The organism is Massilia sp. 9096, from assembly GCF_000745265.1.
Taxonomy (GTDB): domain Bacteria; phylum Pseudomonadota; class Gammaproteobacteria; order Burkholderiales; family Burkholderiaceae_D; genus Telluria.
Map to the genome: position 1 here is coordinate 113,518 of NZ_JQNN01000001.1, position 56,644 is coordinate 170,161.

General features: G+C 67.6%; 48 protein-coding genes (1 of these 48 cut by a window edge). 29 read left to right on the forward strand and 19 right to left on the reverse strand.

From position 1 onward, the window contains the following. Positions 1-1,055 carry the 3' portion of a GGDEF domain-containing protein gene (locus tag FA90_RS00515; RefSeq protein ID WP_051971286.1) on the forward strand. It extends 523 nt beyond the left edge of the window, so the window shows 1,055 of its 1,578 coding nt (coding positions 524-1,578); the start codon falls outside the window, past its left edge; its stop codon occupies positions 1,053-1,055. A gap of 23 nt (positions 1,056-1,078) precedes the next feature. Here the strand turns inward: FA90_RS00515 and FA90_RS00520 are convergent, their stop codons facing one another. Together FA90_RS00520 and FA90_RS00525 are read right to left on the reverse strand one after the other, a co-directional pair. Continuing rightward, the gene (locus FA90_RS00520) at positions 1,079-3,184 is read right to left on the reverse strand and encodes an EAL domain-containing protein (protein WP_051971287.1); all 2,106 of its coding nucleotides are present in this window, start codon (positions 3,182-3,184) and stop codon (positions 1,079-1,081) included. Between the two features lie 73 nt (positions 3,185-3,257). Further along, positions 3,258-4,043, reverse strand: a complete 786-nt coding sequence (locus tag FA90_RS00525; RefSeq protein ID WP_036164719.1) for a hypothetical protein — start codon at positions 4,041-4,043, stop codon at positions 3,258-3,260. Between the two features lie 96 nt (positions 4,044-4,139). Between FA90_RS00525 and FA90_RS00530 the strand changes: the two genes are divergently transcribed. From FA90_RS00530 to FA90_RS00595, 14 genes are all read left to right on the forward strand, one after another. After that, positions 4,140-5,234, forward strand: coding sequence for an aldose epimerase family protein (locus FA90_RS00530; protein ID WP_051971288.1), 1,095 nt, complete (start codon positions 4,140-4,142; stop codon positions 5,232-5,234). A 110-nt stretch (positions 5,235-5,344) separates the two neighbouring features. After that, positions 5,345-7,099, forward strand: a complete 1,755-nt coding sequence (locus FA90_RS00535) for an IlvD/Edd family dehydratase (protein WP_373994578.1) — start codon at positions 5,345-5,347, stop codon at positions 7,097-7,099. A 35-nt stretch (positions 7,100-7,134) separates the two neighbouring features. Then, a complete protein-coding gene (gene araD1, locus FA90_RS00540) occupies positions 7,135-8,127 on the forward strand; it encodes an AraD1 family protein (protein ID WP_036164722.1) in 993 nt (330 codons plus the stop codon). Next, positions 8,124-8,903 (forward strand): SDR family NAD(P)-dependent oxidoreductase, encoded by a 780-nt coding sequence (locus FA90_RS00545; protein ID WP_036164726.1) that lies wholly within the window; start codon positions 8,124-8,126, stop codon positions 8,901-8,903. Before araD1 ends, FA90_RS00545 begins: the two co-directional genes overlap by 4 nt. 63 nt (positions 8,904-8,966) lie before the next feature. Then, entirely contained in the window at positions 8,967-10,532 is a 1,566-nt protein-coding gene (locus tag FA90_RS00550; RefSeq protein ID WP_036164728.1) for an alpha-N-arabinofuranosidase, read from the forward strand. Positions 10,533-10,581: 49 nt separating this feature from the next. Then, positions 10,582-13,008 carry a glycoside hydrolase family 127 protein gene (locus FA90_RS00555; protein WP_307170217.1) on the forward strand — a complete coding sequence of 809 codons (2,427 nt, stop codon included), beginning with the start codon at positions 10,582-10,584 and terminating at the stop codon, positions 13,006-13,008. Positions 13,009-13,114: 106 nt separating this feature from the next. Next, entirely contained in the window at positions 13,115-14,092 is a 978-nt protein-coding gene (locus tag FA90_RS00560) for an ABC transporter substrate-binding protein (protein WP_036164732.1), read from the forward strand. A 6-nt stretch (positions 14,093-14,098) separates the two neighbouring features. Beyond that, positions 14,099-15,610 carry a sugar ABC transporter ATP-binding protein gene (locus tag FA90_RS00565; RefSeq protein ID WP_036164734.1) on the forward strand — a complete coding sequence of 504 codons (1,512 nt, stop codon included), beginning with the start codon at positions 14,099-14,101 and terminating at the stop codon, positions 15,608-15,610. Continuing rightward, entirely contained in the window at positions 15,607-16,653 is a 1,047-nt protein-coding gene (locus FA90_RS00570; protein WP_036164737.1) for an ABC transporter permease, read from the forward strand. Before FA90_RS00565 ends, FA90_RS00570 begins: the two co-directional genes overlap by 4 nt. After that, positions 16,650-17,618, forward strand: a complete 969-nt coding sequence (yjfF, locus tag FA90_RS00575) for a galactofuranose ABC transporter, permease protein YjfF (protein ID WP_036164739.1) — start codon at positions 16,650-16,652, stop codon at positions 17,616-17,618. The genes FA90_RS00570 and yjfF overlap by 4 nt, the downstream gene beginning before the upstream one ends. A gap of 32 nt (positions 17,619-17,650) precedes the next feature. Continuing rightward, a complete protein-coding gene (locus FA90_RS00580; RefSeq protein ID WP_036164742.1) occupies positions 17,651-18,595 on the forward strand; it encodes a LysR family transcriptional regulator in 945 nt (314 codons plus the stop codon). Between the two features lie 229 nt (positions 18,596-18,824). Then, positions 18,825-20,573, forward strand: a complete 1,749-nt coding sequence (locus FA90_RS00585; RefSeq protein ID WP_036164745.1) for a methyl-accepting chemotaxis protein — start codon at positions 18,825-18,827, stop codon at positions 20,571-20,573. Between the two features lie 170 nt (positions 20,574-20,743). Next, a complete protein-coding gene (locus FA90_RS00590) occupies positions 20,744-21,457 on the forward strand; it encodes a fumarylacetoacetate hydrolase family protein (protein WP_036164748.1) in 714 nt (237 codons plus the stop codon). Further along, entirely contained in the window at positions 21,454-22,374 is a 921-nt protein-coding gene (locus FA90_RS00595) for a 2-hydroxyacid dehydrogenase (RefSeq protein WP_036164751.1), read from the forward strand. The genes FA90_RS00590 and FA90_RS00595 overlap by 4 nt, the downstream gene beginning before the upstream one ends. A gap of 1 nt (position 22,375) precedes the next feature. Here the strand turns inward: FA90_RS00595 and FA90_RS00600 are convergent, their stop codons facing one another. Genes FA90_RS00600 through FA90_RS00615 form a run of 4 tightly spaced genes read right to left on the reverse strand, consistent with a single transcriptional unit; the run spans position 22,376 to position 27,040 of the window. Continuing rightward, positions 22,376-23,530: an HlyD family efflux transporter periplasmic adaptor subunit gene (locus FA90_RS00600; RefSeq protein ID WP_036164754.1), complete on the reverse strand. Its 1,155-nt coding sequence runs from the start codon at positions 23,528-23,530 to the stop codon at positions 22,376-22,378. A gap of 13 nt (positions 23,531-23,543) precedes the next feature. Further along, positions 23,544-24,995, reverse strand: a complete 1,452-nt coding sequence (locus FA90_RS00605; protein ID WP_197065216.1) for an efflux transporter outer membrane subunit — start codon at positions 24,993-24,995, stop codon at positions 23,544-23,546. 48 nt (positions 24,996-25,043) lie between these two features. After that, the gene (locus FA90_RS00610; RefSeq protein ID WP_051972062.1) at positions 25,044-26,546 is read right to left on the reverse strand and encodes a DHA2 family efflux MFS transporter permease subunit; all 1,503 of its coding nucleotides are present in this window, start codon (positions 26,544-26,546) and stop codon (positions 25,044-25,046) included. A 47-nt stretch (positions 26,547-26,593) separates the two neighbouring features. Beyond that, the gene (locus tag FA90_RS00615; RefSeq protein WP_036164758.1) at positions 26,594-27,040 is read right to left on the reverse strand and encodes a MarR family winged helix-turn-helix transcriptional regulator; all 447 of its coding nucleotides are present in this window, start codon (positions 27,038-27,040) and stop codon (positions 26,594-26,596) included. A 113-nt stretch (positions 27,041-27,153) separates the two neighbouring features. Between FA90_RS00615 and FA90_RS00620 the strand changes: the two genes are divergently transcribed. Continuing rightward, on the forward strand, positions 27,154-28,038 hold the full coding sequence (locus tag FA90_RS00620) for a hypothetical protein (protein ID WP_036164761.1): 885 nt from the start codon (positions 27,154-27,156) through the stop codon (positions 28,036-28,038). 95 nt (positions 28,039-28,133) lie between these two features. Then, on the forward strand, positions 28,134-28,565 hold the full coding sequence (locus FA90_RS00625) for a GNAT family N-acetyltransferase (protein WP_036164762.1): 432 nt from the start codon (positions 28,134-28,136) through the stop codon (positions 28,563-28,565). Positions 28,566-29,028: 463 nt separating this feature from the next. On the opposite strand, the gene FA90_RS00630 is transcribed toward FA90_RS00625, so the two are convergent. Continuing rightward, positions 29,029-29,520 carry an antibiotic biosynthesis monooxygenase family protein gene (locus FA90_RS00630; protein WP_197065217.1) on the reverse strand — a complete coding sequence of 164 codons (492 nt, stop codon included), beginning with the start codon at positions 29,518-29,520 and terminating at the stop codon, positions 29,029-29,031. A gap of 139 nt (positions 29,521-29,659) precedes the next feature. Here FA90_RS00630 and FA90_RS00635 point away from each other — a divergent pair, with 139 nt between their 5' ends. Next, positions 29,660-30,586: an AraC family transcriptional regulator gene (locus tag FA90_RS00635; protein WP_036173494.1), complete on the forward strand. Its 927-nt coding sequence runs from the start codon at positions 29,660-29,662 to the stop codon at positions 30,584-30,586. A gap of 57 nt (positions 30,587-30,643) precedes the next feature. Here the strand turns inward: FA90_RS00635 and FA90_RS00640 are convergent, their stop codons facing one another. Both FA90_RS00640 and FA90_RS00645 read right to left on the reverse strand, forming a co-directional pair. After that, positions 30,644-31,696, reverse strand: a complete 1,053-nt coding sequence (locus tag FA90_RS00640) for an SDR family oxidoreductase (protein ID WP_197065218.1) — start codon at positions 31,694-31,696, stop codon at positions 30,644-30,646. 86 nt (positions 31,697-31,782) lie between these two features. Further along, positions 31,783-32,817 (reverse strand): asparaginase, encoded by a 1,035-nt coding sequence (locus FA90_RS00645; protein WP_036164769.1) that lies wholly within the window; start codon positions 32,815-32,817, stop codon positions 31,783-31,785. 275 nt (positions 32,818-33,092) lie between these two features. Between FA90_RS00645 and FA90_RS00650 the strand changes: the two genes are divergently transcribed. Then, positions 33,093-33,467, forward strand: a complete 375-nt coding sequence (locus FA90_RS00650; protein ID WP_036164771.1) for a hypothetical protein — start codon at positions 33,093-33,095, stop codon at positions 33,465-33,467. A gap of 150 nt (positions 33,468-33,617) precedes the next feature. Here FA90_RS00650 and FA90_RS00655 read toward each other — a convergent pair whose 3' ends face one another. Next, positions 33,618-34,469 (reverse strand): pirin family protein, encoded by an 852-nt coding sequence (locus FA90_RS00655; RefSeq protein ID WP_036164774.1) that lies wholly within the window; start codon positions 34,467-34,469, stop codon positions 33,618-33,620. A 162-nt stretch (positions 34,470-34,631) separates the two neighbouring features. On the opposite strand from FA90_RS00655, the gene FA90_RS00660 reads away from it, so the two are divergent. The 7 genes from FA90_RS00660 (at position 34,632) to FA90_RS00690 (ending at position 44,739) form a co-directional block, all read left to right on the forward strand. Further along, positions 34,632-36,245: a dipeptidase gene (locus FA90_RS00660; protein ID WP_036164776.1), complete on the forward strand. Its 1,614-nt coding sequence runs from the start codon at positions 34,632-34,634 to the stop codon at positions 36,243-36,245. Between the two features lie 391 nt (positions 36,246-36,636). After that, entirely contained in the window at positions 36,637-37,731 is a 1,095-nt protein-coding gene (galT, locus tag FA90_RS00665; RefSeq protein WP_036164778.1) for a galactose-1-phosphate uridylyltransferase, read from the forward strand. Then, the gene (locus FA90_RS00670; RefSeq protein ID WP_051971290.1) at positions 37,728-38,849 is read left to right on the forward strand and encodes a Xaa-Pro peptidase family protein; all 1,122 of its coding nucleotides are present in this window, start codon (positions 37,728-37,730) and stop codon (positions 38,847-38,849) included. The genes galT and FA90_RS00670 overlap by 4 nt, the downstream gene beginning before the upstream one ends. Continuing rightward, positions 38,846-39,946, forward strand: a complete 1,101-nt coding sequence (gene galK / locus FA90_RS00675) for a galactokinase (protein ID WP_036164785.1) — start codon at positions 38,846-38,848, stop codon at positions 39,944-39,946. The genes FA90_RS00670 and galK overlap by 4 nt, the downstream gene beginning before the upstream one ends. Beyond that, on the forward strand, positions 39,933-41,744 hold the full coding sequence (locus FA90_RS00680; protein ID WP_036164788.1) for a glycoside hydrolase family 2 protein: 1,812 nt from the start codon (positions 39,933-39,935) through the stop codon (positions 41,742-41,744). The genes galK and FA90_RS00680 overlap by 14 nt, the downstream gene beginning before the upstream one ends. 219 nt (positions 41,745-41,963) lie before the next feature. Then, entirely contained in the window at positions 41,964-43,619 is a 1,656-nt protein-coding gene (locus FA90_RS00685) for a glycosyltransferase (RefSeq protein ID WP_081933550.1), read from the forward strand. Between the two features lie 88 nt (positions 43,620-43,707). Continuing rightward, positions 43,708-44,739: a TraB/GumN family protein gene (locus FA90_RS00690; protein WP_081933551.1), complete on the forward strand. Its 1,032-nt coding sequence runs from the start codon at positions 43,708-43,710 to the stop codon at positions 44,737-44,739. Positions 44,740-44,745: 6 nt separating this feature from the next. Here the strand turns inward: FA90_RS00690 and FA90_RS00695 are convergent, their stop codons facing one another. From FA90_RS00695 to FA90_RS00725, 7 genes are all read right to left on the reverse strand, one after another. Further along, a complete protein-coding gene (locus FA90_RS00695) occupies positions 44,746-45,369 on the reverse strand; it encodes a hypothetical protein (RefSeq protein ID WP_036164791.1) in 624 nt (207 codons plus the stop codon). Positions 45,370-45,532: 163 nt separating this feature from the next. Then, a complete protein-coding gene (locus tag FA90_RS00700; protein WP_036164795.1) occupies positions 45,533-45,931 on the reverse strand; it encodes a VanZ family protein in 399 nt (132 codons plus the stop codon). Positions 45,932-46,088: 157 nt separating this feature from the next. Beyond that, positions 46,089-46,409: a hypothetical protein gene (locus FA90_RS00705; RefSeq protein ID WP_036164797.1), complete on the reverse strand. Its 321-nt coding sequence runs from the start codon at positions 46,407-46,409 to the stop codon at positions 46,089-46,091. A 598-nt stretch (positions 46,410-47,007) separates the two neighbouring features. Beyond that, positions 47,008-47,772 (reverse strand): SDR family NAD(P)-dependent oxidoreductase, encoded by a 765-nt coding sequence (locus tag FA90_RS00710; RefSeq protein WP_036164800.1) that lies wholly within the window; start codon positions 47,770-47,772, stop codon positions 47,008-47,010. An 85-nt stretch (positions 47,773-47,857) separates the two neighbouring features. Next, positions 47,858-48,391, reverse strand: a complete 534-nt coding sequence (locus tag FA90_RS00715; protein WP_036164802.1) for a TPM domain-containing protein — start codon at positions 48,389-48,391, stop codon at positions 47,858-47,860. Further along, positions 48,391-49,269 (reverse strand): TPM domain-containing protein, encoded by an 879-nt coding sequence (locus tag FA90_RS00720; RefSeq protein ID WP_036164805.1) that lies wholly within the window; start codon positions 49,267-49,269, stop codon positions 48,391-48,393. Before FA90_RS00720 ends, FA90_RS00715 begins: the two co-directional genes overlap by 1 nt. Positions 49,270-49,278: 9 nt before the next feature. Then, positions 49,279-49,902, reverse strand: a complete 624-nt coding sequence (locus tag FA90_RS00725; RefSeq protein ID WP_051971292.1) for a LemA family protein — start codon at positions 49,900-49,902, stop codon at positions 49,279-49,281. A 131-nt stretch (positions 49,903-50,033) separates the two neighbouring features. Here FA90_RS00725 and pyrF point away from each other — a divergent pair, with 131 nt between their 5' ends. The 3 genes from pyrF (at position 50,034) to FA90_RS00740 (ending at position 54,109) form a co-directional block, all read left to right on the forward strand. Then, a complete protein-coding gene (gene pyrF / locus FA90_RS00730; protein ID WP_036164818.1) occupies positions 50,034-50,867 on the forward strand; it encodes an orotidine-5'-phosphate decarboxylase in 834 nt (277 codons plus the stop codon). Positions 50,868-51,018: 151 nt separating this feature from the next. Next, complete coding sequence (locus FA90_RS00735; RefSeq protein ID WP_081933552.1) at positions 51,019-52,461, forward strand: ATPase domain-containing protein; 1,443 nt, start codon at positions 51,019-51,021, stop codon at positions 52,459-52,461. Further along, positions 52,451-54,109 (forward strand): response regulator, encoded by a 1,659-nt coding sequence (locus FA90_RS00740; protein WP_156116527.1) that lies wholly within the window; start codon positions 52,451-52,453, stop codon positions 54,107-54,109. Before FA90_RS00735 ends, FA90_RS00740 begins: the two co-directional genes overlap by 11 nt. A 7-nt stretch (positions 54,110-54,116) precedes the next feature. Here FA90_RS00740 and sbcB read toward each other — a convergent pair whose 3' ends face one another. Both sbcB and FA90_RS00750 read right to left on the reverse strand, forming a co-directional pair. Continuing rightward, positions 54,117-55,565 (reverse strand): exodeoxyribonuclease I, encoded by a 1,449-nt coding sequence (gene sbcB / locus FA90_RS00745; protein ID WP_036164821.1) that lies wholly within the window; start codon positions 55,563-55,565, stop codon positions 54,117-54,119. Positions 55,566-55,642: 77 nt separating this feature from the next. Then, positions 55,643-56,599, reverse strand: coding sequence for a GGDEF domain-containing protein (locus FA90_RS00750; RefSeq protein ID WP_036164824.1), 957 nt, complete (start codon positions 56,597-56,599; stop codon positions 55,643-55,645). Positions 56,600-56,644 lie beyond the last annotated feature (45 nt).

Sequence of the window (56,644 nt, forward strand, 5' to 3'; positions counted from 1 at the left end):
AGTGGGTCATCCCGCTCACGCGCCGCATCGACAACCCGGACGGCAGCTTCGGCGGCGTCGCGCTGGTCATCCAGGACCTCGACTTCTTCGGCAAGTTCTACGACAGTTTCGACGTCGGCCAGTCCGGCACCATCCTGCTGGCCGGCGACGACGGGACGCTGTACTACCGCCGCCCATTCAACCCGGGCCTGATCGGCACCGACGTGTCCAACGGCCCGGTGCTGACCATGGCACGCGAATCAGGCCGGTTCGGCACGCGCATGATGCGCGCCAACCTGGACGGCGTGACGCGCCTGTACAGCTACCGTCACCTGGAAGGCTTCCCGCTGGTGGTGGCGAGCGCGATGGCGCGCGACGAGATCCTGGCCGACTGGCGCCGCCAGGCCGTGATCACCAGCACCCTCGGTATGCTCGCGGTGCTGCTGCTGGCCTGGGCCGGCTTTCGCATGGTGCGCCAGATCCGCGTGCGCGACCAGCTCGAACGCCAGCTGCGCGCCGCCGGCGAATCGCTGCAGCGCCACAACACCAGCCTGCAAAGCCTGGCCGACAGCGACGGCCTGACCGGCCTGGCCAACCGCCGCCTGTTCGAGGCCAGCCTCACGCGCGAGTACGAGCGCGCGCGCCGCAGCGGCACGGCGTTCTCGGTGATCCTGGCCGACGTCGACCACTTCAAGAAATTCAACGACCGCTACGGCCACGTCGCCGGCGACGATTGCCTGCGCCGCGTCGCGGCCGCGGTCGGATCGGGGCCACGCCGGCCGCCCGACCTGGCCGCGCGCTACGGCGGCGAGGAGTTCGCGATCATCCTGCCCGACACCGACCTGGCCGGCGCCATCGCGGTGGCCGAGAAGATCCGCCAGGGCGTGGCCGGGCTCGACATCGAGCACGCCGACAGCACCTTCGGCCACGTCAGCGCCAGCCTGGGCGTGTTTAGCGGACGGCCGATCGGCGCCGCCCATAACGACCCGATGGCCTGGATCGAAGCCGCCGACCAGCAGCTGTACGAAGCCAAGGCGGCCGGCCGCAACCGCATCGCGGCGCACGTCGGCGATTAAGCTGGCGAATGCGCGGCTCCGGCTCAGTCGCCGGGCTGGAAGCAGGCCATGCTGGTCGGCTGGGTCATCAGCAGCTCGCGGAACGCCGCGGCCGGCATCGGCTTGCCGATCAGGTAGCCCTGCAGCATGTCGCAGCCGGTCGAGGCGATCGCCACGCGCTGGCCCTCGGTCTCGATGCCTTCGCAGATCACCGCCAGCTTGAGCGACTTGGCGAAGGCGATCACGCCGTTGACGATGTCCAGGCAGCGCTGGTCCTGCTCGATCTCGGTGACGAAGGAGCGGTCGATCTTGATCGCCGTGACCGGGAACTGGCGCAGGTAGGACAGGTTCGAGTAGCCGGTGCCGAAGTCGTCGAGCGCGATCTCGAAGCCGTCTTCCTTCAGGCGGCGCAGTACAGCGCCGGCCTTTTCCGCATCCTGCAGCAGCATGCTCTCGGTGACCTCGAGCTTGATGCAGGCGGTGTCGATGCCGTAGCGCTTGATCAGGCCGGCCAGCATGCAGGGCAGGCCGTCGTCGCCGAGCTGGCGCGCCGAGACGTTCACGGCCATCGACAGCTTGTGGCCCGACAGCTCCCACTCGCGCGTCTGGCGCGAGGCTTCCTCGCAGACCCAGGCGCCGACCGCGGAAATCGCCGGCGAATCTTCCAGCATGGACAGGAAGGCGCCCGGACTGAGCACGCCCAGGCGCGGGTGGATCCAGCGCAGCAGCGCCTCGGCCCCGACCACGGCGCCGTCGGCGGCGCTGACCTGCGGCTGGTAGTAGAGCTCGAACTGGCCGCGGTCGAGCGCCGAGAACACTTCCTGGCGCAGCAGCAGGCGCTGCTTGACCAGGTCGCGCGCCTGCGGGGCGAACAGCACGCTGGTGTGGCGGCCGTTGGCCTTGGCCTCGTACATCGCAGTGTCGGCGTCGTTGAGCAGCTCGTCGGGCGACTCGACTTCGCCGTCGCCGATCGCGATGCCGATGCTGGCGCCGATCGTGACCAGGTGGCCGTCGACCTGGATCGGCTCGGCCAGGCGCTGCAGCACGCCCGGCGCCAGGGCGAGGGCGGCCTCGGCGTCGCCGTCCTCGAGCACGAACACGAACTCGTCGCCGCTGATGCGCGCCACCATGGTGCCGGGGCTGGTGAACGCCGCCAGGCGGCGGCCGATCTCCTGCAGCGCCAGGTCGCCGGCCTGGTGGCCGTGGGCGTCGTTGACTTCCTTGAAGTGGTCGAGGTCGACGAACAGCACCGCGACCTTGTTGCCATGCGCGCGCGCGCGGGTGAGCGCAGCCTGGAGCGCGCGCAGGCAGCTCAGGCGGTTGTGCAGGCCGGTCAGGCTGTCGTGCGTGGCCAGGTGGACCAGGCGCGCCTCGGACTCCTTGCGTGCGCTGACGTCGACGAAGAACACGGTCAGGCCGTCGGGCGAGGGATAGGCGCGTCCTTCGATCCAGAGGCCGAGCGGTTCATAATAGCTTTCGCAGCTGGCGAATTCATGGTTGGCCATCGCGCGATGGTAGGTCTGGTGGAACGGACCGTCGACGGCATCGGGGAACAGCTTCCATACGTTCCGGTCGATCACCTCGCCGGGCTGGCGTCCGAGCCAGGATGCGCCTTTCGAGTTGATGTAGGTGACGCGCCAGTCGTGGTCGACCGAGAAGCAGCCGTCCGAGACGCTCTCGAGGACGTCGCTCAGGCGCGCGTGCGCCTGCTGCGACGCCTGCTGGGCGTCGACCATGGCGCTAATGTCCTCGATGAAGGCGGCGTAGTTGCAGATCGTGCCGTCGCCGTCCGGCATCGGGAAGATGTGCATGCGCGACCAGAACGGCGTGCCGTCCTTGCGGTAGTTGCGCAGCGTGCCGATGAACGGGCGCTGCTCGGCCAGGCAGCGCCGCATCTCGTCCAGGATCGGCTGGTCGCGGTCGCCCCCCTGGAGGAAGCGGCAGTTGCGGCCCAGGACGTCGTCGAGCGAAAAACCGGTCAGCGCTACGAACGCCGGGTTGGCGTAGATGGCGGGATTGTCCGGCGCGCTGGCGTCGGTGATGATGATGGCCGAGCAGCTCGCATTGATCAGCCGCTTGAAGAAGACGGTCGGCTTTTCCTCGAGGTTGACGAGGGTGAGTATGTCGGATTCGGACGATTCGCTGGGCATGACCGGGGCTCCCTGTGAGCGGATGGCTTCAGTGTAGACAACTTGACCACATCGCGGAGCACGGCAGGCGGCGTCAACCCCCGCCCAGCGCCGCCATGCGCGCCAGCAGCAGCGCGCGGTCGACGTCGATCTGGTCGCCGTTGGTGCGGCTCGAGAGCGCCGCCTTGTCCTTGCGGCCGAGGAAGTACGCGACGCGCTCGGCGTTGGCGCCGGACGGATGCGGCAGGCCGTGCAGGATGCGGCGCCCGTCGATGACGCCGCGCCCGGCCAGCCAGTGCAGCGCCAGCGCGACCTTGGGACCCATCGGCACGAATACCGCGTCTTTCAACAGCGCCGCCTCCGGCGCGAAGTAGTCGAGCATCTGCTGCTGCAGCACCGGCGTGGTCAGCATGTTGGGCGAGGCGCCGTTGTAGTTCTTGCCGTCGACGAAAATCGGCTGGCGCAGCACCCCGGTCACGTGCATCAGGTGCGCGTGTTCGTGGAACAGGCTGGCGCAGCTGTCGATGCCGAGCCAGCGCTGCAGGCCGACGTGGTCGAGCAGGGCGACGAGGTTGGGCCGGATCGCGCCGCTGAAGGCGCCGGTGTACTTGGCGGCGCGCAGTACGTCCGCATCCGGGGCGCCGGCGCGCAGCAGGCGCTGGGCCTCGCGCACCGCGTTCTTCCACTGCACGAAGCCGGGCGAGATGCCGGCCAGGACGACGCGCGCGGCCGGGTTCAGGTAGTCGAACGGGATGTAGTGGGCGCTGATGGCGCCGGCGCGCGCCAGCAGCCACGCGGGCGGGATCTGGACGGGGGCGGCGATGGCGTCGAGGTCGGCGGCGAGCACCAGCTCGCGGAAATCGGCGAAGGAAGCGGGCATCCGTTCATTCTGCCATGCCTGGATCTTTCAGCGGGTTTGCCACGGTAGCGAACGAGGTCGGCGCGCGCGCCATGCTAGGATCGAGCCAACCACGTCATGACAAAAAAAGGAAACGACCACGTGCACACCGAGATCACGCAGGCCCCGTTCGGCACCTTGCCCGACGGCCGGCAAGTCACCCAATACACCCTCGCCAACGCCGCCGGCATGCAAGTCAAGGTACTCGACTTCGGCGGCATCATCAACGAGATCCACGTACCCGACCGCGAGGGCCGCATGGCCGACGTCGCGCTCGGCTTCGACCGCCTGGAGCCCTACCTGGCCGACAGTCCGTATTTCGGCGCCCTGATCGGCCGCTACGGCAACCGCATCGCCAAGGGGCGCTTCACGCTGGACGGCAAGCAGTACGTCCTGGCCACCAACAACGGCGCCAATCACCTCCACGGCGGCAACCAGGGCTTCGACAAGGTGCTGTGGACGGCCTCCCGTGGCGATGACGGCCTGACCCTGCGCTACCGCAGCCCGGACGGCGAGGAAGGCTACCCCGGCAACCTGGACGCCACCGTGGTCTACAGCCTGAATGACGACAACGAGATCGTGGTGCGCTTCGAAGCCGTGTCCGACCAGCCGACCCCGGTCAACCTGACCCAGCACAGCTACTTCAACCTGCGCGGCGCGGGCGCGAGCGACGTGCTCGGGCACGAGATGCGGATCGACGCCGACGCCTACGTCCCGATCGACGCCGGCTCGATCCCGCTCGGGCCGCTGGCGCCGGTCGCGGGCACGCCGTTCGACTTCCGCCAGCCGCGCCCGATCGGTTCGCAGATCGGCGTCGACGACGACCAGCTGCGCAACGGCGGCGGCTACGACCACTGCTACGTGCTGAATCGTCCGCTTGACGACGGCCAGGGCGACGCGCGCGCGCTGGTGCGTGCGCTGCGCGTGCGCGAGCCGCAGTCGGGCCGCGTGCTGGAACTGCTGACCCAGGAGCCGGGCGTGCAGTTCTACAGCGGGAACTTCCTCGACGGCTCGCTGCAGGGCAAGGGCCACACCTATGCCTACCGCGGCGGCTTCGCGATCGAGCCGCAGCATTTCCCGGATTCGCCGAACCGGCCCGAGTACCCGGGCACGATCCTGCGCCCCGGCCAGGTGTACCGCACCGAGTCGCGCTTCCGCTTTTCGGTCGACTGACCAGTCGATTGCGCGCCGCATCATCGATACCGGAATCGATATCGATGATGCATTAAATGTGATTGGAAAGTCATCCCTGCGCCCCGTAGACTCCCTCCATTGCTGAGGCTATGGAGGGACGCGTGTCCGACACCGAGAACAAACCGAAACTGCGCTCCGCCGCATGGTTCGGCACCCAGGACAAGAACGGCTTCATGTACCGGAGCTGGATGAAGAACCAGGGTATCCCCGATCACGAATTCCAGGGCAAGCCGGTCATCGGCATCTGCAACACCTGGTCCGAGCTGACCCCCTGCAACGCCCATTTCCGCAAACTGGCCGAGCACGTCAGGCGCGGCATCATCGAGGCCGGCGGCTTCCCGGTCGAGTTCCCGGTGTTCTCGAACGGCGAGTCGAACCTGCGCCCGACCGCGATGCTGACCCGGAACCTGGCCAGCATGGACGTCGAAGAATCCATCCGCGGCAACCCGATCGACGGCGTGGTGCTGCTGGTCGGCTGCGACAAGACCACGCCGGCGCTGCTGATGGGCGCGGCCAGCGTCGACGTGCCGGCCATCGTCGTCACCGGCGGGCCGATGCTCAACGGTAAACTGAACGGCAAGGACATCGGCTCGGGCACCGCGGTGTGGAAGCTGCACGAGCAGTTCAAGGGCGGCCAGATCACGATGCACGAGTTCCTGGCGGCGGAATCCGGCCACTCGCGCTCGGCCGGCACCTGCAACACGATGGGCACGGCCTCCACCATGGCGTGCATGGCCGAAGCGCTGGGCGTCTCGCTGCCGCACAACGCGGCGATCCCCGCGGTCGACGCGCGCCGCTACGTGCTGGCGCACATGTCGGGCATCCGCATCGTCGAGATGGTCAATGAGGACCTGCGCCTGTCGAAACTGCTCAAGCGCGAGAACTTCGAGAACGCGATCCGCGTGAACGCGGCGATCGGCGGCTCGACCAATGCCGTGATCCACCTGAAGGCGATCGCCGGCCGCGTCGGCGTGCCGCTCGAACTCGAGGACTGGACCCGCATCGGCAAGGGCACCCCGACCATCGTCGACCTGCTGCCTTCGGGGCGCTGGCTGATGGAAGAGTTTTATTATGCCGGCGGCCTGCCGGCCGTGATCCGCCGCCTGGGCGAGGGCGGCCTGCTGCCGCACCCGGATGCGCTCACCGCCAACGGCCAGACCCTGTGGCAGAACTGCGAAGCGGCGCCGATCTACGACGACGAGGTGGTGCGCAAGCTCGACACGCCGCTGGTCGAGGACGGCGGCATCTGCATCTTGCGCGGCAACCTGGCGCCGCGCGGCGCCGTGCTGAAACCGTCGGCCGCCTCCAAGCACCTGATGAAGCACCGCGGCCGCGCCGTCGTGTTCGAAGACTTCGACCACTACAAGGCGCGCATCGACGACCCCGACCTGGACGTCGACGAGAACTCGGTGCTGGTGATGAAGAACTGCGGCCCCAAGGGCTATCCCGGCATGGCGGAAGTGGGCAACATGGGTCTTCCCCCGAAGCTGCTGGCCAAGGGCGTGACCGACATGGTGCGCATCTCGGACGCGCGCATGAGCGGCACGGCGTACGGCACCGTGGTGCTGCACGTGGCGCCGGAAGCGATGGACGGCGGGCCGCTCGGCATCGTGCGTGACGGCGACATGATCGAGCTCGATTGCGCAGAAGGGCGCCTGCACCTGGACCTGTCCGACGACGAGATCCGCGCACGCCTGGCCGACCGTGCCGAGAGCTTCAAGGCGCCGGTGGCCAGCGGCTACCAGGGCCTGTACCTGGAGCGCGTGCTGCAGGCCGACGAAGGCTGCGACTTCGACTTCCTGGTCGGCTGCCGCGGATCGGCGGTGCCGAAGCACTCGCACTGAGCGCGGCGTACAGTAGAACGAAGGAGACACTCATCATGCTGCTGATCCAATACCTGAACGATGATGGCGAACGCCGCGTCGGCATCCTCGACGGCGATGCCGTTGCGCCGCTGGCCGGCTACGCATCGACGCTCGAGCTGGCGCGCGTCGCCGTCAGACAAGGCAAGGGCATCGCTGCGCTGGCCGAGGCGGCGGCCGGCGCCGACAAGGCGTCGTACGAGGCGCTTGCAAGCGCCGGCCGCGTGCTGCCTCCGCTCGACCATCCCGATCCGGCCCATTGCCATGTGACCGGCACCGGCCTGACCCACCTGGGCAGCGCCGACGCGCGCGACGCCATGCACCGCAAGATCGCCGGCGACGTCGAGACGCTGTCGGACAGCATGAAGATGTTCCGCCTCGGCGTCGAAGGCGGCAAGCCGGCAGGCGAGAGGCCGGGCGTGCAGCCCGAATGGTTCTACAAGGGCGACGGCGACAGCGTGCGCGCCAGCGGCCAGGCGCTCGAGATGCCGGCATTCGCGCTGGACGGCGGCGAGGAGCCGGAGATCGCCGGCCTGTACCTGATCGGCGAGGACGGCCAGCCCTGGCGCCTCGGTTTCGCGCTGGGCAACGAGTTCTCCGACCACGTCACCGAGCGCCAGAACTACCTGTACCTGGCCCACTCCAAGCTGCGCCAGTGCGGCGTCGGCCCGGCGTTGCTGGTGGGCGAACTGCCCGAGCACGTCGAGGGCGTCTCGCGCGTCGTCAGGCAGGATGGCACGGTGCGCTGGCAAAAACCGTTCGTCTCGGGCGAGCGCAACATGTCGCACTCGATCGCCAACCTCGAATACCACCACTTCAAGTACGGCCTGTTCCAGCGTCCCGGCGACGTCCACATCCACTTCTTCGGCACCGCCACGCTGAGCTTCGCCGACGAGATCCGCGTCGAACCGGGCGAGATCTTCGAGATCGAGGCGCCGGTATTCGGACCGCCGCTGCGCAATCCGCTGGCCAGCGTGCCGTCGAATTTCACCACGGTGAAGACGCTATGAAGGCCAGCTACGCCAGCCTGCACGGCAAGCGCGTGTTCGTGACCGGCGGGGGCAGCGGGATCGGCGAAGCCATCGTCGAAGCCTTCGTGGCGCAGGGCGCGATCGTGGCCTTCGTCGACATCCTGGAGGAGGCCAGCGAAGCGCTGGTCGTGCGCCTGCGCGAGACCTACGCGCAGGCGGACCGGCGCCTGCGCGCGCCCGAGTTCCGCCACTGCGACATCACCGACATCCCGGCGCTGCAGCAGACCATGGCGGAGCTGGCCACGCTGCTCGGCGACTTCGACGTCATCGTCAACAACGCCGCCAACGATGCGCGCCACCGCATCGGCGAAGTCACGGTCGACTATTGGGACGAGCGCATCGCGATCAACCAGCGCCCGATGTTCTTCACCGTGCAGGCCGCACTGGAGGGCATGCGCCGCCGCGGCGGCGGCTCGGTGATCAACTTCAGCTCGATGTCCTTCCACGCCAAGAACCCGAACTACCCGGTGTACGCGACCACCAAGGCATCCGTGATCGGCCTGACGCGCTGCCTGGCGCGCGACCTCGGCCCCTTCAACATCCGCGTCAACACCGTTACGCCGGGCTGGGTGATGACCCAGCGCCAGGTCGACCTCTGGCTCGACGAGGCCGGCGAAGCCGAGATCCGTCGTTCGCAGTGCCTGCCCGGCAAGCTGATGCCCGAGCACGTGGCGGCGATGGTGCTGTTCCTGGCCGCCGACGACAGCAAGATGTGCACCGGCCAGGACTTCGTGGTCGACGCCGGGTGGACTTGATGCGGCACCGGACCAGACCTCAGCCGTGATATCGTGCTGGCTATACAAAAACAAGGAGACCCCATGACAGCATCCGCACCACGCACCCGTACCCGTCTCGCCGCACTGGCCGTCCTGGCCGCGTTCCCGGCCCTGGCGGCCTACGCCCAGGTCGGCCTGACGGTCGACGCCAGCCACCCCGGCGCGACCATCGACAAGGACGTCTACGGCCAGTTCGCCGAGCACCTCGGCAGCGGCATCTACGGCGGCCTGTGGGTCGGCCCGGAATCGAAGATCCCGAACGTGCGCGGCTGGCGCAAGGACGTGGTCGGCGCATTGAAGGACCTTCACGTGCCGCTGGTGCGCTGGCCGGGCGGCTGCTTCGCCGACGAGTACCACTGGCGCGACGGCATCGGCGCGCGCGACAAGCGCCCGGTCAAGGTCAACACCAACTGGGGCGGGGTCCCGGAAAACAATGCGGTCGGCACCCACGAATACTTCGACCTGATCGAGCAGCTCGGCGCCGACGCCTACGTCAACGGCAACCTCGGCACCGGCAGCCCGCAGGAGATGAGCGAGTGGCTCGAGTACATGACGTCGGAGGGCAAGTCGACCCTGGCCCAGCTGCGCGCCAAGAACGGCCACCCGGCGCCGTTCAAGGTGGCGTACTTCGCGATCGGTAACGAGTCTTGGGGCTGCGGGGGCAACATGCGCCCGCAGTACTACACCGACCTGTACCGCCACTACGAAACCTTCCTGAAGGCGCCGCAGCAATGGCGTCCGAAGATGATCGCCAGCGGCGGCACCGGCGAGGACATCACCTGGACCGACACCCTGAGCCGCGACCTCAAGGGCAAGACCGACGCGATCAGCTTCCACTACTACACGCTGCCGACCGGTAAATGGGACGTGAAGGGCGCCGCCACCGGCTTCGACGAGGCGCAGTGGGCCTCGACCCTGGCCGGCACCATGCGCATGGAGGACTTCATCACCTCGCACGTCGCGGTGCTCGAGCGCACCGACCCCGAGAAGAAGATCGGCTTTTTCGTCGACGAATGGGGCACCTGGTACGACGTCGAGAAGGGCACCAACCCGGGCTTCCTGTACCAGCAGAACACGCTGCGCGACGCCGTGGTCGCCGCGCTCAACTTCAACATCTTCCACGCCCACGCCGACCGCGTCCGCATGACCAACATCGCGCAGATGGTCAATGTGCTGCAGGCGATGATCCTGACCGACCAGGACAAGATGGTGCTGACGCCGACCTACTGGGCCTACAAGATGTACGTGCCGTTCCAGGGCGCCGCCTCGCTGCCGGTCCAGCTCTCGAACAACACCCTGTACGGTACCGCCGGCAAGACCATCCCCGGCATCAGCGCCTCGGCCGCGCGCGCCAAGGACGGCAAGGTCTACGTCGCGCTGGTGAACACCAATCCGCGCGAGGCGACCGACGTGGTGCTGAACGTCGCCGGCTCGAACGTGTCCTCGGTGCGCGGGCAGGTCTTGAGCGCTGACGCGATGGATGCGCACAACAGCTTCCAGCAGCCGCAGGCGGTCAAGCCGGTCGATTTCAGCGCCAGTGCTTCAGCCGGGAAGCTGACGGTGAAGGTGCCGGCGAAGGGCGTGATGGTGCTGGCGGTCCAAGGTTGATCGATGGGGCGCCGGCCGCGCGGCCGGCGCTGCGTTTCTTGAGGTGACGATGATGCCGATCCGGATTGCTGCGCTGCCGCTGCTGCTGTTATCGGCGGCGCTGCTGGGCGCGAGCGCCCATGCCGCCGAACTGTTCCCGCTGCGCGACGTGCGCCTCGGTCCCAGCCCCTTCCTCGAGGCCCAGGCCACCGACCTGCATTACCTGATGGCCCTCGAGCCCGACCGCCTGGCCGCGCCGTTCCTGCGCGAAGCAGGCCTGGCGCCGAAGCAGCCCAGCTATGGCAACTGGGAATCGTCCGGCCTGGATGGCCACATGGGCGGCCATTACCTGTCGGCGCTGGCGTTGATGTTCGCCTCGACCGGCGACCCGGAAGTCAAGCGCCGCCTGGACGACTTCGTGGCGGAACTCAAGCGCGCGCAGCAAGCCAACGCCGAGGGCGACACGCAGGGTGAACTGCGCGGCTACCTCGGCGGCATCCCGGGCGGACGCGCGGCCTGGCGCGACATCGCCGCCGGCAAGCTCCACGCCGACAATTTTTCCGTCAACGGCAAGTGGGTGCCCTGGTATAACCTGCACAAGCTGTTCGCCGGCCTGCGCGACGCCTGGCGCTACGCCGGCAACGAGGATGCGCGCACCATGCTGGTGGCGCTGTCCGACTGGGCGCTGCGCCTCACCGGCCACCTGGGCGATGAACAGATGCAGGCCATGCTCAAGAGCGAGCATGGCGGCATGAACGAAGTGCTGGCCGACGTCTACCAGATGACAGGCGAGCGCAAATACCTGGACCTGGCGCTGCGCTTTTCGGACCGGCGCATCCTGCAGCCGCTCGAACAGGGCCAGGACCGGCTTACCGGCCTGCACGCCAATACCCAGATCCCGAAGGTGATCGGCTTCGAGCGCATCGCCGCGCTGAGCAGCGACCCGGCCACGCGACGCGACATGGCGCACGCCGCCGAATTCTTCTGGCAGACCGTGGTCGACAACCGCACGGTTGCCATCGGCGGCAACAGCGTCAAGGAGCACTTCCACGACGAACACGACTTCAGTCCGATGTTGGAAGAGGTCGAGGGACCGGAGACCTGCAACACCTACAACATGCTCAAGCTGACCGGGATGCTGTTCGCAGCCTCGGACAAGGCGCTCTACGCCGACTATTACGAGCGCGCGCTGTACAACCACATCCTCGCCTCGCAGCGCCCGGACAGCGGCGGCTTCGTCTACTTCACGCCGATGCGGCCGAACGGGTACCGGGTCTACTCGCAGGTCGACCAGGCGATGTGGTGCTGCGTCGGCTCGGGCATCGAGAGCCATGCGAAGTACGGCGAATTCATCTACGCCCACGAAGGCAGCGGCAAGGAGGCGGCGCTGTTCGTCAACTTGTTCATCCCGTCGACCCTCGATTGGAAAGCGCGGGGCGTGCGCATCACCCAGGCCAACACATTCCCCGACGAGGCCAGCACGCACATCACCGTGGATGAGGTGGGCGCGAGTGCGCACTTCGTGCTGAAGATCCGCTATCCGGCCTGGGTCGCCGCCGGCAAGCTGGGGCTGCGCGTGAACGGCAAGCCGGTCCGCATCGACGCGCGTCCGGGTCGCTACGTCAGCATCGAGCGCACCTGGCGCAAAGGCGACCGCGTCGACGTCGACCTGCCGATGACGACCCGCCTCGAGCAGATGCCGGACAAATCGAAGTACTACGCCGTGCTGCATGGGCCGATCGTGCTGGCCGCGAAGACCAACCCGTTCCCGACCGAGCACCTGAATTTCCTGGCCGACGACACACGCATGGGCCATGTGCCGTCCGGCCAGGTCTGCCCGCTGGACGCGGCGCCGACCTTCGTGGCCGACGGCACGGACTTCATCAAGCGCTTCAAGCCGGTCCCCGGCAAGCCGCTGACCTTTACCGCACCGGCGGGCCTGGTGCGGGGCGGCACTGGAGCGGCCGCCGAGTTCATCCCCTTCTTCCGCCTGCACGACTCGCGCTATGTCGTCTACTGGCCGCAATCCACGCCCGGCGACTACGCGCGCGAACGCGTACAGGTGGCCGCGCGCGAGGCCGAACGGCTGGCGCTCGACGCGCGCACCGTCGACCAGGTGGCGCCGGGCGAGCAGCAGCCCGAAGTCGACCACCAGTTCAAAGGCGAGGGCGCGGAAATGGGCGTGGACAAGGGCCGCCATTGGCGGCGCGCGAAAGAGTGGTTCAGCTACCAGCTGAGCGATCCGAAGCGGGAGGCCAAGCTGCTGAGCCTGACGTTTGCCGGTGCGGACGCGGGCAAGCGCGTCGACCTGGTGGTCAACGGCGAGCGGGTGGCGGACATCACGCTCGCCGCGGACGCGGCGCAGCCGTTCACCACGCAGGATGTCGACTTGCCGCCTGAGCTCGTGCAGCGCGCCGGCGGCCGCCTGGAAGTGAAACTGGTCGCGCACGAGGGAGCGACGATGGCGCCCCTGTATGGCATGCGGCTGATGCGTTAAATCCTGGCAAGGATATACAAAGCGATATCGGACACCCTAAAAAAATGATTGGTTGAGCATCCCTCACTGTCGTAGTATTGTGTCCAGAACAATATCGGAGACAAGCATGACGCTCACCCGCAGGTCTTTCCTGGGCGTGGCAGCCGGCGCGGGGGCACTCGCAGCCGTCGGCGTGCCCATCCCGGCCCTGGCCGCCAACAAACCCCTGACGATCGGCTTTTCCCAGGTCGGCGCCGAGAGCGAGTGGCGTACCGCCAACACCGCGTCGATCAAGGCCGCCGCCAGGCAGGCCGGCGTCAACCTGAAGTTCGCCGACGCCCAGCAGCGCCAGGAAAACCAGGTCAAGGCGATCCGCTCCTTCATCGCCCAGCGCGTCGACGTGATCGCGTTTTCGCCGGTGGTCGAAACCGGCTGGGACACCGTGCTGCGCGAAGCGAAAGCCGCGAAGATCCCGGTGATCCTCACCGACCGTTCGGTCAAGGTCAGCGATCCGTCGCTGTACGTCAGCTTCATCGGTTCGGACTTCGTCGAGGAAGGGCGGCGCGCCGGGCGCTGGCTGCTCGAGTACGACAAGCAGATGGGCGGCAAGCCGCTCAACATCGTCGAGCTGCAGGGCACGGTCGGCTCGGCGCCGGCCACCGACCGCAAGACCGGCTTTGCCGAGATCATCGCGACCAATCCCAAGCTGAAGATCATCCGCTCGCAAACCGGCGACTTCACGCGCGCCAAGGGCAAGGAAGTGATGGAAGCCTTCCTGAAGTCCGAGGGCAAGAACATCAACGTGCTGTACGCGCACAACGACGACATGGCGATCGGCGCGATCCAGGCGATCGAGGAAGCCGGCCTGAAACCCGGCAAGGACATCGCCATCGTGTCGATCGACGGCGTGCGCGGCGCCTTCCAGGCCATGGTGCAGGGCAAGCTCAACGTCACGATCGAGTGCAACCCGCTGCTCGGTCCCACGCTGATGCAGATCGCGCAGGCGGTCGTCGCCGGCAAGCCGGTCGCCAAGCGCGTGACGATCGAGGAGGGCGTGTTCCCGGCCGACGTCGCGGCCAAGGTCCTCCCGACCCGCAAGTACTGATCCGCCATGACCGGGCCAGTGCTCGAAATGCGCGGCATCCACAAGCGCTTCCCCGGCGTGCGCGCGCTGGCGGACGCCGGCCTGCGCCTGTTCCCCGGCGAAATCCACACGCTGATGGGGCAGAACGGCGCCGGCAAGTCCACGCTGATCAAGGTGCTGACCGGCGTGTACCAGCCCGACGCGGGCAGCATCGTGCTCGAAGGCCAGGCGATCCGGCCGCGCTCGACCCAGGAGGCGCAGAACCTCGGCATCAGCACGGTCTACCAGGAAGTCAACCTGTGCCCGAATCTGTCGGTGGCGGAGAACATCTTCATCGGGCGCTACCCGCGCCGCTTCGGCATGGTCGACTGGCGCGCGATGCGGGCCCAAGCCGCCGAGCTGCTGGCGCGCCTGCAGGTGAACGTGGACGTGCGCCAGCCGCTGGCCAACTATCCGCTGGCGATCCAGCAGATGGTCGCGATCGCGCGCGCCTTGAGTGTCCAGTGCCGCGTGCTGATCCTGGATGAGCCGACCTCCAGCCTGGACGAAGCCGAGGTGCAGACCCTGTTCGCGGCGCTGCGCCGCCTGCGCGAGCAAGGCATGGCGATCCTGTTCGTGACCCACTTCCTGGACCAGACCTATGCGATTTCCGACCGCATCACGGTAATGCGCAACGGCGAGCGCGAAGGCGAGTATCCGTGCGCCGAGCTGTCGCGCCTGGCCCTGGTGAACAAGATGATCGGCGCGCCGGCCGACAGCGCGCCGCTCGATGCGCCCGATACGGGCCACGAGGAAGAAGCAAGCGCCGGCGAGGTCCTCGTGCGCACGCATGCGCTCGCGCGCAAGGGCGCGCTCGCGCCGGTGGACGTGGAACTGCGCCGCGGCGAGCTGCTCGGGCTGGCCGGCCTGCTCGGCTCCGGCCGCACGGAAATGGCGCGCCTGCTGTTCGGCGCCGACAAGGCCGACGGCGGCGCCATCGATGTCAACGGCAAGGCGGTCACGTTCTCGACCCCGCGCGACGCGATTGCACAAGGCATCGGCTTCTGTTCGGAAGACCGCAAGCACGAGGGCGCGATCCTGGCGCTGTCGGTGCGCGAGAACCTGATCCTGGCGCTGCAGGCGCGCGCCGGGCTGTGGCGCGCGATCCCTTTCAAGCGCCAGCAGCAACTGGCCGAGGACTTCGTCAGGCGGCTCGGCATCAAGACCGCCAGCATCGAGACGCCGATCGGTTCGCTCTCCGGCGGCAACCAGCAAAAGGTGCTGCTGGCGCGCTGGCTGGCGACCGAACCCCAGCTGATGATCCTCGACGAACCCACGCGCGGCATCGACGTGCGCGCCAAGCAGGAAATCATGGATCATGTACGCCAGCTGTGCCGCCAGGGCATGGCCATCCTCTTCATTTCGTCCGAACTGCCGGAAGTGCTGCGCGTGGCCGACCGCGTGCTGGTGATGCGCGACCGCCAGGCCTGCGCCAGCTACCGGCGCGGCGAACTCGACGACGGCTCGGTGCTGCGCGCGATCGCCGGGGAGGGCGCATGAACGCGCCCGTCCAGAGCGTCGCCCCGGACGCGGTCCAGGACCAGGCCACGCGCTTCGCGCTGCTGCGCCACCCGCTCGCGCGTCCGCTGGCCGCGCTGCTGGTGCTGCTGGCGCTCGACGCCGTGCTGGTGCCCGGGTTCTTCCACGTCGCGCTGCGCGACGGCCACTTGTACGGCAGCGTGATCGACATCGCCAACCGCGCCGCGCCGCTGATGCTGGCCGCGCTCGGCATGACGCTGGTGATCGCCACGCGCGGCATCGACATCTCGGTGGGCGCGGTGGTGGCGCTGTCGGGGACCGTGGCGGCGATGCTGGTGAACGGCACACCCGGCGCCCCAGCCACGCCGCTCGGCACGGCCCTGGCGGCGGCGCTCGGCGTGGCCCTGCTGTGCGGCCTGTGGAACGGCGTGCTGGTGGCCGGCGTGAAGCTGCAGCCGATCGTCGCCACGCTGATCCTGATGACGGCCGGGCGCGGCCTGGCCCAGCTGCTCACCGACGGCCAGATCGTCACGGTGTATGAGGAGTCCTTCTTCACCCTCGGCAGCGGATACCTGGGCGGGCTGCCGGTCTCGCTGTACGTGGTGGCCGCGGTGTTCGCGCTGCTGCTGTTCCTGGCGCGCCGCACCGCGCTCGGCCTGTTCATCCAGGCGGTCGGCCTGAACCCGGTGGCGGCGCGCCTGGCCGGCCTGCGCACGGCGACCCTGATCGTGTCGGTCTACGCGGCCTGCAGCCTGTGCGCCGGCATGGCCGGGCTGCTCATCACCTCGAACATCAAGAGCGCCGACGCCAACAACGCCGGCCTGCTGCTCGAGCTCGACGCGATCCTGGCAGTGACGCTGGGCGGCACCTCGCTGGCCGGCGGCCGCTTCAGCCTGGCCGGTAGCCTGGTCGGCGCGTTGATCATCCAGACGCTGACCTACACCATCTATTCGCTGGGCGTGCCGCCCGAGGTGAACATGGTGGTCAAGGCGATCGTCGTGTTCGCGGTGTGCATCTCGCAGTCGGGCGAGCTGCGCGCGCTGCGGCAAAGGAGGCCGGCATGAGCGCCGCCGTCAAACAGTCCTTGGCCATGGCCCCGTGGTTCACCTCCGCCATCACCGTGCTGCTGCTGGCGGCCATGCTGGGCGTCGGCGGCGCCGTGTATCCGGGGTTGCTGTCCGAGCAGGTGCTGTTCAACCTGCTGATCGATAACGCGCACCTGGTGGTGCTGGCGATCGGCATGGGCTTCGTGATCCTGTCGGGCGGAATCGACCTGTCGGTGGGCGCGGTGCTGGCCCTGTCGACGATGGCCTGCGCCTGGCTGCTGCAGAGCGCGCACTGGCACCCGGCGCTGGTGATCGTCTGCGTGCTGGCGGGCGGCGCGGCCTTCGGCGCGCTGATGGGGACCATCATCCACCTGTTCCGGCTGCAGCCTTTCATCGTCACGCTGGCCGGCATGTTCCTGGCGCGCGGCCTGTGTTACCTGATCAGCACCGATTCGGTCGCGATCGACCAGCCGTTCTTCGCCGCGCTGTCGCAGGCCCAGGTGCACCTGCTCGGCGGCTTCCTGTCGCCCGGCGCGATCATCGCGCTGGTCGTGCTGCTGCTGGCGGTATGGCTGGCGCACTTCACGGCGTTCGGGCGCGCCGTGTACGCGGTCGGCGGCAACGAAGCCTCGGCGGCGATGATGGGCCTGGACGTCGGCCGCACGCGGGTGCTGGCGTATGCGCTGTCCGGTTTCTGCTCGGCGCTGGCCGGCCTGCTGTTCTCGGTCTACACGCTGTCGGGCTACGCGTTGCACGGGCAGGGCATGGAGCTCGATGCGATCGCGGCGGTCGTCATCGGCGGCATGCTGCTCACCGGCGGCTACGGCTACATCGCCGGAGCGCTGTCGGGTGTGCTGGTGCTGGGCGCGATCCAGACCCTGATCGCCTTCGACGGCACGCTCAGCTCGTGGTGGACGCGGATCGTGATCGGCACGCTGCTGCTGGTGTTCTGCGTGGTGCAGCGGCTGCTGTCCAAGGGGTGAAAATCCGGGGTCGAGAATGCTATGATGGGCCGATGGACACGACCAACCCGAACTGGTTTCTCAAGGCGCGCCTCAAGACGCGCCAGCTGCTGCTGCTGATCGCGCTCGACGACTTCCGCAACATCCATCGTGCGGCCGAGGAGCTGCACATGACCCAGCCGGCCGCCTCCAAGCAGGTCAAGGACCTCGAGGAGATGCTCGGCGTGAAGCTGTTCGAGCGCCTGCCGCGCGGAATGGAGCCGACGCTGTACGGCGAGACCATGATCCGCCACGCGCGCATGGCGCTCACCAGCCTGGCGCTGGCGCACGACGACATCGCCACGCTCAAGGCCGGCCTGTCGGGCCAGGTCGAGGTCGGGGTCATCATGACGCCGGCCATGTCGCTGCTGCCGCGCGCGATCGCACGGGTGAAGCAGGAGGCGCCGCTGCTGCGCATCGGCGTGCAGCTCGAGACCAGCAACGTCCTGCTCGACAAGCTCCAGCGCGGCACGCTCGATTTCATGATCGGCCGCATCGTCGATGGCGGCAGCGCCGCGGCGGGCCTGATCTACGAGGAGCTGACCGAGGAGCCGGCCTGCGCGGTGGTACGCCCCGGCCATCCATTGCTGGACCATCCGGCACCGACCCTGGCCGACATCGCCGGGCGTCCGTGGATCCTGCCGCCGCACGGCAGCATCCTGCGCTACCGCTTCGACATGATGTTCCGCCGCGCCGGCCTGGCGCCGCCGGCCAACGTGGTCGACACCACCGCCATGCTGGTCATCACCGCCTTGCTGCAGCAGACCGATTCGCTGCACGTGATGCCGCGCCAGGTCGCGCAGTATTACGAGTCCCTGAACGTGATGCGCATCCTGCCGATCGATCTGCCGTGCACGATGGACGCCTTCGGCATCGTGCGCCAGCAGGACCATCTGCTGTCGCCGGGGGCCGAGCTGCTGCTGCACGCGGTACGGGCGTCGGCGCAGGAAATCTACTGAGCCGTGCCGGGCAAGAGCGCTTCTTGCTGCCGGATTTGCAATTTCCGCAATCGCAACGAGCCTCTAATCCGGATTTTATTTTGAACTCGTTGTACATTCCACACATCTGACATCGGATATTTCCGAGAAATAACTTTCGATTATCGATTTTATCGTTTCTTTCGCTTATGCTGTCTCCCTGGTCAATACAAGTGCGCAGCTGGTTGCGCACCGGTTGTGAAAGGGAAACATGAACATCGCAAATTTGAAAATCGGTACGCGCCTGGCGCTCGGCTTCGGCTTCGTCTGCACGGCGCTGGTCTTCATGGTCGGGCAGGGCACCGTCATGCTGGGCCGGGTCAACGACGGCACCCACGACATCGTCGACATGCGCATCCCGCGCGTCGAAATGGTCACGCGCCAGCACTCGCTGACCAACGAAATCGCCATCGCCGTACGCAACGTGATGCTGAGCGACGATGCCGACGACAGGGCGAAGCAGCTCGAGAAGATCGCGGCGTCGCGCAAGGAAATCGACGAGATCCTCAAGAAGCTCGACGCAACGCTGCAAAACGAGAAGGCGCGCGAAGTGCTGGCTCGTGAACATGCGCTCAACGAGAAGTACGGGGCCAAGCTGCAGGTCCTGATCCAGATGTTCCAGGGCGGTGACGATGCCGGCGCACGCACACTCCTGCGCAAGGAAGTGCGCCCCATCCTGATCGAGTACAAGGAGGCGATGGACGAGCAGGTCCGCATTCAGCAGGCGTTGAGCACCCAGACTGCCGCCGACGCCCAGCACACCTACGAGTCGACCCGCACGCTGATGATCGTACTCGGCGCCGTCGTCGTCGCGTTCGCCGCGGCCCTGGCCTGGTGGATCACCAGCTCGATCACGCGCGGCCTGCGCAGCGCGCTCGACGTCGCCAACGCCGTCGCCGCCGGCGACCTGACCACCAAGGTCGAGGTGCACGGCAACGACGAGATCGGCCAGCTGCTGGCGGCCCTCAAGACCATGAACGCCAACCTGGCCGAGACGGTGCGCACGGTGCGCACCGGCACCGAGACCATCTCGGTGGCCTCGCGCGAAGTCGCGGCCGGCAGCCAGGACCTGTCCAGCCGCACCGAGCAGCAAGCCGGTTCGCTGGAAGAGACCGCGTCTTCGATGGAAGAGCTGACCTCGACCGTGCGCCAGAACGCCGACAACGCGCGCCAGGCCAACCAGCTGGCCGCGACCGCGTCCGGCGTGGCTGCGCGCGGCGGCGAAGTGATCGAAAGCGTGGTCGCCACCATGGGCCAGATCCACGCGGCCTCGGGCAAGATCACCGACATCATCTCGGTCATCGACGGCATCGCCTTCCAGACCAACATCCTGGCGCTGAACGCGGCGGTGGAAGCGGCGCGCGCCGGCGAGCAGGGCCGCGGCTTTGCCGTGGTGGCGGGCGAGGTGCGCAACCTGGCCCAGCGCGCAGCCGCGGCGGCCAGGGAGATCAAGGGCCTGATCGACGATTCGAGCGGCCGGGTGGAAGAAGGCAGCCGCCTGGTGCAGGAAGCCGGCAGCACCATGAGCGAGATCGTCGAGAGCGTGCGCCGCGTCACCGACATCCTCGATGAGATCGGCACCGCCAGCGGCGAGCAGAGCGCCGGCATCGAGCAGATCAACGAAGCGATCACGCAGATGGACGGCGTGACCCAGCAGAACGCGGCGCTGGTCGAAGAAGCCGCCGCAGCGGCCGAGTCGATGCAGGAGCAGGCCGGCAAGCTGGCCGAAGCGGTGGCGGTGTTCAAGCTGGACCACGCGGCGCCGGCGGTTGCCGCCTTCTCCGCCGGCGCCGCCAAGCCGGCCTTGGCCAAGGCCGCCGCCGCCAAGCCGGCCAGGCCGTTGCCGGCCCCGCGCGCCACGCCCGCCCCGGTGCGCGCCCCTGCGCCGGCACGCGCGCCGGCACGCACACCCGCGCGCGTACCCGCGCACGAGGCCGCAGGCGACTGGGAAGAGTTCTAAGCCCGCGTCCCGCCAATCCTGAACGCCCCGGCCGCTTTTCGAAGCCGCCGGGGCGTTTTTCGTCCGCGGGCATCCCCTCGTGGCGGCGGCGATTGTGATAGGCTGTCCGATGCTGCCGGCTGCCGCGCCAGTCCGGCCGTCTTCGTGCAACCGTCTTTACAAGGACTCCCATGACTGGCTTCGTCATCACCCCGCCCGCCGCCCCGGCACTCGCCGTGGCCGGTTCCGACCAGACCTTCCCGCTGCGCCGCGTGTTCTGCGTCGGCCGCAATTACGCCGCCCACGCGCGCGAGATGGGCGCCGACCCGGACCGCGAACCGCCGTTCTTCTTCACCAAGCCGGCCGACGCCGTGGTGTCGGCCAGCGGCACCGTGCCGTACCCATCCTCGACCCAGGACCTGCACCACGAGGTCGAGCTGGTGGTGGCATTGAAAGGCGGCGGCGCCAACGTCGCGCCCGAGCAGGCGCTCGACCTGGTGTGGGGCTACGGCGTCGGCGTCGACCTGACCCGGCGCGACCTGCAGGAAGTGGCCAAGAAGACCGGCCGTCCCTGGGACATGTCGAAGGGCTTCGACGCCTCCGGGCCGTGCAGCCCGCTGCAGCCGGCCAGCGCGACCGGCCATCCGCAGGAGGGACGCGTCTGGCTCGAAGTGAACGGCCAGCTCAAGCAGGAGGGCAACCTGAACGAGATGATCTGGCCGGTGGCCGACACGATCGCCTACCTGTCGCGCTTCGTGACCCTGCAGCCGGGCGACGTGATCTTCACCGGCACGCCATCGGGCGTCGGCAAGCTCGATCCGGGCGACCAGGTGCGCGGCGGCGTCGATGGCGTGACCACCTTCGAGTTCACCATGGGCCAGGCCCCGTCGGGTTCGAACGCATGATCGAGCTGCTGCAAGTCGGGAGCTTCCCGCCGGAAGTGCAGGCCGAGCTCGACGCCGGGTTCAGCTGCCTGCAGGTCGAGGACCTCGAGCGCGACCCTGCGTCGGCCGCGCGCGTGCGCGGCATCGTCACGCGCAGCAACCAGCACGTGCCGGCCGAACTGGTCGAGCGCCTGCCGAACCTGGAGATCATCGCCACCAACGGCGTCGGCTACGACCTGATTCCGCTCGCACTGGCGGCGCGGCGCGGCATCGTCGTCGCCAACACGCCGGACGTGCTGAACGCGGCGGTGGCCGAGCTGTGCGTCGGATCGCTGCTGGCGCTGCTGCGGCGCCTGCCGCAGGCCGACCGTTTCGTGCGCGAGGGACGCTGGCGCGAAGCGCAGTTTCCGCTCGCGACCTCGCTGGCCGGCAAGCAAGTCGGCATCGTCGGCCTGGGCCGCATCGGCAAGGAGATCGCGCGCCGCCTCGACGCCTTCGGTGTGGTGCTGGCCTACCACGGCCGCAGCGACCAGAACCTGGACTGGCGCTACCAGCCGGACCTGCTGGCGCTGGCCAGGGAGGTCGACGTGCTGGTCGTGGTGGCGCCGGGCGGACCAGAGACGGCGCGGCTGATCGACACGCGCGTGCTGGATGCGCTGGGGCCGCAAGGCATTCTGGTGAACGTGGCGCGCGGCTCGCTGGTCGACCAGGCCGCGCTGGTCGAGGCGCTGCAGGGCGGCCGCCTGGGCGGCGCCGCGCTCGACGTGTTCGACGATGAGCCGCACGTCGACGAGCGCCTGTTCGGGCTGGACAACGTGCTGCTCACGCCGCACATCGGCAGCGCGACCGCCGAGACGCGCGCGGCGATGGCGCAGCTGATGCTGGACAACCTGCGCAGCTGGTTCAGCACCGGGAAGGCGCTGACGCCGGTGGCGTAACTCACTTCGCCATGTTCTTGGCCACGATCGCATCCGTGGCCTGCTGCGCCTCCTGCAGCGGCTGGTTCAGCACATTGGTCGAGTAGGCCGGCGCGGCGGTGGCGGCGGTGCCCAGGACGCCGGTACCGGGGTTGGCGATGTCCACGTCGGCCGTCATCGACAGGCCGATGCGCAGCGGGTGCTGCTGCAATTCCTTCGGATCGAGCGAGATGCGCACCGGGACGCGCTGCACCACCTTGATCCAGTTGCCGGTCGCGTTCTGCGCCGGCAGCAGCGAGAAGGCGCTGCCGGTGCCGGCGCCCAGGCCCATCACCTTGCCGTGGTAGGCCACCTTGCCGCCGTAGACGTCGGCTTCGAGCGTGACCGGCTGGCCGACGCGGATGTCGCGCAGCTCGGACTCCTTGAAGTTGGCGTCGACCCACAGCTGGTTCAGCGGCACGATCGACAGCAGCGGCGCGCCCGGGGCGATGCGGCTGCCGACCTGCACGCTGCGCTTGGCGACGTAGCCGGTCACCGGCGCCACGATGGCGTTGCGGCGCGCGGCCAGCCAGGCGGCCAGGTAGTCGGCCTTGGCCGCCTGCACCGACGGGTGATCCTGCGGCGACACGCCGGCCACGCTCACTCGGCCCGCGGCCAGCTGTTTCTCGGCCACTTCCAGCGCGGCTTTCGCATCCTCCACCGAGCGGCGCGCGTGCGCCACGTCTTCGCCCGAGACCACGTTGTCTGCGGCCAGCGGCGCGCGCCGGGCCAGGTCTTCCTGCGCGGTCTTGAGCGTCACGCGGCGCTGGTCGACCACGGCCTGCAGCTGGTCGACGTTCGAATAGCTGGCGCGCAGCTGGCGCACGGTGCTGCCCAGGCGCGCTTCGGCCTGGGCCAGGTTGACCTGGGCGTCGGCCGGATCGAGCACGACGATCTCGGTGCCGGCGTTGACCATCTGGGTTTCGTCGGCGCGGATCTCGACCACGCTGCCGGTGACCTGGGACGAGACGTTGACCAGGTTGCCGCCGACGTAGGCGTTGTCGGTCTCGACGCGCTTGGACGCGACCAGCAGGTAATAGGCGCCGTACGCCGCGCCGGCGGCGAGGAAGGCGACGGTGATGCCGGCCAGGACGACGCGGCGCTTGTTCTTGTTCGGTGCTTGGGTCTCTGTACTCATGTCGTTGTCGGCTTTACTGTGGTCGGTTCGTGTTCGTGTTCGTGGCCGCTGCGGTGCGTTCGGCGTCGCCGGCGTGGTAGCCGCCGCCGAGCGCCTCGGCAAGCAGGACCTGCGCCTGCAACCGGGCGTCGATCAGCACCAGGTCGGCGTCGCGCTGGCGCAGCATGTTCTGGCGCGCCTGCAGCACGTCGGCGCGGTCGGCCAGGCCGCGGGTCAAGCGCGCCTGGGCGTTGTCGGCCAGCTTGCGGCTCGCATCCGTGGCGGCGGCGTGCGCGTCCTGCTCGCGCGCCAGGCCCTGCAAGGTCGCGCCCTGCACGGCGACGTCGCGCACGGCGTCCAGCACGGCCAGGTTGTACTCGGCCAGCAGTTCGTCGCGGCCGGCGCGCGCCGCGCCCAGCTGGGCCTTCAGGCGGCCGGCGTCGAAGATCGGCAGGTTCAGCGTGCCGCCGACGATCGGCGTGCGGCTCGGGTAGCGGAACAGTTTGCCGAGCGAGACCGCATCCAGGCCGATCCCGGCCATCAGGTTGATGTCGGGGTAGAACGCGGCCTGGGAGGCGGCGATGCGCCCGAGCTGGGCCTCGACGCGCCAGCGCGCGGCCTGCAAATCGGGCCGGCGCGCCAGCAGTTCCATGCCGAGGTCGTGCGGCAGCGTGTTGTCGGCCGGGCGCGGCTGGAAGCGGGCCAGGTCGGACAAGGCCTCCGCATCCCCGCCGATCAGCGCGCGCAGCGCCTCGCGTTCGCGCGCCGCCTGGGTATCGTAGCGGCTGGCCTGCTCGGTGAGCGTGCCCAGGTCCAGGCGCGCGCGCTGGACCGCATCCTGGTTGACCAGGCCATGCGCCATGCGCGCCTCGACGTCGCGGATCAGATCGCGCTGCACGGCGATCAGGGCGTTCACGTTGTCCTGGCGCGCCCACAGCATCTGCAGGCGGAAGTAGCTCTGCGCGACGTTCGCGGCCAGGGTCTGGCGCGCCTGCGCGGCTTCGGCCTGGCTGGCGTTGGCTTCGCCCAGCGACGCCGCGATCAGGCTGCGGTGGCGTCCCCACCAGTCGAAGTCGTACGAGGCGCGCGCCTGCACCGAGAAGTCGTTGTAGTACTCGCCGCCCAGTGGCGGCGGGAAGAAGCCGTTGGACGAATAGCGCTGGCGGTTGGCGCCGGTGTTCAGGTCGACGCGCGCGCCTTCGTCGGCGCGCTGGCTGGTGACCGCGGCCTGCGCGTTCGTCACGCGCGCCTGCGCGACGACCAGGTCAGGGCTGTCCTGCAGCGCGCGCTGGATCAGGGTGTTCAGCTGCGGGTCCTGGTAGACCTGCCACCACTGTTCGGCCGGCCAGGCGCCGTCCGGCAGCGTGATGGCGGGGGCGACGCGCGCCTTGGCGAAGTCGGGGCCGGCGGCGCGGCTGGTGTCGACCGGGACGTGCACGCAGCCGGCCAGCAGCGCCGCAGCAAGCGCGGCAGGAACAAGTTTCAAGTGTCGCATTGTGGTTTTTCTCATGTGTTCTTCAGGTCCTGCGCGGACTCACTCCATGGCCGCGTGGTCGACCTGGGCCGGTCCCGCCGAAGCCTTGGGCGGACGGATCAGGATCAGGAGCGGGATCACGATGACGGTCATCAGCATCATCAGCTTGTAGTCGTCGACGTAGGCGATCATCGAGGCCTGGCGCGTGACTTCGTTGTCGATCATCGCCGCGCCCAGTTGCGTCGCCGCGGAATAGCCGCTGGCCGGGTCGAGCAGCGCCGGGTTGGCGTTGGTGACGTGGGTGACCAGCGAGGCGTGCGCGATCTGCGTGTTCCGGACCAGCAGCGCCTGCACCAGCGCGATGCCGATCGACGAGCCGATGTTGCGGATCAGGCTGTACAGCGCGGTGCCTTCGGCGCGCATCTCCGAGGTCAGCGTGGCGAAGGTGGCCGCCGACAGCGGCACGAACACCAGGCCCAGGCCGATACCCTGGATCACGCCCGGCCATACGATGTCGCCCTGCGACAGCACCAGCGTGTAGCCGGTCATCTGCCACAGCGAGAACGCGGTGATGGCAAAGCCCGCGCCCAGCAGCAGGCGCAGGTCGACCTTGCCGGTCATGCGCCCGACCACCAGCATCGCCGCCATCGTGCCCAGGCCCGAGGGCGCCGTGACCAGGCCGGCCAGCGCGGCCGGGTAGCCCATCAAGCCCTGCAGCATGGTCGGCATCAGCGCGCGCGTGGCGAACAGCACCACGCCGACCACGAAGATCAGCAGCAGGCCGGTGACGTAGTTCGGGTTCTTCAGCAGGCGGAAGTCGACGAAGGTCTTGCCGGCCGGGCTGGTCAGCGTGTGGCCGATGAAGTAGGCGAACGACAGCGTGGTCAGGATCAGTTCGACCCAGGTCTCGGTGGAGGAGAACCAGTCGTTCTGTTCGCCGCGGTCGAGCAGCATCTGCAGCGCGCCGATGGCGATCGACAGCGTGACGAAGCCGAACATGTCGAAGCGGATGCGGCGTGCGCCCGCGCTGCCGTGGATGTAGCGCCAGATGCCGTAGAAGGCGAGTGCGCCGATCGGCACGTTGATGAAGAATACCCAGCGCCAGCTGTAGCTGTCGGTCAGCCAGCCGCCCAGGCTCGGGCCCAGGATCGGGCCGATCATCACGCCCATGCCCCACACCGCCATCGCCGAGCCGTGCTTTTCGCGCGGGTTGATGTCCAGCAGCGTCGCCTGCGACAGCGGCACCAGCGCCGCGCCGAACACGCCCTGCAGCATGCGCGCGACCACGATCTCGGTCAGCGTCGCCGACAACCCGCACAGCACCGAGGCGATGGTGAAGCCGGCCACCGAGACCAGGAACACGTTCTTCAGGCCGAAGCGGTCGACCAGCCAGCCGTTGAGCGGCGTGGCGATCGCGGCGGCCACGATGAAGGAGGTCAGCACCCAGGTGATCTGGTCCGATGACGCCGACAGCGCGCCCTGCATGTGCGGCAGCGCCACGTTGGCGATGGTGCCGTCGAGCGCCTGGATGATCGTCGCCAGCATGATCGAGATCGTGATCATGGTGCGGTTGATCGGCTGGCGCTCGGACGCCAGGCTCGGGTTATCCGTCACAGCGACTCCTCGATGCGCTTGCGCAGGGTTTCCAGCACCTCGGCGGCGATGGCCAGCCGGGCCGGGTCGAGGCCGTCGAACAGGTCGGCGCGAAAGCCCTGGGCGACGGTGTGGACTTCGGCGTAGATCTTGCGGCCGGCGTCGGTCAGTTGGACCAGCTTGACGCGGCGGTCGTGCGCGGACGGCGCGCGCGTGACCAGGCCGCCGCGCTCGAGGCGGTCCAGCATCGAGACCATCGACGGACCTTCGACGCCGACCAGGTCGGCCAGCGCGCGCTGCGACAGCGGCTCGGCCGCCTTGGCGACCATCGCGATCGTCATCCAGCCCGACTGGCCGATACCGAGGTGCTTGAGGCGCTTGTCGAGCGCCTGGCGCCAGACGCGCGCGGCGCCGTGCAGGGCGCCCGAGATGCGCTCGTCGATCGAATTGGGTAGCTCACGCATGATTAGGTGACGAATAGATAGGTATCTATCGAGTTTAATCTATGCAAACCGGCTTGTCAAAGCCGGGTCCGCTAGCCAGAATGGATACCCAACCTTTACACAAGGAGACCCGCATGCAGCAAGTCGCCCTGGTGACCCTCCACGGCATGGGCGCCCAGCCGCTCGACTATGCCGAGCCGCTGTTCGCGGCGCTGCGCAAGCGCCTGGCGCCGCACCAGATCGAGGCCTGGATCAGCTTCCGCGCGGTGTATTACGAGGACATCCTGCAGGTCAACCAGGACATGGTCTGGGCGCGTGTCAAAACCGGCGCCCAGCTGCACTACGACGAGCTGCGGCGCTTTTTGCTGTTCGGTTTCGGCGAGGCGGCCGGGCTGGAGAACCGCAAGGAGATCGACGGCTCGGTGTACGAGCTGGCGCAGGAGGCGATCGCGCGCCAGCTGCTGGACGCCTGGGAGCACGGCCCGGACGCGAAGGTGGTGTTCCTGGCGCAGTCGCTCGGCTGCCAGGTGCTGTCGAGCTACCTGTGGGACGCGCAGAAGGCGGCGCGGGGCGGGCCGGTGGTGGCCGGCATCTGGAAGGACATCGACGCCTGGTCGCTGCGCGCGCTCGGCCGCATCCTGCTGCCCGAGCAAAAGGCCTTCCTGCGCGGCGCCAGCTGCGCCGGGCTGGTCACGACCGGCTGCAACATCCCGATTTTCGTCGCCGCCCACAAGACGATGGACGTCAAGCCGATCGACCGCACGCTGATGGGACCGGGCTTCGGCTGGCTCAACATCTACGATCCCGACGACGCGCTCGGCTGGCCGCTGCAGCCGCTCTCGCCCGAGTACGCGGCGCTGGTCGAGGACCGCGCGATCAATGCGGGGCAGGGGATGATCAACTGGATCCTCAAGAGCTGGAATCCGCTCTCGCACCTGGCCTACTGGACCGATGATCGGGTGCTGGAGCCGCTGGCGCAGGTGATGGTGCGGGCGGTGGGGACGGGGGAGGCCGGCTAATGCGAAACGATGGCTGACTCGTACAGTAGACTGATTGGAGGCGGGCTATCCGCCAGAAGGAATCGTTTCCCGTTCAGCAATAGAAAACCTTTTCGATGAATATTCTCCCCTATACAATCGACCACTATGACGATGTGATGGCTTTGATGCACGGCACGTCCGGAGTAGCGATCCGCGATGCCGATTCTCGGCAAGCGACAGAGCGCTACCTCGCACGTAATCCGGGCATGAGTTTCCTGTGTATCGACGCAGGGCGGGTGGTGGGCTGTGCGATGTGCGGCCATGATGGGCGTCGCGGATATCTGCAGCACGTCGTCGTCGATGCGGCGTATCGCGGCCGTGGTATCGCCAACGAACTGGTCGAGAGCTGCTTGGCGGAGCTATGCAAAATCGGGATCGAAAAAACCCATATCGATGTTTTTGTCGACAATGATCTCGCTAACCGTTACTGGACACGGCGCCGATGGCAGCGACGGCAAGACATCTACCGCTATTCACTGAATCGTTCAGGTAGAGAGAGCGCTTGAAGTAAGGTCTGCAATGGGCCAACAGCGTACTGACTCGTGCCGGACAGGACCAGCGTTCCAGGCACCGATCGAATTGCTCAGATGCAAACGCTCGCGTACGCTTTTACGATACCGGGAAGTGGTATGTCGAGTCCTGGGTAACGAACCTGATCTTTTCCTGGACGATTGCCATGATCCTCTCCATGCTGTGTATTGCAGTCCTACACGCGTGGGCAGGTGTGATCCCGATTGTATTCATATCGATCGGGACGTTTTGGTACAGCCGTGAGGTTTATGAGTTGTTTTGCGCTAAGCAATTGATTGAACAGCTACGTGCGTCGACGCCAGGGGTACCGGCTTAACAAAGATGGGCTCGACGTAGCATTTCAAGTTGCGTGGCGACTATCGCTTGTCGAAATGGATCAGGGTAATCCATAGGTATCCTTTTGCCCAAGCGGTGTGGAGTCGGGTTGGAATCGGATCGTCACGACACCCCTGGCGCATGTTCTTTTGCTTGTACCGCTTCCAGTAACCGTCCCCAGCTGATCGGCAGTTCGTCACGGCGGATGTTCAGCCTCGTGTATTCAATGTGCTGTACCGCAGAGCCCGATGTGGCTACGCCCTGGGTGTGCGCCGCGGCGCGGACGAAGCGCTCAATTGAGGCCTCGTCCGTCCACACCGTCGCGGTCCAGACTTCATTGCCAAACAATTGGCGCCGCACCGAATACCCGACCAGTCCCGGTTGGGAAGGCAGGCTGTCGAGCACGCGGTAAGCGGCATCATCGAAACTTTTCCGTTTGTCCGCATCGACGGTGGCGTGGGTGATGGCGACGATGAGTTGCTCGTGCGCGGTGCCGTTGTCGATTCCCTGTTGGTGGGACAGGCCGTCGATCCATTTGAAAGGCATCGAAATGCTGCAGCCGGTGACGAGGGCGGCCAGCGCCGTCAGGGAAAACATCCGTAATGAGGTGGGCATGGTTGACCTTGAAGTCATGTGTTACGCGAAGGCTTCGCCGCCGCGGTGGTCTTGATTGACTTGTTGGCATGGTATGCTCGGCGTTTCTTCCAGGCCATGCTTGGGAATCTGGATTGCTATCTCAATCGTCTGGAATGTCATGGACCCACTGTCGGACCTGCTGTCCACGCTCAAGCCCAACGACTATATGTTTCGCGGGATCGACATGGCCGGCGCGTGGTCGCTCCAGTTTCCGGCAAACGACGGGCTTGGCTGCTATGCGGTGATTTCAGGCGAATGCTGGCTCGCGATGGAGGGCGATGCCGCGCCCATCCGGCTCGGTCCAGGCGACTGCGTTCTCCTGGCCAAGGGCAAGCCATTTCGCTTTGCAAGTGATCTCGACCTGCCTGCTATCGACGCTGTCGGATTTGTGACGTCCGCCGTGGCTGGGGGCATCGCAAGCATGCATGGCGGAGGCGAGGTCACAGGAGTCGGCGGCTTTTTCCATTTTCCCGAGAAGGATGCTGGCGACCTGTTGCATGCGCTGCCGGAGGTCATACTCATCAATAATCCATCGAATAAAGCGGCGCTGCGCTTTTCGATGGAGCTTTTGATGCAGGAGCTGCGGGACATGCAATCCGGCGGCCACCTCGTCGCCATCCATCTCGCCCAGATGGCGCTCGTCCTTGCGCTGCGCGCCTACCTCGGGCGCGCGCCCGCGTTACGGCAAGGATGGCTCGCTGCGGTGGCCGACAAGCAGCTCGGCAAAGCCATCACTGCCATTCATAAAAACCCGGGGTGCGGGTGGACCTTGCAGACGCTGGCCGAACTGGCCTGCATGTCGCGCGCCACGTTCGCGTCCCGCTTCAAAACCACGGTAGGCGTCGCGCCGATCGAATATGTGCTGCGCTGGCGTATGCTGGTGGCCGGTGAGAGGCTGGCATCGGGCGCAAGGGATTCGATCGGCGCGATCGCTCTGTCGCTGGGCTATGCGACCGAGAGCGCATTCAGCGCCGCCTTCAAGAGAACGATGGGTTGCTCGCCCGACGCCTATCGGCGCAGGGCACGGTCCGCCCCAACCGCTTGAGATGCATGCGCGCCGGACCGGCACGCAGCGGCGATCGAACGCCCCTGCCCGCGACGCTCACTCCTTGCCCTTGCGCTCCTCGTCCTCGCGATGCATGCGCGCGCGCACGCCGCCATCGACTCCGGTTCCGGTCGGCGGCGACAGGTACAGCGAGCCGCTGGTCGGCGGCTGCGTGGCCGGGGCATGCTCCATCTGCGAGGTGTGCGCGACGTTGGCCGCCATGCGCTCGGTGATGTCGGGCGCGATGCGGTGCGACCAGTAGGCGCCGCGCGCCTTCCAGCCGGTCGGCACTTCCTCGCTCGGGTGCACCGAGGCGTAGACGATGTAGTCGACCACCTTCTCGGCGTCGTCCATCATCGGCATGCGCGCGGTGCGGCCGGTGTAGTTGGCGGCATGATCGAAGAAGGGCGTGTCGGTCGCCCACGGCATGATGGTGGCGATCTCGATCGGACCGCGCACGCCTTCGAGGCGCAGCTCTTCGCGCAGCGCGCGGTCCAGCCCGAGGATGGCGGCCTTGGTGGCCGAATACGAGGCGTGGTAGGCCAGCGGGATCTCGCTCTCGACCGAACCCAGGTTGACCAGCACGCCGTGGCCCTGCTTGCGGAACTGCTCGAGCGCCAGGTGGCTGCCGTAGATCACGCCCTTCAGGTTGACGTCGACCACGCGCGCATGGTCCTCGGCCGGCACCTTGTCGAATTCGCCGATCGCGCCGACCGCCGCGTTGTTGATCCAGACGTCGATGCGCCCGAAGCGCTGCAGCGTGGCGTCGCGCAGGTGGCGCATGTCGTCCAGCTTGGAGACGTCGGTGGTGACCACCAGCGGCGTACCGCCCGCGGCCTGGGCCTCGCTCGCGACCTGGTTCAGCACCTCGGTGCGGCGCGCGGCCAGCACCACGTTGGCGTGCATCTGCGCCAGCCGCAATGCGGCCCCGCGCCCGAAGCCGCTGGACGCGCCGGTGATCACGTAGGTCTTGCCGGCGATGCTTTGCCGGTCGTCGGCGCTCATCGTGGCGCAGCCGCCGAGGATCAGCGCCGAGCAGATCAGGGCGCCGCGCATCAGGAAGGACAGCATGGTTTCTCTCCGGTCGTCGGTCTGGATTCGAAACTGCATGCTAGCTGCACTGACGGCGAGCCCGGCGTTCGATACGTCGCGGCATTGGAATGGCCGCGCCCGCCCGCCCGCGCGCGCGCGCGGGCTCACCCGGGCATTTCGCCCGGCTGCAGCGTGAACACCGCGCGCACCTCGCCGGCCGGCGTGCCGCGCGCATTCTTGATGCCCGGGGCGCGGTAGGCCTCGAGGTGCGCGCGCCGCCTGGCATCGAGCAGCCCGAGCTGGTCGAGCACGCTGAACACCGCCGGGTGCAGCGCGCGCACGGCGCCGTCCGCGACCTTGATCGCGATGCCGATGCCGGCCGAGCGTACGCCGATCGCCTGCACCGCATCGGCGCCGATCTTGGCGACCCAGTCGCCGCCGCCGGCCGTCATCCAGGCAAGGTCGGTGCGCTCCGAGCCCGAGACCAGGTCGGGCCGCGCGCTCATCGCATCGAACAGGTCGCCCATGGCGCCGCCCAGCTTCGGGTCGCGGCTGCCTTGCGCCAGGCGCGCGTACAGGTGGGCCAGGCGGGCCAGGGGCATCGCGAAGTTGGGCGCCGAGCACCCGTCGATCCCGGTCGGCAGCATGTCCTGGTGCATCTGCACGGCGTCGGCCAGCGTGGCGCGGATCGTCTGCTGCAGCGGGTGCGACGGGTCGACGTAGCCGCGCGTCGGCGCGCCGTGCATGCGGCACCAGGCCAGGAAGCCGCTGTGCTTGCCCGAGCAGTTGTGGTGGACGGTGCGCCAGCGCCGGCCGCTCGGCACCGGCAAGCCGGTGGTGTCGTAGTACAGCGGCGCGGCGCAGCCGCATTCGAGGTGGCTTTCGTCCAGCCCGATCTTGGCCAGGATCGATTCCACCCCGGCCAGGTGCTTTTCCTCGCCCGAGTGGCTGGCGCACAGCAGGGCCAGTTCGTCGCGCGTCAGGCCAAAGCGCGCCGGACCGTCGGCGAGCACGAAGGGCAGGGCCTGGAAGGGCTTCAGGGCCGAGCGCGTGAAGGTCATGAAGTCGGGATCGCCGGCGGAGAACAGCAGCCGGCCCGAGACGTCGACCACGGCCACCGAGCCGAAGTGGATGTTCTCGAGCGGGTAGCCGGTGTCGGGATAGCCACGCGTGGTGGCGACGAGCGGTACGGGATGCATGGTGTAGCCCGCAAGGTGCGGCAGCGGTTGGGATGGCGCCACTGTAGCGGATTTCGCCGGCCCGCCGTGCACCCATGCGCCGATGCAAAAAATGTATGCATCTGGCGCCGTTCGGCCGGCTTTTTCGACGCTTTATCCCGCTTTTTCCGCGTTCCGGCGGATGCGCGCGGACGCTGGAGGCGGCCCTGCCTAGACTGGTCTCACTCGCCCCACATTGTTCAACACGGCGACATGAAACCACCGATCCCTTGCTCACTCATCGACCAGGAGCCATCATGCGCATCTCTCAGGTTCTCGCCTTCGCCTTCGCCGCTGCCGCCGCCACCTTTTCCGTGTCCGCCTTCGCCGACCCGTCCATCCCGGCCACCCACGCCGCCAACACCGTGCTGGTGCAGGCGTCTCCGCACGCCGCCTACCATCTGTCGCCGGACGAGGCGCGCCACATGGTCGGCACCTTCCAGCTCGACGACGGCCGCACGCTGACCGTGACCAGCCAGCGCAGCAAGGTGTTCGCCGAGTTCGACGGCAAGCGCGAGGAACTGGTGCCGACCGGCGGCAAGCGCTTCGTCAGCCGCGACAGCGGCGCCGAGCTGACCTTCGATCGCGTGCCGTTCGCCGATGAGGTCGTCTTGAATCAAGCTAAGCACTGAATGGACGACACCCTCAAGGGAACCTCGAAAACCGTAGCGAGCGGAAGCCGAGGGCGAGGATCTGTCCGAGCGAGAAACGCAGCCGTACTTACGGTACGGCGAGTATCGCAGGCCGCCTCCGCGACGCGCAGTAGGTTTGCGAGGTTCCCCTCACGAGCCGAACTTACCTGCCTGGTAGTCGCGGATGGCTTGATTGATTTCCTCGCGGGTGTTCATCACGAACGGCCCGTGCGCCACCACCGGCTCGTTGATCGGGAACGCGTGACCCAGCAGCAGCACCGCATCGTGCGCGGCACGCACGCGCAGCTCGTCGCCTTGCGGCTCGAACTCGCACAGGTGCATGGCGCTGACGGTGTCCGGCATCGCCTCGATCACGCCGCGCACCACGTACAGGAACACGTTACGGTCGAGCAGGCCGTCGAGGTACAGCTCGCCGCCGGCCTTCATCTCGACGATCGAGAGGAACACGCCGGTGAGCGACTCGAACGGACCGGTCACGCCGCCGAACTGGCCGGACGAGAGATGCACGCGTACCTTGCCGCCGTCGGCTTCCACCACCGGGATATCGTTGGCCTGCAGGCCGGTGTAGCGCGGCTCGGTCATCTTCAGCGCGGGCGGCAGGTTGACCCAGAGCTGCAGGATCTCGAGCGGGCCGCCGGCCTGCATGAATGATTGCGGCGAGATTTCCGCATGCACCAGGCCGCGTCCGGCGGTCATCCACTGCACGCCGCCCGGGCCGATCACGCTTTCGTGGCCGGCGCTGTCGCGGTGCGCCAGCTCGCCGTCGAGGATGAAGGTGACCGTCTCGAAGCCGCGGTGCGGATGCGGGCCGAAGGGCAGGCCGCGGTTGTGCGGCGGATAGACCTGCGGACCATGGTGGTTCAGGAACAGGAAGGGATCGATCTGTTCGACGTGCGGACCCGGCACCGGCCGTTGCGTGATCAGGTCGCCGATATCGTCACGCATGGCGGGGTGCAGGCGCTGGATGGTCTTGAAGGTCATGCCGGGTTCTCCTTTGATTGTTGGCGATACGATACCCGATTGCGCGTGCGGGCGACGCCGCGTCCGCCTTTGCACGCCTGGGCTTCCCTGCTAGACTCCTTGCGCTCCTGCAGCGGGAGCATGACGAGAACAAAGCACGAGAACCAGGAGACAGGGTATTTCATGAAGAAGAAGTTTTTGCTGGCGGCGACGCTGCTGGCGCTGGCCGCGGGTGCGGGTGCGGGTGCGGGCGCACACGCAAGCGAGGCCGTCGCGGCGGGTGCGGCGGCACCGTCCGCCATCGCGCCGGCGGCGCCGAGCGAGACCGCCATGCGCGCGGCAAAGCACGCGTTGGACACCTACCAGGACGACGTCGTCGACACCCTGGCCAGGCTGGTGAGCTACGACACCGTCGCCGATCCCAAGCTGCCGTGCGAGCGCAATCCGCGCCACGCCGCCTTCAAGGCCGCGCTGAAAGCGGAAGCGGTCCGCCTGGGCCTGGACTTCACGGACTACGGCTGCGTGGCCGTGGTCGGCCTGGGGCAGGCGGTCGAGAACGGGCAAGCCCGGCCGCGCCTCGGCCTGGTGGCGCACGGTGATGTGCAGCCGGTCGACGCGTCCAAGTGGAAGCAGTCGCCGTTCACGCTCGACCGCACCAGCGAACCGGGCCGCCTGCTGGCGCGCGGCGCCGAGGACGACAAGGGGCCGATCGCCGATGCGCTGTACGCGCTGAAGTCGCTCGAGGACTTGCAGCTGCCGCTGAGCAAGCGCATCGAGCTGTACGTCTACATGGCCGAGGAATCGGACTGGGCGCCGCTGGAAGCGTTCGTCAAGGCGCATGCGATGCCGGAGATGAACATCACGCTCGACGCCGAATACCCGGCCGTGGTCGCCGAGAAGGGCTTCGGCATGCTGGCGGTGACCCTGCCCAGGCAAGCCGCGCCGGCGCCCGCGGACGCGCCCTGGATCCGCAGCTTCACGGGCGGCTTCTTCGCGGCCCAGATCCCCGAGGACGCCACGGCCGTCGTCGCCAACGCCAACCCGGCCCTGGAAGCCCAGCTGCGCCAGCGCGCCGCCAGGCAGACGGCGCTGCGCACCACCTTCGCCTGGGACGGGCAAGACCTGAAAATCACGGCCAAGGGCGTCTCGGCGCACTCGTCGAAACCCGAGGACGGCGTCAACGCGATCAGCATGCTGGCCGACGTCCTTGGCGGGCGCACCTGGCCCGACACCACCGCCGGGGCGCTGGTCAACTTCCTCAACGAGATGGTCGGCACCGGCTACTACGGCGAGAAGTTCGGCAACATCGCCTACCGCGACGCCTTCATGGGGCCGATGACCTTCGCGCCGACGGTGATCCACGACCGCGGCGACGACCCCAAGCTGGCGCCCGAGCAGCGCGGCCTCGAGCTCGGCATCAACATCCGCCGCCCGCAGGGCAAGACCACGCAGCAGCTGTCGAACGAGATCAACGCCGCGCTGGCCCAGTGGCAGGGCGCGCACCTGCAGCTGGCCAACGTCCAGACCGAGATCGGCGAACCCTGGGTGCAGCTCGACGCGCCGCAGCTGCCCACGCTGCTCGGCGTGTTCTCGGCCTTTACCGGCATCAAGGACCCGAAGCCGGTCGCGATCGGCGGCGGCACCAACTCGCGCCTGTTCCCGCATGCCGTCAGCTTCGGCCCGTCGATGCCGCACACGGTCTATACCGGCCACACCGAGCACGAATTCATCGCCACCAGACAGCTGTTGCTGAACCTGCAGATGTACACGGCCGTCATGGCCGAGCTCGCCAAGTAATGCCCACCCGCGCCGGCCCTTCGTGCCGGCGCTTTTCCATCTCCGAAGCCATGCCCGATGCTGCGAGCGCACATGGCAAGCCCGGCACGATTTTGAACACTGATCGAATGCGTAGGTCAACTTCGCGCGGGAACAGGGAAAACCTTCCATTCATTATGTAAGCTAAGTCCTACATCAGGCCAGCGCTCATAGGAGAAACAGCCTGGATCGCAGCCCTTTCCCTAGGAGAGAAAGCAGGGCGGGGTAGCGCTAATCGGTAACACCTTCCAAGGCTTATTGAACCCTGGAAAATGTGGTGCATACGGAAATAAAATGTGTCGAAAACGCCATGATAGGATCAACCCCTGACCGCGTTCGCGCTCGTTCGCGCCATTTGCCATCTTACTCAACCATGCACAGCCAAGATCTCGTAAAACCTGACGGACGACAACTCACCCTGTACAGCAACCTGCCGATCCCGGCCGGCATCGTGGCGACCAGCCCATTCGCGGAGCCGCAGAACGCCAATCCGCACCTGCGCTGGCATCCATTGCGCGGCGAGTGGGTGACGTATGCCGCGTTCCGCCAGAACCGCACCTACCAGCCGCCGCCGCAGTACAACCCGCTGGCGGTCACCAAGGACCCCGAACATCCGACCGAGATGCCGGCGGGCGAATACGAGATCGCGGTGTTCGACAACCGCTTCCCGTCGCTGGCGCTGGAGTCGCACGATCCGCCGACGCTGACGGTGCCGACCGCGCCCGCCAACGGCAAATGCGAAGTCGTGGTGTTCACCCAGGATCCGCAGGCATCGCTGGGCCGGCTGCCGCTGTCGCGCATCGAGCTGCTGCTGGAAGTCTGGGGCGACCGCACCACGCGCATCGGCGCCAACCCGAACATCCAGTACGTGCTGCCGTTCGAGAACCGCGGTTCCGAAGTCGGCGTGACGCTGCACCATCCGCACGGCCAGATCTACTGCTATCCGTTCGTGCCGTCGGTGCCGGCGCGCCAGCTGGCGCAGGAACGCGAGTACTACCAGCAGCACGGCTCGAGCATGCTGGTCGACATGGCGCGCGATGAAGCCGCCGACGGCAAGCGCGTGCTGTACCAGGACGAGCATGCGATCGCCTTCGTGCCCGCCTGCGCGCGCTATCCGTACGAGGTGTGGGTCATGCCGACCGCGCCGTGCAAGGATTTCGCCGCCCTGACGCCGCCGATGCGCGAGAGCCTGGCGCGCGCGCTCAAGACGGCGCTGCTCAAGTTCGACACGCTGTGGAACCGGCCTTTCCCTTACCTGATGGCCTGGTACCAGGCGCCGACCGACGGCGAAGCGCATCCGGAAACCCAGCTGCACGCCCAGTTCTATCCGCCGTATCGCACGCGCGACCGCTTGAAGTACCTGGCCGGCACCGAGCTGGCGGCCGGCATGTTCGCGATGGACGTGCTGCCCGAAACCACCGCCTACGAGCTGCAGCAGGTCGAAGTCAACCTGGAGGAAGGTGCATGACAGTGGCGAGCGGCGATCGCGCGGCCGAATCCGCGGCCAAGCTCGGACTGCTGCGCAACGCGCTGCTGCAGGCCGGTGCGGGCGCGATCCGGCTGCGCGGCGCCGACTGGTTTTCCTGGGCCACGGCGGGCGGCGATTGCGCGGTGCGGCTGGCGTCCGACTGCGGCGTCGCCGAACTGCTGGTGACCGCCGACGAAGCCTGTGTCTTGACCGACGAGGTCGAGGCCGAGCGTATCCGCCAGGAAGAAGTCCCGGCCGGCTTCACCTATCACATCGCGCCGTGGGCCGAGGCCGAGCTGCATGACACCTACGCCTTGAACGCGGCCGCAAGCGGCGGCAATGCCGGGATCGTGCTGTCGGACCGCCCGCGCACCGGCGAGCAAGCGCTGCCGCACGGCCTGCGCCTGCGCCGCATGGCCTTGACGCCGGCCGAGCAGGAACGCTACCGCGCGCTGGGCCGCGCGGCCGCCGAGGCGCTGAGCGACGTGCTGCGCGCCGCCAGGCCCGACTGGACCGAAGTGCGCCTTGCCGGCGCCGGCTGCGAGGCGCTGATGCGGCGCGGCATCCAGCCGGCCCAGGTGCTGGCGGCCGGCAGCCGCCGCCTGCACCTGTACCGCCATCCGACCCCGACCTTCGAGCCGATCGGCGACCATGCGATGCTGGTGTTCAGTGCGCGCCGCCACGGCCTGTACGCCAACCTGACGCGCTTCGTGACCTTCCGTCCGTTGAGCCTCGACGAGCGCAACGAGCAGCAGGACCTCCTGCAGGTCGAGGCCACCGCCCTGGACGCTGTGCGCCCGGGGCAGTCGCTGGCCGCGGTCTACCACGCGCTCGACGCGGCCTATCGCCACGCCGACCGGCCGGACGCGATCCGCGCCTACCACCAGGGCGGCATCACCGGCTACGCGGCGCGCGAACTTTCCGCCAGTCCGACCAGCGCGACCGGGCTGGAAGCCGGCATGGCGTTCGCATTCAACCCCAGCTTCGACGGGATCAAGATCGAAGACACCTTCCTGCTCGGCCCCGGCGGTCTTGAAAACCTGACCATCGACCCGAGCTGGCCTACAACAACAATACGAGGCCGTGCGCGGCCGCTTTGGCTGGAGGCGACAACATGACTAGTCCAGAAACCTTTTTCGGCGGCGCCCCCGAGGCGCTGGCATCCGCGCCCGGGCGCGTCAACCTGCTCGGCGAACACACCGACTACAACGACGGCTTCATGCTGCCGGTGGCGACGCCGCAGCGCACCTCGGTTGCGCTGGCGCGTTCGCACGACGACAACCACCATTTCTACTCCGGCACGCTGGATGGCAACGTGACCTTCGCCGCGAAAGGCGGCAGCGCGCCGCAGGGCTTCGGCAGCTACATCGAGGGCTGCATCCGCCTGGTCGAAGCGACGGGCGTCGAGGTGCCGCCGCTGCGCGTGTTCGTCACCACCAACCTGCCGGTCGGCTCGGGCCTGTCGTCGTCGGCGGCGCTCGAAGTGGCGACCCTGCGCGCGCTGCGCCAACTGCTGAACTTCGAACTCGACGACGTCAAGCTGGCGCAGATCGCCCAGCGCGCCGAGATCGACTACGCCCACGTCAACTGCGGCATCATGGACCAGATGGCGTCCAGCCTGTGCGACGAGCGCAGCATGCTGTTCATCGACGCGCGCACGCTCGAGCACCGGCTGGTGCAGATGCCGCCCGATACCGAATTGATCGTGATCGACTCGGGGATGCCGCGCACGCTCGCGGCCAGCAAATACAACGAACGCCGCGCCGAGTGCGAGGAAGCGTCGCGCAAGCTGGGCGTGCAGGCCCTGCGCGACGTGACCGATCCAGCGCTGGTCGAACAGCTGCCCGACGTGCTGCGCCGCCGTGCGCGCCACGTGGTGCTGGAAGACCTGCGCGTGCTGGAAGCCGCCGAAGGCGTGTCGGCCGAACGCTTCGGCGAACTGATGAACGCGTCGCACGACAGCCTGCGCGACGACTATGAAGTTTCGATTCCCGAGCTCGACCAGTTGGTGGACGCCTTGCGCGCCACCCCCGGCGTGCTCGGCGCGCGCCTGACCGGCGCCGGTTTCGGCGGGGCCACGGTCGCGTTGTGCCGTGCCGGCCAGGCTAGCCAAGCTGCACAAGCAGCACTCTCCACCTACAACAAAAACGGACGCCAGGGACGCATCCTGATCCCGGTGTCCTCCCAAGGAAAGGAAAACAATGAGCCAGTTTGAGTATCCCCGCCCCCAGCTGGTACGCGACAATTGGGTCAACCTGAACGGCAAGTGGCGCTTCCGCTTCGCCGACGGATCCGATAACCGTACCCCGGACAGCGATGCTGCCTGGACCCACGAGATCAACGTGCCGTTCGCACCCGAGACCGAGCTGTCCGGCATCCAGGACACCGGCTTTCACCGCTACTGCTGGTACGAGCGCGACTTCGAGCTGCAAGCCTCCGACGAGCGCACCATCCTGCACTTCGGTGCGGTCGACTACTCGGCGCGCGTCTGGGTCAACGGCAAGCTGGTGGCGGAGCACGAGGGCGGCCACACGCCGTTCTCGGCCGACATCACGCACGCCCTGAACAGCAACGGCAAGCAGACCGTGACCGTGTTCGTCGAAGACGATCCGGCCGACCTGGCCAAGCCGCGCGGCAAGCAGGACTGGCTGCTCGAGCCGCACTCGATCTGGTATCCGCGCACCACCGGCATCTGGCAGACCGTGTGGATCGAGCAGGTGCCGCGCAGCTTCATCCACCGCCTGCGCTGGACCCCGATCTTCGAGACCTTCGAGATCGGCTGCGAAGTGTTCGCCGGCGGCGACATCCTGGAAGACATGTTCGTCGAGGTCAAGATCTGGCACGGCGAACAGCTGCTCGCCGACGATCATTACAAGCTGGTGGCGGGCGAAGCGAACCGCAAGATCGCGCTGTCCGACCCGGGCATCGACGACTCGCGCAACGCGCTGCTGTGGAGCCCGGAGACGCCGACCCTGCTCGACGCCGAGGTCATCCTGCGCTGCGGCGACCAGGTGGTCGACCACATCAAGTCGTACACCGCGCTGCGCTCGTTCCACATCAACCGCGACCGCCTGCTGCTCAACGGCCGCCCGTATCCGCTGCGCCTGGTGCTCGACCAGGGCTACTGGCCGGAGTCGTTCATGACCGCGCCGTCCGACGAGCACCTGAAGCGCGACGTCGAGCTGGCCAAGAAGATGGGCTTCAACGGCGTGCGCAAGCACCAGAAGATCGAAGACCCGCGCTACCTGTACTGGGCCGACAAGCTCGGCCTGCTGGTGTGGGAAGAGATGCCGTCGGCCTACCGCTTCACGCCGCGCGCGATCCAGCGCATCGTGAAGGAATGGACCGAGGCGATCGAACGCGATTACTCGCACCCCTGCATCATCGTGTGGGTGCCGTTCAACGAATCCTGGGGCGTGCCGAACCTGACGCTGACCCAGGCGCATCGCAACGCGGTCGAGGCCCTGTACCACCTGACGCGCACGCTCGATGCGACCCGCCCGGTGATCGGCAACGACGGCTGGGAAGCCTCGGCCACCGACATCCTGGGCATCCACGACTACGACTGCAACCCGGAAAAGCTGAAGGCGCGCTACGAGGTCAGCGACCCCGTGCGCACGCTGTTCGACCAGCGCCGCCCTGGCGGACGCATCCTGACGCTGGACGGGTTCCCGCACCGCGGCCAGCCCATCGTGCTGACCGAATTCGGCGGCATCGCGTTCGACCCGAACGCGACCCCCGAGGACGGCACCTGGGGCTACACCCGTGCCCACACGGCCGAGAGCTATCTCGAGCTGTACCGCAACCTGCTGAAAGTGGTCAACGAGACCTTCATGTTCAGCGGTTTCTGCTACACCCAGTTCGCCGACACCTTCCAGGAAGCCAACGGCCTGCTCAACGCGGACCGCACACCGAAGCTGCCATTCGAGGTGATCAGCGCTGCTACCCGAAATGTCCAGTTGCAACAGACCAGTGACATCGACCCGGAGGAGAAGGGGGCAGGCCCAGCCTGAGAGATCCGCAATAAGCTAGTGCGCGTTGCCGGTGCGTCGGGGACGCCGAGTCCTGCGATGCTCGCTGTACGCCTGTACAGCTGCGCTTCTCGGACGCACCGCCTGCCGCTCGCTACGCTTCTTGCGGACCTCTCTGACTAGACGGTCGGTCCTCGGAGTACCGCAAACATTTTCGATTAACCGACCGCCTGCATATGTCGCAGGCGCTAAGGAGTTATCATGACTACGATCGTCGTTTTCAGCCATTTGCGTTGGGATTTCGTGTTCCAGCGGCCGCAGCACCTGCTGTCGCGCCTGGCCCAACACTATCCGATCCTCTTCGTCGAGGAACCGGTGCATGACGACGGCGCGCCGTTCATGGAACGATCCAGTCCCGCTCCGAACGTGACCGTGTGCCGTGCGCACACGAATATCCACGCCGGCGGCTTCCACGACGACCAGCTGCGCCTGCTGCAGCCGATGGTGGCGCAGCTGGCACCGCCAGGAGAGGAAGTCGTCGCGTGGTTCTACACCCCGATGGCCCTGCCGCTGCTGCAAGCCGTGCAGCCCAAGCTGGTCGTCTACGATTGCATGGACGAGCTGGCATCGTTCAAGAACCCGCCGAAACAGCTGCTGCAGCGCGAAAGCGCACTGCTGTCGATCGCCGACCTGGTGTTTGCCGGCGGTCCGAGCCTGTACGAGGGCAAGAAAAACCGCCACCCGAACGTGCACTGCTTCCCGAGCAGCGTCGACGTGGTGCATTTCCAGCAGGCGCTCGACCGCTCGCGCGTGCATCCGCAGCAGGAAAACATTCCGCATCCACGCCTCGGCTTCTACGGCGTGCTGGACGAGCGCTTCGATCCGGAACTGGTCGGGCAAGTCGCCGATGCCCACCCGGAATGGCAGATCGTGCTGGCCGGCCCGGTGGTCAAGATCGATCCGGCCAGCCTGCCGCAGCGCGCCAACATCCATTACCTGGGCCAGCAGTCGTATGACCGCCTGCCCGACCTGCTGGCCGGCTGGGACGTGTGCCTGATGCCGTTCGCAATCAACGAAGCGACCAAGTTCATCAGCCCGACCAAGGTGCTCGAGTACATGGCGGCGCAGCTGCCGATCGTCAGCACGCCGATCGCCGACGTGGTCAACCCGTATGGCCACGTGGTCGCGATCGCCGACGGCGCGCAGCAGTTCATCGCCGCCTGCGAGGCCGCGCTGGCGCTCACGCCCGACCAGCGCCGCAAGATGGTCGAGGCCGAGAACGCGATCGTCGCGGCCACGTCCTGGAACAACACGGCCAAGCACATGGCCGAACTGATAGCTTCGGCGCCGCCGCACACCGACCGCCGCGCCACGCCGCGCACCGGCGACGAGGCCATCGATGCCACCGCCCATGCCCGCCGCGGCCCCAAGGTCAATGCGCTGCGCGCGCACGAGCCGCACGTGGGCGCGATCGTGATCGGCGCAGGGGCGGTGGGCCTGGCCGCGGCGAGCCACCTGGGCGCGGACGTGCTGCTGCTCGACCGCGAGGATGCCTCCGAAGCGCAGCACCACATCAAGGGCAAGATCGAGCCGAACGCCGACGTCGCCCAGGTCCTGCCGCGCGAGCACGTCGTCGCACTGCGCGACGGCCGCCGTTTCCGCTACGACGACCTGGTCTCGACGGTGTCGCCGGCCGAGCTGATCAAGGCGATCGGCGACGAGGCGCCGGCCGAGCTGAAGGCCGCGCCGGGCAGCGACGCCTGCGTGCAGTGGCTCAAGCAATTCGACATCGTCGTGGCCGCCGGCAATGCGGCCTCTGCTACCGGCGATGCCGACCAGGCGCTGCAGGCCGGCAAGCAGCTGGCCCAGGCCGTGCTGGCCAAGCGCAGCCGCGCCCAGAAGGCCGGGGCGGAGTAATCGTGCTGCGCGTACGCGTGCATTCGTGCGCGCGTGCGTGTGCGCGCGACGCCATTGCGCGCTTTGCCGACGCATCGACGAGTGCGGCATGCGTTGCCTGAGGCGCAGCCGGACGCGCCATGCCGATGCGCGGCTGCAGGCGCAACCGCCGGCGCACTTGTGGACGCGTTTGCCGGTGTGGTTGCTGGCGCTGGCCGGCCTGGGCATCTGCCTCGATGCGAATGCCGCCGGCGCCGCGGCCTCGGCCGAGTATCTGCCCTACGGCTCGGCCAGCGTCGGTCCGCCGCCGGTTGCGGCGCGCAACCAGGGCGGGCTATACCGCATCAGCGATGGCGGCCGCGTCGCCTACCTGTTCGGCACCGTGCACATGGGCACGTCCGCCTTTTTTCCGCTGGCGCCCGAGGTCAGCCGTGTGCTGGGCCAGGCGCGCCGCGTGGTGGTCGAACTCGACACCCGCTCGAACGACGATTTCCTGCGCGCGCTGGCGCGCCACGGCCGCTACCCGCCGGGCGACGACCTGCGCCGCCACCTGTCGCCGCCCGTGCTGGCGGCACTGACCGCAGCCTTGCACGCGCGCGGCATCAGCGTGGCCAGCATGGCCGATTGCAAGCCCTGGCTGGTGGCCAATCTGTTGCTGAGCATGGCGCTGGAAGGCAGGGGCTACCGGCGCGACCACGGCGTCGAAGGTGCGCTGCTGGATGCGGCGCGCAGGCATGGCGCGCCCGTGACCCAGCTCGAGAGCGCGGACTACCAGCTGGCCTTGTTCGACACGATGAACGCGGCGCGCGCCGAGCGCTACCTGCAGGAGACCCTCGACGGTCTGCGGGACGGCAGCGCGCTGCGCAAGGCCCAGGCCGTGATGGAAGCCTGGGCCTCGGGCGACCCGCGCGCGCTCGACGGCCTGCTGCGCGAAGCGACCGCCGGCGACAGCGTGACGGCCGACTTCACCCGCCGCGTGCTGCTGGGGCGGCGCAATCCGGAAATGGCCGACGGGATCGCGCGCCTGATGCGCCGGGACAGCGTGACCTTCGTCGGCGTCGGTGTGCTGCATTTGCTCGGGGCGAATGGCTTGCCCCAGTTGCTTGCGCGGCGCGGTTACCTGGTCGAGCGGGTCTATTAATCGCGGCTAATGCGCGATCGCCCCGCCGGCCAGGTTCACGCGGTCGCCGGTGCGGAAGTCGGGCGTGGTTTCCTGGGTGACGACCTGGGTGCTGCCGTCGTCCATGTGCAGGGTGATGCGGTAGACGCGGTCGGAATCGCTGCCGCTGCCGGTGCTGCCTGCGGTCCCGCTGCCCCCCACGGCCGCGGCGCCCACCGCGCCGGCGCCCGAGGTGCTGGCGCTCTGGCGCGGCACGACTTCGATCGCGGCCACGGTCGCGTTCGGGCTGGAGCTGGGGGCGGTGACGCTGCTGCTGGCCATGCCGCCGCCCGTGCCGCTGCTGCCGGAGCTGCCGCTGCTGCCCGAACTGCCGGCGCTGCCCGTGGTGCCCGAGCCGGACTGGCCACCGGTACTGGAGCTGCCCGAGCCGCCGTAGCCGGCCGAGCCGCTGGTGCCGGTGCCGGCCCCGGTGCCGGACATGCCGCCGCTCCCGCCGCTGTCGCCGGTGCTGCCGCTTTCCATGCCGCTGCCGGTGCTGCCGCTGGCGCCGCTGCTGCCGCTGCTACCGCCCATGCCCCGCATCGAATCGCACGCGGTCAGTGACAGTGCCAGCAAGCCCGCCAGCAGCACGCTCTGGTGTTTTTGCTTCATGATCAACTCCTTCTGATGGGATAGTGTCTGGATAGGTGCGTGACGATGCCGCCGGCCACTCGGGTAAGAGGGGCGTTTGGAATCGACGTTCCAGCTGACTCGGGTTGAACATGAGCCACGTCAAAGACATGGCCCGCTACGGGGAATTTTTCCGGAATAGAACTCAGCGCTTTGCCAGCACCGCCGTCCGCAGCAAGGCGTACAGCAGCGCGCTGGCGACGATTGCCGCCGTGCAGTCGACCAGCCAGTCGGCCGCGCTGGCGCCGCGCCAGGGGAAAAAGCTCTGGATGATCTCGTCGAGCGCGCCCATCGCCGCGACCGCCAGCACGGCCCTGGCGGCGCGCGCGGCCGGGCTGCCATCGCTTCCGACGAACCACAGGGCGGCCAGCACGGCGTAGGCGATCGAATGCAGCACCGGTCCCGGCGCGACCTGGCCGATGTCGGCGCGTGCGCCCGGGATGTTGCCGGTCGTGATGATGAGCAGATACATGGCGACCGCGGCTGGCAGGCACAGCCGGCGTACGGTCGGGTTCAGCAACAGGGCGGACAGGGCAGCGGACATGGGGCAAGCGCGTTTTCGCAAAGCGCTGACATTATCATGCCGAGCCGGTGCCCGAGAAGCGGAGCAGGGAGCGGAGGCGGAAACGGATCGGAAGGGGCCGCCCTGGCCTGCGGCGGTCCGGCTGCGGACGTCGGCCAAGGGCGTGGATGCGGCGGCGTCAGATCGTGAGCGCCGGCGTCCCGTTCGGATAGTGTGCGTCGAAACAGCTGGTACAGTCGGCGCAGAAAAGATGGGCGATCCGGACCGCCGACTGGCGCAGGACCAGTGTCAGGTGGCCGGTACGGCACTTCGGACAGACTTCGCGGACCGTGCCGAAAGTGAGTACGTGAAGGGGCTGGCCTTCATCGTCGAGGTGGTCGACCACTGCGCGCGGATTGAGTTCGCTGAGCACGAGAGGTTCCTCGGGTGCGCAGCGGCGCGACGTGTGCGGGTTGATGTGCTGGGATGCGGACATCGTGTCAGGTACAGGTATCGTCATCGGACCGGCTCCTTGTCGGGGATCTCGTGCGAGTCCCGTGGATTGTCTATCCCCACGCGACTTGTCACGAGACGCGAGGTGCGAGATTCATCATAGCGGAATCTCGATGCGGATCAAGCACTTGGCGAAACTTTTCCCTGCGCTGAAGCAAACGCCGCAATGACAGATACGGAACAAAAAAATGCCCGTCGCTGAGGACGGGCACAACCCAAGATCGGGCCAAGAGACGCAGAATCCGGTGCGGTGCGCCGCGCGCTGCGGCACACCTTTCCGCGATCACGCATATCGGTTGCGTGTATGCAGATGAAGCCAGTATAGGGATTGAATATGACCCGGGCATGACAGGTCTCAAGTGCATCACGGTTCGAGTGCGAACGTTCCCTGCTGGGTCTGATCTAAAAAACCATTGGCAAAAAAAAAGCCCGCTGATTGAGCGGGCTTCAAACTATTTTCTTGGAGGAGAATAGTGGAGACAGGTGTGATTATGTTGCAACGCCATATATATGTCTAATTTTGTTTTTCGATAAGCAGATATTACACAGGGTGATAATTGCTGAGAACCGTGCAAGCACAATTGCCATCGGCGTCTGCCCAGCGCTCAGTCGTGCACCGGCACCGTGTAATTGAGCGCCATGCGCCCGCCATCCGCGTACAGCGTCTGGCCCGTCATGTAGGACGCATCGTCGCTGGCCAGGAACGCGGCGATGCCCGCCACTTCCTCCGGCTCGCCGCAACGGCCCAGCGGGGTGCGCGACAGGATGGTGCGGCGCGCTTCCGGGCTGCCCATCACGGCTTGTTTTGCCAGATCGGTCAGGATGGTGCCCGGGCCGATCGCGTTCACGCGGATGCCGTGTTCGGCCAGCGCCAGCGCGCTGACGCGGGTCAGCTGGTTGACGCCGCCCTTGGACACCACGTACGGGATCTGGTTCGGGATCGCCAGCTCGGCGTTCACGCTCGACATGTTGATGATGCAGCCCGTCTTGCGCTTGACCATCTCGCGCGCGACCGCCTGGCTGCACAGGAACATCGATTTGAGGTTGATCCGCAGGACGCGATCGAAGTCTTCCTCGGTCAGCTCGAAAAAGCCGGCGGCGTGCGGCACGCCGGCATTGTTGACCAGGATGTCGACCTGGCCGAACGCCGCTAAAGTGGCCGCGAGCATGGTCTCGACGTCGGCCTTGACGCTGACGTCGGCCCGCACGAAGCGCGCGTTGTCGCCGAGCGCGGCGGCGGCCTGCGCGCCTTCCGGGCGCACGTCGGCGAGCATAACGCGCGCGCCCTCGCGCACGAGGCGCTCCGCGCAGGCACGGCCGATGCCCTGGCTGGCTCCGGTGACGATGGCGACTTTATGCTGAAGTTTCATGGCGGGGTTTCCTATCGATCGACGATGACGTGGCAAAGCCGCCATTGTAGCGGCGCCGGCGCCGGCCGGGGCCAGCCGATCGGCCTCACAGCATCAGCGGCGCGTCGGGCAGTTCGTTCGAGTGCGCGCCGCCGCCCGCGGCGTCGACCGGAAAGTGGCGGCGCAGCAGTTCGTTGACCTGGTCCAGGGCCGTCAGCGTCGCGCCGCGGTGCTCGCCGCGCGCGAAGCCGGCCGTCATGCCGTCGCAGATCGCTTGCCATGTGGCGGCATCGACTTTGCGTGCGATGCCGCGGTCGGCCACGATGTCGACCGTGTGGTCGGCCAGGTTGACGTAGACCAGCACGCCGCAGTTTTCCTCGGTATCCCAGACGCCGTGGTCGGCGAACAGGGCCAGGGCGCGCCTGCGTCCGCGGATGCCGGCGCGCAGCTCGGGCCAGGGCAGGGCTTTCTCGAGGATCAAGCGGACCTGGCCGCGATGGGTGCGCTCGCCGGCCGCGATGGCTTCGGTGAGCGCATCCAGGGTCGCCGGCGCAAAGGCGCGCGCGGCCCGGGCGCGGGCGCCGAGCAGGTGGCGCAGCCAGCGCCGGATCGGGCTCCAGGAGCGTGCGGCGGCCGTCATCACCAGTCTCCCGACGCGCCGCCGCCGTCGAAGCTGCCGCCGCCGCCGGAAAAACCGCCCGAGGAATCGCCGCCGCCGAAGCCGCCATCGAAGCCGCCGCGCCGGCGCCGCTCTTCCTCGGCCTGCGCGTTGGCCAGGATGTTACCCAGGATGAAGCCGGTCGCGCCGGCGCCCCAGTCCGGCCGGCCATGGCGCGGGTCCGGCTGGTAGACGGCCGGGTGGCGCCGGCGCCGGAACAGCGACGCGATGAAGACGATGCCGAGCACGATCATGACGACGCCGAAGCCGATGCCCGCGCCATCGTCGTCCGCGGCCTGGGCGCCCGCCTGGGCCTGCGGGGCCGGCGCCGGAAATTTTTCCTTGTCGAGCAGGGCGGAAATCGCCCCCACGCCCGCGACCAGGCCGCCGTAGTAATCGTTCTGCCTGAAATGCGGTGCGATCGTGTCCTGCAGGATGCGCTTGGACTGGGCGTCGGTGAGCACGCCCTGCACGCCGCGCCCGGCCTCGATGCGCAGGCGCCGCAGCGCTTTCGGGTTGTCGCGCGCGACCAGCAGCAGCACGCCGTCGTCGACGCCCTTGCGCCCGAGCTGCCAGGCATCGGTGACGCGGATGCTGTACTGCTCGATCGCTTCCGGTTCGGTCGACGCGACCAGCAGCACGGCGATCTGGCTGCCGGTGCGTTTTTCGTAGTCGGCCAGCACGTTTTCCAGGCGCGCGCGCTGGTCCGGCGCCAGCATGCCGACTTCGTCGTTCACGCGCGCGCGCAGGGGCGGGACCGCTTTCAGTTGCTGCGCCTGCGCCTGCATCTGCAACAGGGCCTGGAGCATCAGCAAGGTGGCCAGCAGACCCGCCCGGGCCCAGCGCGGCAGCGCGTGCATGGCCAATCCTTACTTGCCGAAGTTGACGGTCGGCGCGGTCGAGATCGACCGTTCGTTCTCGACCGTGAACGAGGGCTTGGGCTGGTAGCCGAACATCTTCGCCGTCAGGTTGGTCGGGAAGCTGCGCGCCAGCACGTTGTAGTCCTGCACCGAAGCGATGTAGCGCTGGCGCGCCACGGTGATGCGGTTTTCGGTGCCTTCAAGCTGCGATTGCAGATCACGGAACTGGGTGTCGGCCTTCAGTTGCGGGTAATTTTCCGAGACCGCCATCAGGCGCGACAGCGCGCCCGACAGCTCGCCCTGCACCTGCTGGAACTTCTGGAACGCTTCCGGATTGTTCAGCACCTCCGGCGTGATCTGGAAACTGGTCGCGGCGGCGCGCGCGCGCGTGACGGCCTCCAGCGTATCCTTTTCGTGCGTCGCATAGCCCTTGACCGTGTTGACCAGGTTGGGGATCAGGTCGGCGCGGCGCTGATACTGGTTGACCACTTCGGACCAGGCCGCCTTGGTCGCTTCGTCCTTGGCCTGGAATTCGTTGTAGCCGCAGCCGGACAGCAGGGTCGTGGCCAGGACGCCGGCCAGCAGCAGGCCGGCAAGGCGCGAAAACAGGGAAGGCTGGGTGGGTCGGGTCATGTCGATTCGAAGGTTGTTGTCGGATGGTCAAAAATATACCCGAATTCCCAGGTGTCCGGCGAGGGGCGCACGCTGCATGCTGCGCTTCGCAGGCTACAATAATGGGTTTGCAATGACATAAAGGGCCTGCCGTGAACTTCATCGACAAATTGAATGCCGCCTGGACGCGCAACGATTCCCTGCTGTGCGTCGGACTGGACCCCGACCTGGCGCGCTTTCCGGCCCAGCTGCGCGACCAGCCGGACGGCATCGTACAGTTCTGCAAGGCCATCATCGACGCGACCGCCGACCTGGCTTGCGCCTTCAAGCCGCAGATCGCCTATTTCGCGGCGCTCGGCGCGGAGAACCAGCTCGAAGCGATCTGCCGCTACCTGCGCGAGACCTACCCGCACATCCCGCTGATCCTGGACGCCAAGCGCGGCGACATCGGCGCCACCGCCCGCCAGTACGCGCGCGAAGCCTTCGAGCGCTACGGCGCCGACGCGGTCACGGTCAACCCCTACATGGGCTTCGATTCGGTCGAGCCGTACATGGAATGGACCGACCGCGGCGTGATCGTGCTGTGCCGCACCTCCAATGCGGGCGGCTCGGACCTGCAATTCCTCGACGTCGGTGCGCATGGGGAAACCAAGCCGCTGTACCAGCACGTGGCGCGCCTGGTCGCGCAAAAGTGGAACAAGAACGGCCAGTGCGCACTCGTGGTCGGCGCGACTTTCCCGGACGAGCTGGCCCAGGTACGCAGCATCATCGGCGACATGCCGCTGCTGGTGCCCGGCATCGGTGCCCAGGGTGGCGACATCGAAGCCACCGTCAAGGCGGGTCGCAGCGCCGACGGCGCCGGCATGATGATCAATTCCTCGCGCGCGATCCTGTATGCGCAGCCGCAGGGCGGCGAAGACTTCGCCGCGGCCGCGCGCCGGGTGGCGCTGGAGACGCGCGACGCGATCAACCGCTTTCGCATCTGAATTGCAGCTGAATTGCAGCTGAGCCGCCACTGAACTTCGGCTGAACCGGGGCAGATGAGTTCAATCGAACTATCGGATAGATATACTTTCTGTACAATGAAATGATGCTTTGTAGTTAAAGAAGTACAACCTTCCATTGTCAAAGAGCTTCATGTCCCAAGAACTCAGCCGTGTTGCCACCGGCGTTCCCGAGCTGGACGCCGTGTTAAGAGGCGGCATGCTGCGCAACCGTATCCACCTGATCGAGGGCCGGCCGGGCACCGGCAAGACCACCCTCGGTTTGCGCTACCTGATGCACGGGATCGCAAAAGGCGAGACCTGCCTCTACGTCACGCTGTCGGAAACCAGGCAGGAACTGCACGCGACGGCGGCCAACCACGGCTGGTCGCTGGCCGGGATCTGCATCGAAGAACTGCTGCCGTTGCCGCCAGAAGGCGTTCAGGGACAGACCATCCTGCTGCCGACCGATAGCGAGCTGTCGGCCCTGGTCGACCGTATCTCGGATCTCGTGATCTCGGCGGACGCCGACCACGTCGTCGTCGACTCGATGGTCGAAATCCGGCTGCTGGCGCGCGACAGCGCCCATTACCGGCGGCAGATCATCGAATTGCGCCAGCGGCTGTCGTCGGCCGGCGCCACCGTCCTGCTGCTCGACGACCTGACCTCGGACGGCCGCGAATTCGAATTGCAGAGCGCCGTCCACGGCGTGCTGACGCTGGAGCAGATCGAGCGCAGTTTCGGCGCGGCGCGGCGCCGCATGCGCGTGGTGAAAATGCGCGGCGGCGATTTCCAGAGCGGCTGGCATGACTACGCCATCCTGACCGGCGAAATCCTGGTCTTTCCCAGCCTGATCGCCCAGGAGCACCACCGGGACGAGCCGGAAATCCATGCCTTGAGCCACGTCGACGGCTTCGACCGGATGTTCGGCGGGCCGATGAGCACCGGCAGCTCGACGATGCTGATCGGTCCCTCGGGCGTCGGCAAGTCGACGCTGGCCCTGCAATATGCGCTGTCGATGGTGCGGGCCGGCCATCACGTCGGCTACTTCACGTTCGACGAAGACGAAAGCACGCTGCGCTCGCGCATCGTGGGCCACATGGGACTGGACGAGCGGACGCGCCAGCCGCGCAATTTCCATCTGAATCGCATCAATCCCTCGCGCATTTCGCCCGGCGAATTCATCTGGAAAGTGCGGCGCCTGGTGGAGGACCAGAATGCGCGCCTGGTCATCGTCGACAGCATCAATTCCTATCTGGATGTCATCCGCGAGGAAAAGTCGCTGCTGCTGCAGATGAACGAGTTGTTTTCCTACCTGGCCAACATGAATGTCATGTCGATCATCATCGGCGCGCATTCGGCCGGACTGGACACGTCGAAGGAACCGGATGCGCTGAGCATCATCACCGACAACATCATCTCGCTGCGCTATTTCGAACGCGGCACCGCCGTCCACAAGGCGGTGTGCGTGCTGAAAAAACGGCACGGTCCGCATTCGCATGAAATCAGGTCGTTCCGCCTGACCGATGACGGTGTCGAGATCGGCGCGCCGGTCGACCCTGGCGGCAACGGCGGAGCCCTGCCAATTGAATCCTGACACCGGGATCGCCCTGCTGTTCGCGCCGATCGCCGGCGACAGCCAGACCCTGCAAGCCTTGTTGGCGGGCCAGGGGCTGGGCGTGGCCGTGTGCGCCAGCCCTCAGGCGTTCTACGACCAGCTCGGCCAGGATGCGATGCTGGCCGTGGTCACCGAGGAAGCGCTGGTGCGCTGCAATGCGCAGGCGATGCGCGCCGCGCTGGCGCGCCAGCCGGCCTGGTCCGACCTGCCGATACTAGGGCTGGTGGGCGGCGATGCGGCGCGCGTCGACAACGACCGCTTCCACAACCTGGCCGCCATCGGCAATGTCACGCTGGTCGAACGGCCGACTTCGCGCGAGGTGCTGTTGACGTCGATCCGGTCCGCCATCCGCGCGCGCCGCCTGCAGTACGCGGTGCGCGGCCACTGGCGCGAACTCGAACTGCATGCGTCCCGGCTCGAGACGATGGTGGATGAGCGCACGCACGCGCTGGCGCGCGAGGTGACCGAGCGCAGCCGGGTCGAAGCCGAACTGGAAGCGGCGCGCCGCCTCGAATCGCTCGGACGCCTGACCGGCGGTGTGGCGCACGATTTCAATAACCTGCTGCAAGTCATCGCCGGCGGTGAGACGCTGATCCGGCTATTGCTGGGCAAGCAGATGGATCCGCGCATCGAGCGTGCGCTCGAAAGCGTCCACCGCGCCGCCGAGCATGGCGCTTCGCTGACCCAGCGGCTGCTGGCGTATGCGCGCCGCCAGCCACTCGCGAATGTCACGCTCGACCTGCGCGCCCACCTGTTCTCCACGGCGGACTTGCTGTTGAGATCCTTGGACCGGCGAATCGACTTGAGATCGAGCCTGGCCGCGGACTTGTGGCAGGTCGAGGCCGACCCGGCCCAGCTCGACGCCGCCATCCTGAACGTCGTCGGCAATGCCGGCGACGCCATGCCGCACGGTGGACGCTTGACGATGGCGGCGCGCAACGTCGCCATGCCGGCCGCCGATTTGCCCGAGGCAAGGCAGCTGAGCGGCGACTATGCCTGCCTGACGATTACGGACAGCGGCGAAGGCATGTCGGACGACGTCGCCATCCGCGCCTTCGAGCCGTTCTACACGACCAAGGCGGTGGGCAAGGGAACCGGGCTGGGTTTGTCGCAAGTGTATGGTTTTGCGATGCAAAGCCGGGGGTTGGCGTTTATCCGGCGCGAACCCATCGGCACCACCATCGGCATCCTGTTGCCCAGGAGCGCTGCCGCGCAGGCGACAGCGGCCGTGCCCCAGGTCCGCGCCAGGCCCGACCGGCTGGAAGGGATGCATCTGCTGTACGTCGAAGACGATCCGGGGGTGGCCGAAATGACGGTGGAATTGTTGCGTGGGTTGGGCGCCGAGGTCGTGCTGGCGGAAAATGCCGACGCCGCCATCGCGCTCGACCTGGCAGGATTCGACCTCGTGCTGTCGGACGTGATGATGCCGGGGAGCATGGACGGCTTCGGACTGGCGTGCTGGCTGTCCCAGCATCACCCGGCTTTGCCGATCGTACTGTGCAGCGGGTACATGCTGGACCCGCAGCGCCTGCAATCGCTGCAGGTGGAATTCGTCCGCAAACCGTACCGGTTCGCCGAGCTGATCGAAGTCATCCGGCGCGTGCTGGACAACGCGTCAAGCCGGTAAGCGCGATTCAGTACCGGCTCGGGGCAATCATCTCCGCATAGTCGTACAGCGCGCCGAGGATGTCCTGCGCACGCTCGTCCGCGGTTTCCGACAGCGCGTCGATCTCGGCGAACAACTGGTCGACCGTGCGCGCCCCATGCATGCCTTCGAACAGGCGCGCGGCGCGGTGCTCTTCCCAGCTTTGCGCTTCCTCGCCTTGCAGGCTGTCGGGGAAGTTGCGCGCGCGGTAGCGGAACAGCAGGTCGGTCAGGCGCGTGTCCTCGAAGCCAGGGCGGCTTGCGGCCAGCTGGTGCGGCGCATGCCCCCGCAGCGTTTCCAGGCGGCGGCGGTCGCCTTGCGAGACGAACCCGCCGTACAGGTCTTCGTCGACGTCGACCGGCGCCGTGGCCGCGTCGCGCTGGAACACCTGCTGCCAGGTGGCCGTCATGTCCGGCCCGGCGGCGGCCACGCGCGCGTGCGCGAGGCAGCGTTCGAGGTCGAGTTGCCACTTGGCCGCCATCTCAGGCTTGAGCGTTTTCAGGTTACCGACCAGCATCGGCGATTTGTTGATGTGCACGCTCTTGATCGGCAGGCGCGAGACGCCGTCGGGCAAATCGGCGCTGCGCGTGAACATGCGCTGGCGGATCGTCACCACGTCCAGGCCGAACAGTTCGGACGGGTCGTGGCGGCAATCCCAGACCAGCACTTCGTTCTTGTTGGTCGGGTGGGCGGCCAGCGGCCAGACCACGGCCAGGCAGCCTTGCTCGGCCGGGAACATGCCGGACACGTGCAGGAAGGGCTGGCGGCGCGATTTTTCCAGGTGCAGGCCCATCTCCGCCGAGACCTTGTCCTTGCGCCGCAGCTCGAGGCAGAAGTCGAACAGTTTCGGCTGGCGCTGGCGCAGCAGGCGCGCCATGCCGATGGTGGCGCGCACGTCGGACAGCGCGTCGTGCGCCGCCTCGTGCTGCAGGCCGTTGACGCGGGTGAGATCCTCGAGGCGGAAGCTGGGCCGGCCGTCGTCCTTTTGCGGCCAGGTGATGCCGTCCGGGCGCAGCGCATAGGCCATCCGCACCACGTCGAGCAGATCCCAGCGCCCGCAATTGTTTTGCCACTCGCGCGCGTACGGGTCGATCAGGTTGCGCCAGAACAGGAAGCGCGTGACTTCGTCGTCGAAGCGGATCGTGTTGTAGCCGACGCCGATCGTGCCCGGCTCGCTGAACGCGGCGTGCACTTGCGCGGCGAACTCGTGCTCGGGCACGCCGTGCTCGAGGCAGTGCTGGGGCGTGATGCCGGTGATCAGGCAGGCTTGCGGGTCGGGCAGGTAATCGGGCGCCGGCTGGCAATACAGCATGATGGGATCGCCGATTTCGTTCAGCTCGGCGTCGGTGCGGATCGCGGCGAACTGTGCGGGGCGGTCGCGGCGCGGCACGGCGCCGAAGGTTTCATAGTCGTGCCAGAGGAAGGTCAGGGAACTCATGCCTGCATTCTAACTTGGCAGGCTGGCCCGTCCAAGGACCGGCTCGAGCGTCAGCTCAAGCACAACAGGGGAACCAATCAGGTGCAGATACGGTCGCGCCCGGCCTGCTTGGCGCGGTACAGCGCGGCGTCCGCATCTGCGACCAGGCTGCGTTCGTCCTGGTGCGAGTCCAGGCTGGCCACGCCGAACGAGCCGGTCAGGTGCGGCAGCGGCAGGCGCATGTCGTCGAACACCACGCTCTCGCGCAGGCGCGCGCACAGGCGCTCGGCGACCAGCACGGCGGCGCTCAGCGCGGTGTGCGGCAGGATCGCCATCATTTCCTCGCCGCCATAGCGCACCGCAAAATCGGCGGGGCGCAGGCCGGCGCGGATGACCCCGGCCGCCGTGACCAGCGCGTGGTCGCCGATCATGTGGCCGTGGGTGTCGTTGAAGCGCTTGAAGTGGTCGAGGTCGATCATCACGAGCGACAGCGGCATGCCGTCCTGGCGCGCGCGCCCGACCAGCTTGGGCAGCATGTCGTTCAGCCAGGCGCGGTTGTACAGGCCGGTCAGGCCGTCGTTCATCGACAGCTGGCGGTAGAATTCGCCCAGCTTCTGGCGTCGCCGCAGCAGGGCGTTGGCGGCGCGGATACGGAAAGACAGAAGGCGCAGCAGGTTGCGCGCGACGCCGTTGTGCTGCTCGATCAGTTGCCACACGAGCTCGGGCTCGATCACCAGCACCTCGCTGTCCTCGAGCGCGACGATGGATTCGAGGTTGGCGGCTTCGTCCAGCACGGCTTGCTCGCCGACGCTTTCGCCGGGCAGGATGCGGGTCAGGCCGCTGTCGCCGACGAAGCCTTCGGCCTCGATGCCGAGCGCGCCCGCCAGCACGATCAGCAGGCGCGCGTGCAAGCCCTCGACCCGGTTCCCACGCGTTACGCGCAGGACCGCGCAGCCGGCCAGCAGCCGCGTCACGGCCGGGGTGTCGGCGTCGCGCAGCAACTGCAGGTCGCGGATGGCGTAGCGGGACGCACCGAAGGTGCCGATCGAGTCCATGGTGGAATTACAATTTCCTGCGGGAAGTAATTGACAGCCTGCAAT

What these genes read in the sequence shown, in the direction of transcription:
- FA90_RS00565 (WP_036164734.1), top strand. Translation starts at nt 14,099, where the DNA reads ATGACCGGGCCAGTGCTCGAAATGCGCGGCATCCACAAGCGCTTCCCC.
- FA90_RS00570 (WP_036164737.1), top strand. Translation starts at nt 15,607, where the DNA reads ATGAACGCGCCCGTCCAGAGCGTCGCCCCGGACGCGGTCCAGGACCAG.
- FA90_RS00655 (WP_036164774.1), bottom strand. Translation starts at nt 34,469, where the DNA reads ATGACCTTCAAGACCATCCAGCGCCTGCACCCCGCCATGCGTGACGAT.
- FA90_RS00620 (WP_036164761.1), top strand. Translation starts at nt 27,154, where the DNA reads ATGCAGCAAGTCGCCCTGGTGACCCTCCACGGCATGGGCGCCCAGCCG.
- FA90_RS00520 (WP_051971287.1), bottom strand. Translation starts at nt 3,184, where the DNA reads ATGCCCAGCGAATCGTCCGAATCCGACATACTCACCCTCGTCAACCTC.
- FA90_RS00735 (WP_081933552.1), top strand. Translation starts at nt 51,019, where the DNA reads ATGTCCCAAGAACTCAGCCGTGTTGCCACCGGCGTTCCCGAGCTGGAC.
- FA90_RS00600 (WP_036164754.1), bottom strand. Translation starts at nt 23,530, where the DNA reads ATGAGTACAGAGACCCAAGCACCGAACAAGAACAAGCGCCGCGTCGTC.
- FA90_RS00715 (WP_036164802.1), bottom strand. Translation starts at nt 48,391, where the DNA reads ATGACGGCCGCCGCACGCTCCTGGAGCCCGATCCGGCGCTGGCTGCGC.
- galT (WP_036164778.1), top strand. Translation starts at nt 36,637, where the DNA reads ATGCACAGCCAAGATCTCGTAAAACCTGACGGACGACAACTCACCCTG.
- FA90_RS00680 (WP_036164788.1), top strand. Translation starts at nt 39,933, where the DNA reads ATGAGCCAGTTTGAGTATCCCCGCCCCCAGCTGGTACGCGACAATTGG.
- FA90_RS00725 (WP_051971292.1), bottom strand. Translation starts at nt 49,902, where the DNA reads ATGACCCGACCCACCCAGCCTTCCCTGTTTTCGCGCCTTGCCGGCCTG.
- FA90_RS00695 (WP_036164791.1), bottom strand. Translation starts at nt 45,369, where the DNA reads ATGAAGCAAAAACACCAGAGCGTGCTGCTGGCGGGCTTGCTGGCACTG.
- galK (WP_036164785.1), top strand. Translation starts at nt 38,846, where the DNA reads ATGACTAGTCCAGAAACCTTTTTCGGCGGCGCCCCCGAGGCGCTGGCA.
- FA90_RS00595 (WP_036164751.1), top strand. Translation starts at nt 21,454, where the DNA reads ATGATCGAGCTGCTGCAAGTCGGGAGCTTCCCGCCGGAAGTGCAGGCC.
- FA90_RS00525 (WP_036164719.1), bottom strand. Translation starts at nt 4,043, where the DNA reads ATGCCCGCTTCCTTCGCCGATTTCCGCGAGCTGGTGCTCGCCGCCGAC.
- FA90_RS00660 (WP_036164776.1), top strand. Translation starts at nt 34,632, where the DNA reads ATGAAGAAGAAGTTTTTGCTGGCGGCGACGCTGCTGGCGCTGGCCGCG.
- FA90_RS00630 (WP_197065217.1), bottom strand. Translation starts at nt 29,520, where the DNA reads ATGCCCACCTCATTACGGATGTTTTCCCTGACGGCGCTGGCCGCCCTC.
- FA90_RS00615 (WP_036164758.1), bottom strand. Translation starts at nt 27,040, where the DNA reads ATGCGTGAGCTACCCAATTCGATCGACGAGCGCATCTCGGGCGCCCTG.
- FA90_RS00580 (WP_036164742.1), top strand. Translation starts at nt 17,651, where the DNA reads ATGGACACGACCAACCCGAACTGGTTTCTCAAGGCGCGCCTCAAGACG.
- FA90_RS00710 (WP_036164800.1), bottom strand. Translation starts at nt 47,772, where the DNA reads ATGAAACTTCAGCATAAAGTCGCCATCGTCACCGGAGCCAGCCAGGGC.
- FA90_RS00720 (WP_036164805.1), bottom strand. Translation starts at nt 49,269, where the DNA reads ATGCACGCGCTGCCGCGCTGGGCCCGGGCGGGTCTGCTGGCCACCTTG.
- FA90_RS00685 (WP_081933550.1), top strand. Translation starts at nt 41,964, where the DNA reads ATGACTACGATCGTCGTTTTCAGCCATTTGCGTTGGGATTTCGTGTTC.
- araD1 (WP_036164722.1), top strand. Translation starts at nt 7,135, where the DNA reads ATGCTGCTGATCCAATACCTGAACGATGATGGCGAACGCCGCGTCGGC.
- FA90_RS00550 (WP_036164728.1), top strand. Translation starts at nt 8,967, where the DNA reads ATGACAGCATCCGCACCACGCACCCGTACCCGTCTCGCCGCACTGGCC.
- FA90_RS00705 (WP_036164797.1), bottom strand. Translation starts at nt 46,409, where the DNA reads ATGACGATACCTGTACCTGACACGATGTCCGCATCCCAGCACATCAAC.
- FA90_RS00645 (WP_036164769.1), bottom strand. Translation starts at nt 32,817, where the DNA reads ATGCATCCCGTACCGCTCGTCGCCACCACGCGTGGCTATCCCGACACC.
- FA90_RS00545 (WP_036164726.1), top strand. Translation starts at nt 8,124, where the DNA reads ATGAAGGCCAGCTACGCCAGCCTGCACGGCAAGCGCGTGTTCGTGACC.
- FA90_RS00750 (WP_036164824.1), bottom strand. Translation starts at nt 56,599, where the DNA reads ATGGACTCGATCGGCACCTTCGGTGCGTCCCGCTACGCCATCCGCGAC.
- FA90_RS00635 (WP_036173494.1), top strand. Translation starts at nt 29,660, where the DNA reads ATGGACCCACTGTCGGACCTGCTGTCCACGCTCAAGCCCAACGACTAT.
- FA90_RS00650 (WP_036164771.1), top strand. Translation starts at nt 33,093, where the DNA reads ATGCGCATCTCTCAGGTTCTCGCCTTCGCCTTCGCCGCTGCCGCCGCC.
- FA90_RS00640 (WP_197065218.1), bottom strand. Translation starts at nt 31,696, where the DNA reads ATGCAGTTTCGAATCCAGACCGACGACCGGAGAGAAACCATGCTGTCC.
- FA90_RS00560 (WP_036164732.1), top strand. Translation starts at nt 13,115, where the DNA reads ATGACGCTCACCCGCAGGTCTTTCCTGGGCGTGGCAGCCGGCGCGGGG.
- FA90_RS00585 (WP_036164745.1), top strand. Translation starts at nt 18,825, where the DNA reads ATGAACATCGCAAATTTGAAAATCGGTACGCGCCTGGCGCTCGGCTTC.
- FA90_RS00670 (WP_051971290.1), top strand. Translation starts at nt 37,728, where the DNA reads ATGACAGTGGCGAGCGGCGATCGCGCGGCCGAATCCGCGGCCAAGCTC.
- FA90_RS00535 (WP_373994578.1), top strand. Translation starts at nt 5,345, where the DNA reads ATGGAGGGACGCGTGTCCGACACCGAGAACAAACCGAAACTGCGCTCC.
- FA90_RS00530 (WP_051971288.1), top strand. Translation starts at nt 4,140, where the DNA reads ATGACAAAAAAAGGAAACGACCACGTGCACACCGAGATCACGCAGGCC.
- FA90_RS00700 (WP_036164795.1), bottom strand. Translation starts at nt 45,931, where the DNA reads ATGTCCGCTGCCCTGTCCGCCCTGTTGCTGAACCCGACCGTACGCCGG.
- FA90_RS00690 (WP_081933551.1), top strand. Translation starts at nt 43,708, where the DNA reads ATGCGTTGCCTGAGGCGCAGCCGGACGCGCCATGCCGATGCGCGGCTG.
- FA90_RS00625 (WP_036164762.1), top strand. Translation starts at nt 28,134, where the DNA reads ATGAATATTCTCCCCTATACAATCGACCACTATGACGATGTGATGGCT.
- FA90_RS00555 (WP_307170217.1), top strand. Translation starts at nt 10,582, where the DNA reads ATGATGCCGATCCGGATTGCTGCGCTGCCGCTGCTGCTGTTATCGGCG.
- yjfF (WP_036164739.1), top strand. Translation starts at nt 16,650, where the DNA reads ATGAGCGCCGCCGTCAAACAGTCCTTGGCCATGGCCCCGTGGTTCACC.
- FA90_RS00590 (WP_036164748.1), top strand. Translation starts at nt 20,744, where the DNA reads ATGACTGGCTTCGTCATCACCCCGCCCGCCGCCCCGGCACTCGCCGTG.
- FA90_RS00610 (WP_051972062.1), bottom strand. Translation starts at nt 26,546, where the DNA reads ATGATCACGATCTCGATCATGCTGGCGACGATCATCCAGGCGCTCGAC.
- sbcB (WP_036164821.1), bottom strand. Translation starts at nt 55,565, where the DNA reads ATGAGTTCCCTGACCTTCCTCTGGCACGACTATGAAACCTTCGGCGCC.